This is a genomic window from Escherichia ruysiae, from assembly GCF_031323975.1.
GTDB lineage: Bacteria > Pseudomonadota > Gammaproteobacteria > Enterobacterales > Enterobacteriaceae > Escherichia > Escherichia ruysiae.
The window spans coordinates 4,030,423-4,088,093 of record NZ_JAVIWS010000001.1 but is presented as its reverse complement, the minus strand read 5'-3'; the positions used below and the strand labels follow the sequence as shown (position 1 = coordinate 4,088,093).

The 57,671-nt window shown below is 51.5% G+C and carries 49 protein-coding genes, 7 tRNA genes and 2 pseudogenes (2 of these 58 only partly in view); 37 read left to right on the top strand and 21 right to left on the bottom strand.

Annotation, left to right across the window (positions count from 1 at the left end; all coding sequences use genetic code 11):
* The 4 genes from RGV86_RS19590 to RGV86_RS19575 all read left to right on the top strand — a co-directional run.
* Positions 1-1,873, top strand: the 3' portion of a protein-coding gene (locus RGV86_RS19590) for a fimbria/pilus outer membrane usher protein (protein ID WP_000381917.1). The gene continues 587 nt to the left of window position 1, outside the view; only the last 1,873 of its 2,460 coding nucleotides appear in the window; its start codon lies off the left edge, out of view; it ends in the stop codon at positions 1,871-1,873.
* Between the two features lie 14 nt (positions 1,874-1,887).
* The gene (locus RGV86_RS19585; RefSeq protein WP_085460529.1) at positions 1,888-2,619 is read left to right on the top strand and encodes a fimbrial biogenesis chaperone; all 732 of its coding nucleotides are present in this window, start codon (positions 1,888-1,890) and stop codon (positions 2,617-2,619) included.
* Positions 2,616-3,677 carry a fimbrial protein gene (locus RGV86_RS19580; RefSeq protein ID WP_085460528.1) on the top strand — a complete coding sequence of 354 codons (1,062 nt, stop codon included), beginning with the start codon at positions 2,616-2,618 and terminating at the stop codon, positions 3,675-3,677. The genes RGV86_RS19585 and RGV86_RS19580 overlap by 4 nt, the downstream gene beginning before the upstream one ends.
* A gap of 151 nt (positions 3,678-3,828) precedes the next feature.
* Positions 3,829-4,875, top strand: a complete 1,047-nt coding sequence (locus tag RGV86_RS19575; RefSeq protein WP_024212581.1) for an AbrB family transcriptional regulator — start codon at positions 3,829-3,831, stop codon at positions 4,873-4,875.
* Here RGV86_RS19575 and nei read toward each other — a convergent pair.
* From nei to ybgI, 5 genes are read right to left on the bottom strand one after another with little or no spacing between them, the layout of a single operon-like run.
* Positions 4,872-5,663, bottom strand: a complete 792-nt coding sequence (nei, locus tag RGV86_RS19570; protein WP_001113956.1) for an endonuclease VIII — start codon at positions 5,661-5,663, stop codon at positions 4,872-4,874. The genes RGV86_RS19575 and nei overlap by 4 nt on opposite strands.
* A 35-nt stretch (positions 5,664-5,698) precedes the next feature.
* A complete protein-coding gene (gene pxpA, locus RGV86_RS19565) occupies positions 5,699-6,433 on the bottom strand; it encodes a 5-oxoprolinase subunit PxpA (protein ID WP_085460527.1) in 735 nt (244 codons plus the stop codon).
* Positions 6,423-7,355 carry a 5-oxoprolinase subunit PxpC gene (gene pxpC, locus RGV86_RS19560; RefSeq protein ID WP_085460526.1) on the bottom strand — a complete coding sequence of 311 codons (933 nt, stop codon included), beginning with the start codon at positions 7,353-7,355 and terminating at the stop codon, positions 6,423-6,425. The genes pxpA and pxpC overlap by 11 nt, the downstream gene beginning before the upstream one ends.
* Entirely contained in the window at positions 7,349-8,005 is a 657-nt protein-coding gene (gene pxpB / locus RGV86_RS19555) for a 5-oxoprolinase subunit PxpB (protein ID WP_001188352.1), read from the bottom strand. The genes pxpC and pxpB overlap by 7 nt, the downstream gene beginning before the upstream one ends.
* Positions 8,006-8,027: 22 nt before the next feature.
* On the bottom strand, positions 8,028-8,771 hold the full coding sequence (ybgI, locus tag RGV86_RS19550; protein WP_000798867.1) for a radiation resistance protein YbgI: 744 nt from the start codon (positions 8,769-8,771) through the stop codon (positions 8,028-8,030).
* 270 nt (positions 8,772-9,041) lie between these two features.
* On the opposite strand from ybgI, the gene dtpD reads away from it, so the two are divergent.
* Positions 9,042-10,523, top strand: coding sequence for a dipeptide permease DtpD (gene dtpD, locus RGV86_RS19545; protein ID WP_001032667.1), 1,482 nt, complete (start codon positions 9,042-9,044; stop codon positions 10,521-10,523).
* 125 nt (positions 10,524-10,648) lie between these two features.
* Here the strand turns inward: dtpD and phrB are convergent, their stop codons facing one another.
* The 3 genes and pseudogenes from phrB to RGV86_RS19530 all read right to left on the bottom strand — a co-directional run bounded on the left by phrB (position 10,649) and on the right by RGV86_RS19530 (position 14,076).
* On the bottom strand, positions 10,649-12,067 hold the full coding sequence (gene phrB / locus RGV86_RS19540) for a deoxyribodipyrimidine photo-lyase (RefSeq protein WP_085460523.1): 1,419 nt from the start codon (positions 12,065-12,067) through the stop codon (positions 10,649-10,651).
* Positions 12,064-12,573, bottom strand: coding sequence for a YbgA family protein (locus RGV86_RS19535; protein WP_001076011.1), 510 nt, complete (start codon positions 12,571-12,573; stop codon positions 12,064-12,066). Before RGV86_RS19535 ends, phrB begins: the two co-directional genes overlap by 4 nt.
* A gap of 572 nt (positions 12,574-13,145) precedes the next feature.
* Positions 13,146-14,076, bottom strand: a pseudogene (locus RGV86_RS19530) (ISAs1 family transposase).
* A gap of 213 nt (positions 14,077-14,289) precedes the next feature.
* Between RGV86_RS19530 and RGV86_RS19525 the strand changes: the two are divergent.
* Positions 14,290-14,615: pseudogene (locus tag RGV86_RS19525) on the top strand (SymE family type I addiction module toxin).
* A gap of 42 nt (positions 14,616-14,657) precedes the next feature.
* Here RGV86_RS19525 and RGV86_RS19520 read toward each other — a convergent pair.
* Together RGV86_RS19520 and RGV86_RS19515 are read right to left on the bottom strand one after the other, a co-directional pair.
* Positions 14,658-14,981 carry a hypothetical protein gene (locus RGV86_RS19520; protein ID WP_000548579.1) on the bottom strand — a complete coding sequence of 108 codons (324 nt, stop codon included), beginning with the start codon at positions 14,979-14,981 and terminating at the stop codon, positions 14,658-14,660.
* A 1-nt stretch (position 14,982) separates the two neighbouring features.
* Positions 14,983-15,276, bottom strand: a complete 294-nt coding sequence (locus RGV86_RS19515) for an HYD1 signature containing ADP-ribosyltransferase family protein (protein WP_001216788.1) — start codon at positions 15,274-15,276, stop codon at positions 14,983-14,985.
* A 277-nt stretch (positions 15,277-15,553) separates the two neighbouring features.
* Between RGV86_RS19515 and RGV86_RS19510 the strand changes: the two genes are divergently transcribed.
* Positions 15,554-15,814 carry a SymE family type I addiction module toxin gene (locus tag RGV86_RS19510; protein WP_029365860.1) on the top strand — a complete coding sequence of 87 codons (261 nt, stop codon included), beginning with the start codon at positions 15,554-15,556 and terminating at the stop codon, positions 15,812-15,814.
* 45 nt (positions 15,815-15,859) lie between these two features.
* On the opposite strand, the gene RGV86_RS19505 is transcribed toward RGV86_RS19510, so the two are convergent.
* The 4 genes from RGV86_RS19505 to RGV86_RS19490 form a co-directional block, all read right to left on the bottom strand.
* Positions 15,860-16,126, bottom strand: a complete 267-nt coding sequence (locus RGV86_RS19505) for a MafI family immunity protein (RefSeq protein ID WP_000989235.1) — start codon at positions 16,124-16,126, stop codon at positions 15,860-15,862.
* Positions 16,123-20,781, bottom strand: coding sequence for an RHS repeat-associated core domain-containing protein (locus RGV86_RS19500; protein WP_309508454.1), 4,659 nt, complete (start codon positions 20,779-20,781; stop codon positions 16,123-16,125). The genes RGV86_RS19505 and RGV86_RS19500 overlap by 4 nt, the downstream gene beginning before the upstream one ends.
* A gap of 18 nt (positions 20,782-20,799) precedes the next feature.
* A complete protein-coding gene (locus RGV86_RS19495; RefSeq protein WP_000141613.1) occupies positions 20,800-21,252 on the bottom strand; it encodes a DcrB-related protein in 453 nt (150 codons plus the stop codon).
* A 752-nt stretch (positions 21,253-22,004) separates the two neighbouring features.
* Complete coding sequence (locus tag RGV86_RS19490) at positions 22,005-22,211, bottom strand: YbfA family protein (protein ID WP_000424926.1); 207 nt, start codon at positions 22,209-22,211, stop codon at positions 22,005-22,007.
* Between the two features lie 313 nt (positions 22,212-22,524).
* Here RGV86_RS19490 and kdpF point away from each other — a divergent pair, with 313 nt between their 5' ends.
* From kdpF to potE, 10 genes are all read left to right on the top strand, one after another.
* Positions 22,525-22,614: a K(+)-transporting ATPase subunit F gene (gene kdpF / locus RGV86_RS19485; RefSeq protein WP_001365534.1), complete on the top strand. Its 90-nt coding sequence runs from the start codon at positions 22,525-22,527 to the stop codon at positions 22,612-22,614.
* Complete coding sequence (gene kdpA / locus RGV86_RS19480; RefSeq protein ID WP_137598231.1) at positions 22,614-24,287, top strand: potassium-transporting ATPase subunit KdpA; 1,674 nt, start codon at positions 22,614-22,616, stop codon at positions 24,285-24,287. The genes kdpF and kdpA overlap by 1 nt, the downstream gene beginning before the upstream one ends.
* Positions 24,288-24,309: 22 nt before the next feature.
* The gene (gene kdpB / locus RGV86_RS19475) at positions 24,310-26,358 is read left to right on the top strand and encodes a potassium-transporting ATPase subunit KdpB (protein WP_085460519.1); all 2,049 of its coding nucleotides are present in this window, start codon (positions 24,310-24,312) and stop codon (positions 26,356-26,358) included.
* 8 nt (positions 26,359-26,366) lie between these two features.
* Positions 26,367-26,939, top strand: a complete 573-nt coding sequence (gene kdpC, locus RGV86_RS19470) for a K(+)-transporting ATPase subunit C (RefSeq protein WP_085460518.1) — start codon at positions 26,367-26,369, stop codon at positions 26,937-26,939.
* The gene (gene kdpD, locus RGV86_RS19465; protein ID WP_085460517.1) at positions 26,932-29,616 is read left to right on the top strand and encodes a two-component system sensor histidine kinase KdpD; all 2,685 of its coding nucleotides are present in this window, start codon (positions 26,932-26,934) and stop codon (positions 29,614-29,616) included. Before kdpC ends, kdpD begins: the two co-directional genes overlap by 8 nt.
* Complete coding sequence (gene kdpE, locus RGV86_RS19460; RefSeq protein ID WP_000186069.1) at positions 29,613-30,290, top strand: two-component system response regulator KdpE; 678 nt, start codon at positions 29,613-29,615, stop codon at positions 30,288-30,290. The genes kdpD and kdpE overlap by 4 nt, the downstream gene beginning before the upstream one ends.
* Before the next feature lie 167 nt (positions 30,291-30,457).
* Positions 30,458-30,583, top strand: coding sequence for a TonB-dependent receptor (locus RGV86_RS19455; RefSeq protein ID WP_071987928.1), 126 nt, complete (start codon positions 30,458-30,460; stop codon positions 30,581-30,583).
* Positions 30,550-30,654 carry a leader peptide SpeFL gene (speFL, locus tag RGV86_RS19450; RefSeq protein WP_107164369.1) on the top strand — a complete coding sequence of 35 codons (105 nt, stop codon included), beginning with the start codon at positions 30,550-30,552 and terminating at the stop codon, positions 30,652-30,654. Before RGV86_RS19455 ends, speFL begins: the two co-directional genes overlap by 34 nt.
* A 304-nt stretch (positions 30,655-30,958) precedes the next feature.
* Positions 30,959-33,157, top strand: a complete 2,199-nt coding sequence (gene speF, locus RGV86_RS19445) for an ornithine decarboxylase SpeF (protein WP_085460759.1) — start codon at positions 30,959-30,961, stop codon at positions 33,155-33,157.
* Positions 33,154-34,473 carry a putrescine-ornithine antiporter gene (gene potE / locus RGV86_RS19440; protein WP_000075809.1) on the top strand — a complete coding sequence of 440 codons (1,320 nt, stop codon included), beginning with the start codon at positions 33,154-33,156 and terminating at the stop codon, positions 34,471-34,473. Before speF ends, potE begins: the two co-directional genes overlap by 4 nt.
* Positions 34,474-34,695: 222 nt before the next feature.
* Here potE and pgm read toward each other — a convergent pair whose 3' ends face one another.
* Complete coding sequence (gene pgm / locus RGV86_RS19430) at positions 34,696-36,336, bottom strand: phosphoglucomutase (alpha-D-glucose-1,6-bisphosphate-dependent) (RefSeq protein ID WP_001297249.1); 1,641 nt, start codon at positions 36,334-36,336, stop codon at positions 34,696-34,698.
* Between the two features lie 25 nt (positions 36,337-36,361).
* Complete coding sequence (gene seqA / locus RGV86_RS19425) at positions 36,362-36,907, bottom strand: replication initiation negative regulator SeqA (RefSeq protein WP_001515978.1); 546 nt, start codon at positions 36,905-36,907, stop codon at positions 36,362-36,364.
* A 184-nt stretch (positions 36,908-37,091) separates the two neighbouring features.
* Between seqA and ybfF the strand changes: the two genes are divergently transcribed.
* The 5 genes from ybfF (at position 37,092) to fur (ending at position 39,694) form a co-directional block, all read left to right on the top strand.
* Entirely contained in the window at positions 37,092-37,856 is a 765-nt protein-coding gene (ybfF, locus tag RGV86_RS19420; protein ID WP_000773260.1) for an esterase, read from the top strand.
* A gap of 139 nt (positions 37,857-37,995) precedes the next feature.
* Positions 37,996-38,289: a LexA regulated protein gene (gene ybfE / locus RGV86_RS19415; RefSeq protein ID WP_024165168.1), complete on the top strand. Its 294-nt coding sequence runs from the start codon at positions 37,996-37,998 to the stop codon at positions 38,287-38,289.
* 139 nt (positions 38,290-38,428) lie between these two features.
* Positions 38,429-38,959 (top strand): flavodoxin FldA, encoded by a 531-nt coding sequence (gene fldA / locus RGV86_RS19410; protein ID WP_010346538.1) that lies wholly within the window; start codon positions 38,429-38,431, stop codon positions 38,957-38,959.
* Positions 38,960-39,168: 209 nt separating this feature from the next.
* A complete protein-coding gene (uof, locus tag RGV86_RS19405; protein ID WP_001695552.1) occupies positions 39,169-39,255 on the top strand; it encodes a fur leader peptide in 87 nt (28 codons plus the stop codon).
* Positions 39,248-39,694: a ferric iron uptake transcriptional regulator gene (gene fur / locus RGV86_RS19400; protein WP_000131706.1), complete on the top strand. Its 447-nt coding sequence runs from the start codon at positions 39,248-39,250 to the stop codon at positions 39,692-39,694. The genes uof and fur overlap by 8 nt, the downstream gene beginning before the upstream one ends.
* A gap of 95 nt (positions 39,695-39,789) precedes the next feature.
* On the opposite strand, the gene RGV86_RS19395 is transcribed toward fur, so the two are convergent.
* The 4 genes from RGV86_RS19395 to nagE all read right to left on the bottom strand — a co-directional run bounded on the left by RGV86_RS19395 (position 39,790) and on the right by nagE (position 46,033).
* A complete protein-coding gene (locus tag RGV86_RS19395; RefSeq protein WP_000733591.1) occupies positions 39,790-40,122 on the bottom strand; it encodes a ChiQ/YbfN family lipoprotein in 333 nt (110 codons plus the stop codon).
* A gap of 49 nt (positions 40,123-40,171) precedes the next feature.
* A complete protein-coding gene (gene chiP, locus RGV86_RS19390) occupies positions 40,172-41,578 on the bottom strand; it encodes a chitoporin ChiP (RefSeq protein ID WP_001201188.1) in 1,407 nt (468 codons plus the stop codon).
* Between the two features lie 576 nt (positions 41,579-42,154).
* Entirely contained in the window at positions 42,155-43,819 is a 1,665-nt protein-coding gene (glnS, locus tag RGV86_RS19385) for a glutamine--tRNA ligase (RefSeq protein ID WP_001287167.1), read from the bottom strand.
* A gap of 267 nt (positions 43,820-44,086) precedes the next feature.
* Entirely contained in the window at positions 44,087-46,033 is a 1,947-nt protein-coding gene (gene nagE / locus RGV86_RS19380; RefSeq protein WP_085460516.1) for a PTS N-acetyl glucosamine transporter subunit IIABC, read from the bottom strand.
* Between the two features lie 331 nt (positions 46,034-46,364).
* On the opposite strand from nagE, the gene nagB reads away from it, so the two are divergent.
* The 12 genes from nagB to RGV86_RS19315 all read left to right on the top strand — a co-directional run bounded on the left by nagB (position 46,365) and on the right by RGV86_RS19315 (position 53,549).
* Positions 46,365-47,165 (top strand): glucosamine-6-phosphate deaminase, encoded by an 801-nt coding sequence (nagB, locus tag RGV86_RS19375; RefSeq protein ID WP_001237072.1) that lies wholly within the window; start codon positions 46,365-46,367, stop codon positions 47,163-47,165.
* A gap of 61 nt (positions 47,166-47,226) precedes the next feature.
* A complete protein-coding gene (gene nagA, locus RGV86_RS19370) occupies positions 47,227-48,375 on the top strand; it encodes an N-acetylglucosamine-6-phosphate deacetylase (protein ID WP_000271146.1) in 1,149 nt (382 codons plus the stop codon).
* Between the two features lie 8 nt (positions 48,376-48,383).
* Entirely contained in the window at positions 48,384-49,604 is a 1,221-nt protein-coding gene (gene nagC / locus RGV86_RS19365) for a DNA-binding transcriptional regulator NagC (protein WP_016159085.1), read from the top strand.
* Positions 49,605-49,651: 47 nt separating this feature from the next.
* Positions 49,652-50,404, top strand: coding sequence for a ribonucleotide monophosphatase NagD (gene nagD / locus RGV86_RS19360; RefSeq protein WP_000153129.1), 753 nt, complete (start codon positions 49,652-49,654; stop codon positions 50,402-50,404).
* Positions 50,405-50,800: 396 nt separating this feature from the next.
* Entirely contained in the window at positions 50,801-52,465 is a 1,665-nt protein-coding gene (asnB, locus tag RGV86_RS19350) for an asparagine synthase B (protein WP_085460515.1), read from the top strand.
* A gap of 379 nt (positions 52,466-52,844) precedes the next feature.
* A tRNA-Met gene (locus RGV86_RS19345) sits at positions 52,845-52,921 on the top strand.
* Between the two features lie 9 nt (positions 52,922-52,930).
* Positions 52,931-53,015: transfer RNA gene (locus RGV86_RS19340), tRNA-Leu, on the top strand.
* 23 nt (positions 53,016-53,038) lie between these two features.
* A tRNA-Gln gene (locus tag RGV86_RS19335) sits at positions 53,039-53,113 on the top strand.
* A gap of 34 nt (positions 53,114-53,147) precedes the next feature.
* A tRNA-Gln gene (locus RGV86_RS19330) sits at positions 53,148-53,222 on the top strand.
* A 15-nt stretch (positions 53,223-53,237) separates the two neighbouring features.
* Positions 53,238-53,314 (top strand) — tRNA-Met (locus RGV86_RS19325).
* 48 nt (positions 53,315-53,362) lie between these two features.
* A tRNA-Gln gene (locus tag RGV86_RS19320) sits at positions 53,363-53,437 on the top strand.
* 37 nt (positions 53,438-53,474) lie between these two features.
* Positions 53,475-53,549: transfer RNA gene (locus RGV86_RS19315), tRNA-Gln, on the top strand.
* Positions 53,550-53,702: 153 nt separating this feature from the next.
* Here the strand turns inward: RGV86_RS19315 and ubiF are convergent.
* Positions 53,703-54,878: a 3-demethoxyubiquinol 3-hydroxylase gene (gene ubiF, locus RGV86_RS19310; RefSeq protein WP_105289825.1), complete on the bottom strand. Its 1,176-nt coding sequence runs from the start codon at positions 54,876-54,878 to the stop codon at positions 53,703-53,705.
* Between the two features lie 145 nt (positions 54,879-55,023).
* On the opposite strand from ubiF, the gene miaB reads away from it, so the two are divergent.
* From miaB to ybeY, 3 genes are all read left to right on the top strand, one after another.
* Positions 55,024-56,448 (top strand): tRNA (N6-isopentenyl adenosine(37)-C2)-methylthiotransferase MiaB, encoded by a 1,425-nt coding sequence (miaB, locus tag RGV86_RS19305; protein ID WP_000162740.1) that lies wholly within the window; start codon positions 55,024-55,026, stop codon positions 56,446-56,448.
* 152 nt (positions 56,449-56,600) lie between these two features.
* A complete protein-coding gene (locus RGV86_RS19300) occupies positions 56,601-57,641 on the top strand; it encodes a PhoH family protein (RefSeq protein ID WP_001018040.1) in 1,041 nt (346 codons plus the stop codon).
* Positions 57,638-57,671 carry the beginning of an rRNA maturation RNase YbeY gene (gene ybeY / locus RGV86_RS19295; protein WP_000084457.1) on the top strand. Its footprint extends 434 nt past the window's final position, so the window shows 34 of its 468 coding nt (coding positions 1-34); the start codon lies at positions 57,638-57,640; its stop codon lies beyond the right edge, outside the window. Before RGV86_RS19300 ends, ybeY begins: the two co-directional genes overlap by 4 nt.

Below are 57,671 nucleotides of genomic sequence, written 5' to 3'. Positions count from 1 at the left end.
ACGCAGCGATTACCAGCTGAGCCGCTCCGAAAGCGACGATGCCCACGACCAGAGCGGCGGAATATCACGTACTTATCTTTTTCGCCCACTACCGCAATTAGGTTCGAAATTAACCCTGGGCGAAACTGATTTTAGTTCCAATATTTTCGACGGTTTTTCTTATACCGGTGCGGCACTGACCAGCGATGACCGGATGTTGCCCTGGGAATTGCGCGGTTACGCCCCACAAATCAGCGGTATCGCGCAAACCAACGCCACTGTCACCGTAAGTCATTCGGGGCGAGTTATTTATCAGAAAAAAGTCCCGCCAGGCCCGTTTATCATTGATGACATCAATCAGTCTGTCCAGGGTACGCTGGATGTCAAAGTGACGGAAGACGATGGCCGTGTGAACAACTTTCAGGTTTCGGCCGCCTCGACGCCCTTCCTGACGCGCCAGGGTCAGGTTCGCTATAAACTTGCTGTTGGTCAGCCGCGAACCTCAATGTCTCATCAAACTGAAAATGAAACCTTTTTTAGCAATGAAATATCCTGGGGGATGCTCTCGAATACCTCGTTATATGGCGGTTTGCTACTCTCCGGAGATGACTACCATTCTGGCGCAATAGGCATCGGGCAAAATATGCTCTGGCTGGGGGCGTTGTCATTTGATGTCACCTGGGCCAGTAGCCAATTTGATACCCAGCAGGACGAGCGGGGCTTAAGCTACCGTTTCAATTACAGCAAACAAGTGGACGCCACAAATAGTACGATTTCACTCGCTGCTTATCGCTTCTCCGATCGTCATTTTCACAGCTACGCCAACTATCTGGATCACAAATACAACGACAACGATGCACAAGACGAAAAACAGACGATCAGCTTATCAGTAGGCCAACCGATAACCCCTCTGAACCTCAACCTGTACGCCAACCTGTTACATCAGACCTGGTGGAACGCAAATACCTCCACGACCGCCAACATAACGGCAGGTTTTAATATTGATATCGGTGACTGGAAAGATATATCGATCTCGACGTCATTCAACACAACCCACTACGAAGACAAAGATCGCGACAACCAGATTTACCTGTCGATTTCATTACCTGTCGGTAACGGTGGTCGAGTCGGCTATGACATGCAAAACAGTAGTAACAGCACCACGCACCGCATGTCGTGGAACGATACGCTGGATGAACGTAATAGCTGGGGCATGTCTGCCGTGCTGCAATCCGACCGTCCTGACAATGGCGCCCAGGTGAGTGGTAACTATCAACACCTGAGTTCAGCCGGCGAATGGGATTTGTCTGGCACTTATGCCGCCAATGATTACAGCTCTGTCAGCAGTAGCTGGAGCGGTTCCTTTACCGCCACTCAATATGGCGCAGCCTTCCATCGCCGCAGTTCAACCAATGAGCCTCGGCTGATGGTCAGCACCGACGGCGTGGCAAATATTCCGGTTCAGGGTAATCTCGACTACACCAACCATTTTGGTATTGCGGTAGTGCCGCTAATTTCCAGTTACCAACCTTCCACCGTGGCAGTCAACATGAATGATTTACCTGATGGCGTAACGGTTGCTGAAAATATCATCAAAGAAACGTGGATTGAAGGCGCTATTGGTTACAAATCGCTGGCTTCCCGTTCTGGTAAAGACGTTAACATTATTATTCGCGACGCCAGCGGTCACTATCCCCCTCTCGGTGCCAATATTCAGCAGAATGGCAGTGGAATCAGTGTCGGTATGGTTAGCGAGGAAGGCCATGCCTGGCTTGGCGGAGTAGCTGAAAACCAGCAATTTACCGTGCTCTGGGGCGATAAACAAAGTTGCATTATTCATCTGCCAGAACGTCTGGAAGACACGACCAAACGCCTGATTTTACCTTGTCATTAATTAAGGAAAAGAGAATGACATTTATTAAAGGATTACCCCTGATTCTGTTAGCCGTCAGCCTGGGTAGCAACGCTGCAGTGCAACCCGATCGCACACGAGTTGTGTTTAACGCCAACGACAAAGCCACCAGCCTGCGCATAGAAAACCAGAGTGACAAACTGCCTTACCTTGCATATTCCTGGATAGAAAATGATAAAGGGGAGAAAAGCGACAATCTTCTGGTCGCCCTGCCACCAATACAGCGCCTGGAACCAAAAGCAACATCGCAGGTGCGGATTGTAAAGCAAGCGTCAACCACACAGTTGCCCGGCGATCGTGAAACGCTATTTTACTACAACATGCGCGAAATTCCGCCAGCGCCGGATAAAAGCAGCGACCATGCGATACTTCAGGTCGCGATCCAAAGCCGTATTAAGTTGTTCTGGCGACCTGCGGCATTGCGCAAGAAAACAGGTGAACACATAGAGTTACAGTTACAGGTTAGCCAGAAGGGCAACGAACTTACCCTGAAAAACCCTACCGCCTATTACCTGACGATTGCCTATCTTGGGCAAAATGATAAAGGTGTGATCCCCGGTTTTAAATCGGTGATGATTGCCCCTTTTAGCACCGTCACAACGAATACAGGAAGCTATAACGGTAATCAATTTTACCTGGGTTACATGGATGATTACGGCGCATTACGGATGAATACTCTGAACTGTAACGGACAATGTCGTTTACAGGCGGTGGAGGCGAAGAAATGAGTGCTGGCAAGGGATTGTTGTTCGTTATCTGTCTGTTATTTCTGCCGTTGAAGTCTGCGCTGGCGCTGAACTGCTATTTTGGCTCATCTGGCGGATCTGTAGAAAAATCAGAAGCTATTCAACCCTTTGCTGTGCCGGGCAATGCTAAACCTGGCGATAAAATCTGGGAATCTGACGATATTAAAATTCCCGTCTATTGTGACAACAATACTAACGGCAACTTTGAAAGCGAGCATGTTTATGCCTGGGTAAACCCCTACCCCGGAATGCAGGATCGCTATTATCAACTTGGCGTAACATATAACGGCGTTGATTACGATGCCAGTCTCGGGAAAAGTCGAATCGACACCAACCAGTGTATCGACAGCAAGAAAATTGATATCTACACACCAGAGCAGATCATTGCTATGGGGTGGCAAAATAAGATTTGTTCCGGCGATTCCAACAATATTCATATGTCGCGTACATTTCTCGCTCGTATGCGGCTCTATGTTAAAGTTCGTGAAATGCCGCCGCATGATTATCAAAGTACGCTGAGCGACTATATTGTGGTGCAATTCGATGGCGCTGGCAGTGTTAATGAAGATCCTTCTGCCCAAAACCTGAAATATCACATTACCGGTCTGGAAAACATTCGTGTACTGGATTGCAGCGTTAACTTTTCTATTTCGCCTGAAACACAGGTGATTGATTTTGGTAAATTTAACGTACTGGATATTCGCCGTCACACGATGTCGAAAAATTTTAGTATTAAGACGACGAAATCACAAAATGACCAGTGCACCGACGGATTTAAAGTCAGTTCCTCGTTTTATACCGAAGAAACGTTGGTTGAAGAAGATAAAGCATTGTTGATTGGTAATGGACTTAAACTACGTTTACTGGACGAAAACGCCTCGCCCTATACCTTCAATAAATACAGCGAATATGCCGATTTCACCAGCGACATGTTAGTTTATGAAAAAAACTTTACCGCCGAATTGTCATCCATACCAGGCACCCCCATCGAGGCTGGTCCCTTCGATACTGTGGTGCTTTTTAAGATTAACTACAACTGAATCGAGATGATGCCCTTTTCAGTCGAGAAGGGTATCGCATTCAGATAATTACTCATTTCCTCCTTTTCCTTGATTACCGTTATTTTTTCCAGACCCGGCTTTCTTTATGCTGTATCGATACACCAAAGAGATAATAATGAAGGAGCGAAGGATGCCAGTTTTGCAGTGGGGAATGTTATGTGTACTATCACTTCTCCTTTCTATTGGCTTCCTCGCGGTACATCTCCCGGCAGCACTATTACTTGGGCCGATGATCGCCGGGATCATCTTCAGTATGCGCGGAATAACTCTGCAACTCCCTCGCTCCGCTTTTCTTGCTGCGCAGGCCATTCTTGGCTGCATGATTGCGCAAAACCTCACTGGTTCGATTCTCACCACCCTGGCCGTTAACTGGCCGATCGTGTTATCTATTTTACTGGTGACGCTGCTTTCCAGCGCCATCGTGGGCTGGTTATTGGTGCGCTATAGCTCACTGCCTGGAAATACCGGTGCCTGGGGTTCTTCTCCTGGCGGCGCGGCGGCAATGGTCGCTATGGCGCAGGATTACGGCGCAGATATCCGTCTGGTGGCGTTTATGCAATATCTGCGGGTACTGTTTGTCGCAGGTGCGGCAGTTCTGGTTACGCGGATGATGCTGGGCGATAACGCTGAAGCGGTTAATCAACAGATTATCTGGTTCCCGCCAGTGAGCATTAATCTCATGCTTACGATTTTGCTCGCAGTGGTTGCCGGTACAGTGGGATGCCTGCTACGTCTTCCTTCCGGCACGATGCTCATCCCGATGCTGGCGGGCGCAGTGCTCCAGTCTGGTCAGCTCATCACCATCGAACTACCAGAATGGCTGCTGGCGATGGCGTATATGGCAATTGGCTGGCGGATTGGTCTTGGTTTCGATAAACAAATATTACTGCGGGCATTGCGCCCACTACCGCAAATCCTGCTGTCGATTTTTGCTCTGCTGGCTATTTGTGCGGGTATGGCGTGGGGGCTGACCCGGTTTATGCATATTGATTTTATGACCGCCTATCTCGCCACCAGCCCCGGCGGGCTTGATACGGTGGCGGTCATCGCCGCAGGGAGCAATGCCGATATGGCGTTCATCATGGCGATGCAAACCCTGCGCTTGTTCAGTATTTTGCTGACGGGGCCTGCCATTGCACGGTTTATTTCAACTTATGCGCCGAAGCGGTCGGCCTAGTGCTGGCAGCCTGGACACCAGTAAAACGGGCGCGATGACAACGTGGTTTTCTCAATGATGCCGCCACAGCGTTCGCACTTCTCGCCATCACGATGAAAAACTTTAAAGCGAAACAGCGCCCCATGATGTTTATTCTCATCCACCTGCCCCCGCGTAGCGTAAGAAAGACGCGGAATATCCAGTAGCGCGTGCGCGAGTGCATCCAGTTGCGCCACATTGAGATCTTTCGCTTTATGACTTCCGGTCAACCCGACCTGCCAGAGGATCTCCACCCGCAAATAATTGCCAAGCCCTGCCAGAAACGCCTGATCGAGCAGTAATCCAGCAAACTGCCGATTACGAAAGCGCGGCGATAATAACCGTTCTTTCACCACCTCCGGCGTCAGATTCGGATCCAGCACATCGGGGCCAACGCGTTGTAAAAACGGATGTGTGGTCAGTTGTTCCGGGGTCAACATCTCAATATCCGAGGCGCTATAAAGCAGAATGGTTTTGTCAGCCGTTTGCAGTTTTACCCGTAGCACCCGCGTGGTCTGCGGCTCTTCGCCGGTATCAACCACGCGCCACACGCCGTAAAGCTGATTATGGCTATAGAGCGTTAAACCATCAGAAAAATGAGTTAACAACGCCTTACCACGAGTTTCCACATGGGTGACGTGTTGACCAATAAGTTGTGATTGATACGGTTTTAACTGCGGGAAGGCAAACCAGACATCAGTTAGTAGTTTGCCTTTGATCGCCGCCTCCAGGTTATCCGCTGCACGGCGGATCTCCGGGCCTTCAGGCATGGTGATATCCTTTTTTCGTTCTTTGTTCAGCGGGATTATGCTGCGACAACAATCCCCTTTTTGGTAAATGTAGCGCGTAGTCGGCGGGCGAACGCCAGTGCGTGCTCGCCGTCGCCATGCAGGCAGACCGTTTGCGCCGTGACCTTCGCCCATTCATCGGTGATACTTTTGACTCTGCCGTGTTGCACCATCTCCAACGTTTGCGCAAGCGCCTGTTCTTCGTCTTCAATCAACGCGCCTGGCTGGCTTCGTGGCACCAGCGAGCCGTCAGCCTGGTAACCGCGATCGGCAAACACTTCCTCGCGCGTTGTCAGGCCATATTGCTTGCCTGCACGAATCAGCTCGCTTCCCGCCAGCCCGACGAGAATCAATGCCGGATCGCAAGCGTATACCGCTCTGGCGATGGCGTCTGCCAGTTGTGCCTCTTTCGCTGCCTGGTTGTATAACATGCCGTGAGGTTTGACATGACGCATAACACCGCCTTGCGCACGGGCAATCGTTGCCAGCGCGCCAATTTGATACAGCGTCTGGGCATAAACCATTTCCGGCGGCAGTTGCATGGCGCTACGACCAAAATTTTCCCTGTCGGGAAAACTCGGGTGCGCGCCAATCGCTACGCCATTTTTTATTGCTTCACGCACGCTTGCCAGCATGGTTTGCGCGTCGCCTGCATGAAATCCACAGGCAATATTGGCTGAGGAAACCAGCGTTAACAGTTCAGCGTCACTGGCACAGCCTTCGCCCAGATCGGCGTTCAGGTCAATTTTCATTGTGCAGCCGCCACGCTAATTGTTCGAAATAACGTTGCTGATCTTGCCGCGCTTTTAGTGCCTCTTCCAGTGAACACTGGACAAAATGAATAGGCTGTCCGAGTGGGATTTGCGCCAAATGATACATGTCGGCTTCAATAATGCAGGCAATGCGCGGGTAACCGCCGGTGGTTTGCGCGTCGTTCATTAGCACAATGGGCTGCCCGTTATGCGGCACCTGCACCACGCCCGGCAGCAAACCGTGAGATAACAGTTCACGATCGGTGGTGCGTTTTAAGATTTGCCCCTGCAAGCGATAGCCCATCCGGTTGCTTTGCGGGCTAAGTTGCCAGGGCGAACGCCAGAATGCATCCTGCGAGGCGCGATCGAACTCATGATATTCCGGCCCCGGCAAGGCGCGAATGCGGTTGCCCCACAGTAGCTGTTTAACGCCCTGTGCTTCCATAAAATCCCGCTTCACTTTGCCAATCGGGAGTCGGTCACCATCCTTTAGTAAACGCCCTTCCAGCCCGCCAATCCCCACTTTGAGATCGGTACTGCATGACCCCATCACTGGCGGGACATCAATACCGCCCGCCACCGCCAGATAGCTACGAACGCCATGTTGCGGACGTTTAAGGGTTAAACGCTGGCCTGCTTTCATCGGCAAGCGCCAGCCGGTCCAGACGGCGTTATCATCCAGCCGCGCTTCACAACCTGCGCCGGTCAGGGCAAACCAACCATCGCGTTCAAATTCAACCGTTAACTGACCGAGCGTAATTTCCAGTGCGGGAGCGTTGGCATCATTCCCCACCAGCAGATTAGCAATGCGCAGCGCGGGTATATCCAGTGCGCCGCAATGGCTGATACCCGACTGGCGAAAACCGTGACGACCACCATCCTGCACGGTGGTATACATCCCCGCACGAATAATTTTCAACATACTCCCTCCTTCTGCGGCACAAAGCGCACGCTATCTCCAGGACGTAATAAGATGGGTTCGTCACGCGCCGGATCAAACAGGCTGAGTGAGGTATGACCAATCAACTGCCAGCCACCCGGCGTTGCCAGCGGATAAACACCGGTCTGCGGCCCGCCGATCCCGACAGAACCTGCCGGAACGAGCAAGCGCGGTTCAGCGCGCCGTGGCGTGTGTAGTTGTTCCGGCAAGCTCCCGAGATACGGGAAGCCCGGTTGAAAACCTAAAAACCAGACCACGTATTCCACGGAGGAGTGCAATTCAACAACCTGTTTTTCGCTCAACCCACAATGCGCCGCGACCACCGCCAAATCCGGCCCGCCAGCGCCGCCGTAAACCACCGGGATTTCGATATGGCGTGACTCCGGTTCCAGCGCCTCACTCTCCTCCCACCAGCGTTGCAAACGCTCAATGGCATCCAGCGCCAGCGACTCAGGATTGCGCAAAATCACCGTGATATTGTTCATGCCGGGAATGGCTTCCACCACATTCGGCATATCCACCAGACGCTGCGCCAGTCGCCAGATCCGTTTCTGGCTAGCCAGCGTCACTGGCGGTTCCAGTTCCAGCACTACCGCCGTTTCACCTATCAGATAACAACGCGCTCGTTGCACTTTCGATCCCTCTGATTATTCGTTATGCAGGATTAGGAATATCAATAAAGGTCACATCAAGATCGGTATTTTCATTCAGCCACTCGCTCAACGCGCGAATACCGCCGCGTTCAGTGGCATGGTGACCTGCGGCATAAAAATGCAATCCCTGCTCGCGGGCTGAATGAATGGTCTGTTCAGAAACTTCGCCAGTAATAAATGCATCCACGCCAAAACGCGCGGCGCTATCGATAAAACTTTGTCCGCCGCCCGTGCACCAGGCGACGCGTTTCACTACATCAGGTCCGGTATCGCCACACCACAACGGCTTGCGTCCCAGACGCGCTTCAATCCAGGAAGCCAGTTCCAGCCCCGGCACAGGCATGGTCAATTCGCCCCACGGCACCAACGGCTCAATTTCGCCCATGACCGTGATCCCCAGTAACGCCGCCAGTTGTGCGTTATTACCCAGCTCCGGATGTGCGTCCAGTGGCAGATGCCAGCCATACAGGTTGATATCATTCGCCAGCAAGGTTTTTAAACGGTTACGCTTCATGCCGCGAATGACCGGCGATTCGCCTTTCCAGAAATAGCCATGATGCACAATGACCGCATCCGCGCCCAGACGCACCGCTTCATCGAGCAGCGCCTGGCTGGCGGTGACACCGGTAACAATTTTTTGCACCGTCTCTTTGCCTTCCACCTGCAAACCATTCGGCGCGTAATCACTTATCGCCGCGCTGTTCAGTTTCTCGTTAATCAGTTGTTCCAGTTCGGTGTTTTTCATCTTCGCGCCTTCCGTATTCTGATAGCTACACCGTTAACATAGCGTTACCTCGCCTGTTCGTCGATAGCCAATCTTTTGACATATTAAGAAACAAACAGGCGGCCAAAAGGCGCAAATTGTTTATTTCACCACACCTCAGTTCATGTATATTTATGCAAGCAGACAGCATATTGCATAAATAATCAGATCTGTATCAAGGTTTTAACTTTAAGGAAACACACGCACACCGCGCTTTTATTACGTGGCGTCGCATCCAACTGTGGAATTATTATGAATAAACACGCATCACAGCCGCGCGCTATCTACTACGTTGTCGCGCTACAAATCTGGGAATATTTTAGCTTCTACGGAATGCGCGCCCTGCTGATTCTCTATCTCACCAATCAACTGAAGTACAACGATACCCACGCTTACGCGTTATTCAGTGCCTACTGTTCACTGGTATATGTCACGCCAATTCTTGGCGGTTTCCTGGCCGATAAAGTGCTCGGCAACCGTATGGCGGTAATGCTGGGAGCGTTGTTGATGGCGATCGGGCATCTGGTGCTGGGCGCCAGCGAGATCCATCCGACATTCCTCTATTTGTCGCTGGCGATTATCGTCTGCGGCTATGGCCTGTTTAAATCCAACGTCAGTTGCCTGCTTGGCGAACTCTATGAGCCAACCGATCCGCGTCGTGATGGCGGTTTCTCGCTGATGTATGCGGCGGGTAACGTGGGTTCTATTATCGCCCCAATCGCCTGTGGTTACGCCCAAGAAGAATACAGCTGGGCAATGGGCTTTGGCCTGGCTGCGGTCGGGATGATCGCCGGGCTGGTCATTTTCTTATGCGGCAATCGTCATTTCGCTCATACCCGGGGCGTTAATAAAGAGGTGCTGTGTGCGAAAAACTTTCTCCTGCCAAACTGGGGATGGCTGCTGGTTCTGCTGGTCGCAACGCCCGCGCTGATTACTGTATTGTTCTGGAAAGAGTGGTCGGTATACGCCTTAATTGTTGCCACGGTGATTGGACTGGCGGTGCTGGCAAAAATTTATCGCCAGGCAGAAAATCAGAAACAGCGTAAAGAACTGGGGCTGATTGTTACCCTTACCTTCTTCAGTATGTTGTTCTGGGCCTTCGCACAACAGGGCGGCAGTTCGATTAGCCTTTATATCGACCGTTTCGTTAACCGCGATATTTTCGGTTATACCGTTCCTACGGCGATGTTCCAGTCGATTAATGCCTTCGCGGTCATGCTGTGTGGGGTGTTCCTTGCGTGGGTGGTAAAAGAGAGCGTCGCGGGAAATCGTACCGTGCGCATTTGGGGAAAATTTGCTCTTGGCCTCGGTCTGATGAGCGCCGGATTCTGCATTCTGACCTTAAGCGCCCGCTGGTCTGCGATGTATGGACACTCTTCCCTGCCGCTGATGGTTCTGGGGCTGGCAGTGATGGGCTTTGCCGAACTGTTTATCGATCCGGTAGCCATGTCGCAAATTACGCGTATTGAAATCCCCGGCGTGACCGGCGTATTAACCGGAATTTATATGCTGCTTTCCGGCGCGATTGCGAACTATCTGGCTGGCGTCATTGCCGATCAGACATCGCAAGCTTCGTTTGATGCTTCCGGGGCGATCAACTATTCCATCAATGCATATATTGAAGTGTTTGATCAAATCACCTGGGGCGCACTGGCGTGTGTAGGACTGGTACTGATGATTTGGCTGTACCAGACGCTGAAATTCAGAAACCGCGCGCTGGCGCTGGAGTCTTAATAAGCGCCTGATGCGACGCTGACGCGTCTTATCACGCCTGAATGGCTCATTAAATTTGCACTATCAGGCCGGATACGGCGTTCACGCCGCATCCGGCAACTGGGCACAATTGCCCGACGCGTCTGTTATTTCCCCTTCCTCGCCGCCTCATACGCTGCCAACGTTCGTACTCTCGCTTCTTTGTGATCGACTATCGGTTGCGGATAATCCAGCGTCACACCTGCTTTCTCTGCCCACTTCCACGGCTCATGCACCGATTTTCCCGGCACATCGCGCAGCTCCGGTAACCACTGGCGGATAAACTCGCCTTCGCGGTCAAATTTCTCGCCCTGGGTTGTCGGGTTGAAAATACGAAAATACGGCGCAGCATCGGTTCCGGTGGAAGCCGCCCACTGCCAGCCACCGTTATTGGCTGCCAAATCACCATCAATCAGCTGCGACATGAAATACCGCTCCCCTTCGCGCCAGTCGATCAACAAATCTTTCACCAGAAAGCTAGCTGTGATCATCCGCAGACGGTTATGCATCCAGCCAGTGCTGTTAAGCTGACGCATGGCGGCATCGACAATCGGGTATCCCGTTTTGCCTTCCTGCCAGGCCTTTAAATGCGCGGGATTGCTTTGCCACTGTACGCAGTCAGTCCAGGCAATAAACGGACGATGTTTACACAGCGAGGGGTAATACGTTATCAGGTGACGGTAAAACTCGCGCCAAATCAACTCATTAAGCCAGACGCTACCTGCCCCGCCCTCCATCGCCTGCGGTTGTTCCGCCAGCAGGCGATGTAAACACTGGCGAGGCGATAATCCTCCCGTTGCCAGACTAGCGGACAAACGGCTGGTGCCTTCCACTGCCGGGAAATCACGCTGTTGCTCGTACAGCCCTGCTCCGTTCTGGCAAAACTGGCGTAATTGCGCAATCGCCACTTTTTCTTCCACCGGGAAATATGCTGTGTCGAAAGGCTGACGAGGGTAATTCAGCGAAATGGATGGTGCGGGGTCTATCGATCCGCTACTACGTACTTTTGGTGCAGCGACGCACTCCGGCATCCCTTCCCGCAGCCGTTTCAGCCAGGCATTTTTAAATGGCGTAAAGACTTTGTACATCTCATGGTTACCGGTCATCACCGCGCCAGGTGGCAGGATCACGCTGTCATCAAATCCTTCACACACCACGTTACAAAGCGTTTTCTCAACCAGAGCATCCCGCTCTCGCTCATTCACTTCATACTGATAGTTATAAAACAAATGGGTAATGCCGTTTTCCACGCACACCTGTTTAACCATTTCGACGCTGGCAGCAAAGTCATCCACTTCATGAAATAACAAAGGAATACCTTTTTCCGCCAGCGCGATTTGTAGCCCGTTCAGTTGAGCATTGATAAGTTCAGCCTGACGCGGCGACATATTATGCGCTGCCCACTGCTGCGGTGTGGCAATAAACAGCGCCACCACGTGTGCAGATGAATTGCGGCAGGCAGCAGCCAGCGCGAGATTATCGTGCAGACGTAAATCCTGGCGAAACCAGACCAGATGGGTGGTCATAAAACTCCTGCATGGCGCAAGTTAATAACACGCGGCCAAAGTTCGAAATAACGTTGCCCTGAAAGCCAGGCATTAGGATAAAGCGCCATATAGTGTTTGATACGCATCAGCGGCGCAAGAAGCGGTTGCTCGCCACATCGATAACTGTCGATAAGCGCCGCCAGTTGCTGACGTTCTGTGGAATCAAGATGGGGACGAAAATACCCCTGAACGTGCATCAAAACGTTGGTGTGATCGCGCGGGTTGGCGGGGTGAGAAAGCAAAATAATTACGCGCTGGCGATACTGGTTGTAATACTCCTCCAGATTATGCCACTGGTGAATATCTGCCACGAACGGGCCGAGCTTGCGGTACTCGGGCTGAGAATGAGCCAGAAATACGAGTTTATAGCGGCTGTGATAATCGAAAAGCGCCGCGCGAGTTAAGCCTCGCTCTTTAAGACGGTGTAACTCGTGCAAAGCAAAAATGCGGATAAGGGTGCTGTCATCAAATCGTTGCTGATTCATTACTGCTCCTGAACGGTTTACAGGAGTAAGTGTAGACGATGGAGAATGATATTTGTGGGGCAGCGTTTTTGCGGGGAAGCATTTTGTTGGTAAAAATATTATCAACTTCATCTGAGCGTGAATTATTCCACTATTTTCCGAGCCGCATTAATTTTTGTACTTTTTTATTTTTAGGAAGTAACAGTTCTCAATGCTTGATTATCTCACTATTAATTGTATTGTAAACCAATAATCGTACACCATTTTTCTCTTTTTAAAAAACATAAATACTGTTAAAATAAATATTCACTTTGCTATCTTAAATACTATTTCTACATTACTCATCTTTATAATCAAATTATTCTTATCCATAGATATTTTTGCAGATTTAAAATAGCGACTTTCACCAACGTCAGCCATGCAAATTAAACCTAAACCACGAGCTCCCCCATCCTTTGTACATGAGAAAAATCATCCATCTACTCTATTTATCCCCGAACCTTTAATACCATAATAAATCAGAATTTCTGGGTATTTTTCATCCTTCACGCTTTCATATTTTTGGTATTTAATTGAAAACCAGAGCAAGATTACTAAAGCCCGCTTCCCGCAAGGACTGATGCGATGTAGTCTCTGTCCATGGCTGCTTTTCGCGTCTTACGTCTTAACCCTGCCTGAATACCTTATATTTCGTCAAAATATTAATGGCGATATACCTGAACCCTGAAAATAATTCTGCTGTATTTCCTCTTCTTATTTTGCAGTCGTCTTCATTCATTACCACATCCACGTGCCAGTGATTTCGAATCGCTGCCGCAAACTTTTCTGCGGTTAAATCAGCAGAACTGATATAATATCTGACCGTTATTTCTGGCTCCTTCTTTTGTTCTGCTATTATTGACCGAAAGGAGACTGCCACGCATAATTTTTTCAGTCCTTTCCATTCAAACGTAAAATCAATAAGTTCATCAGGGACATCGCAAACAATATGAAGACGGATTTCTTCTCTGCAATATCTTTCTGGCAACCCATCACATCAGTTGTGATAATTTTCCCTTTAATCTCCAACATGTTAAGATGTTCAGGAATAGCTGTAATCTCATTGGATTTCTCATCCGTCTTAATCTGCCAAAGGGGCTCAGACTGTGCGTAGTTGAGAACGCACTAATGACATGAATCGCTCCCTTGCGGCGACTCTTATCATAAGAGTGCTGGAGCGTTTTTCCATCAATTGCAATGACGTCTTTATCATTTGAGGAATGGCAGTCACGCATCCAGTTAAAATTTTGCAGGACTGATACAGGATCCAACTCTGGCAATGGAATCGTGAACGGGGATGCCATTTTTAAAATGACCATATTGCTTCAAAAAATCGAGATGTGTTTCTCCAAAATCCTCTATATCTTCCTATCCTTCAGCCCCGAAAATGACGGCACAAATAGTCAACAGTAGAATATCTGACAAATTATGTTCCACTTTCCAGGCTTGTCTGTAATCAGGGGTAATAGAAATATGCTCCATCATTTTTTAAGTACCATTTTGTTCTCCTTATTTATGTAAGGAGTATTTGATTATATATAAGCTGTGAAAAACAGTTTTGAGTAATAAGGAATTACTCAATTATTGAATATATAGTGCGAATTATTTAGTGCAAAAAACAACGTTATGTCATCTTTCCCTGGGGCTGCCCCCCCTTAATCACCGCTCACCACAAGCAACTAATCAAGGTAGTTAATCATGGCTGAACACGATATTACGCCAGAAGTCACCATTTCCAAAACACAGCGCCGCTATAAAGTCGGCTATGTCAGAACCCGCCACCAGGAGCGCACAACAGGTATAGCCCGGTATTATTCACAACATCCCAGCCTGCACCTTAAGGGCGACTGGCTGAAGCGGGATTTGATACCGGGACGGGCGTCACGGTGAAGATCTCGGAAGGGTGCCTGATCCTGATCGCTGACTGCAACGAGGTGCAGGAACTGAGGAAGGAACTTTACCAGGTTAAACAGGTGGTTAAAGGAATGAAGGTCGGGATATCCGGTGTATTGAAAGAAGCGTAAAAATAAAAGCCGGGGAGATTTAATTCCTCACCCGGCTTTATTTTAGTCGCCTGGTTTTTCCCAATACTTTATTTTTTCCATTTCTCTTTCGATATCATCCATATCATCATCGCCTAGTTCGTTATTAAATTTCTCCGTTATAATCATTCTTATATGTGCAAGACGATGAGTTATTTTATTTCTATCAATAAATCCAGTGGTTTCTTTGCAATAAGCAATTTCATTATTAATCATATTATCATCACTTTGAGAATGATAATAATACCGGGCTATGTCTCTAAGAGAAATCAGCAAGTAATTAATTTCACTTAGAACAGACAATGCCTCCTCTCCAGTTAACATGATGTTTTTATTATCTTTATGCATATTATTTCCGTTTAGTGATTTTTGCATTATCAGAAAGAGTGATATCACCTTTTGCAGTCAATTCATCGGTGTGATATCGTGGATTAGGTACCCATTCAAGTTGTTCATTTGGAACATCAGTTTCAACATAATCACGTCCACGGCCCGGTTTTATTTGATATTTACTTTCAACTTCGACTTGACTTAATGGTTTTTTACTAGCCGGTTCAAGATACACTCTATTATTATCTTTTGCCAATATTTTACCTGTTTTACCAATCTCGGTTGAACCCTTACGATTAGTATAATGCCGCACACGAGTAGTTCCATTACAGAGCTCTTTTTTTAATCCGAGTGGATCACTATATTTCAGCGGATTAGGCGCATATTGGTAGAGGTTTAATCCGCCTCTTAGCCCTATCGGGTCAAATCGCGCAATCTAATCGAAGTCCGGATCGTACTATCAGTTTCGTCTATAAATCACTAAAACCATCACGTCATAGTTCATACGCTACCGCCGCCCCCTGATAAAGTAAGCTATCTGCACGAAGTTAATTTTACTATCTAATCAGCAGATTAAATATAAAAATATCATTTCCAAAACACAGCGCCACTGTACCGTGGGCTATCTGCCCAACCGCAGTGACACGCGGGTGATCAAAATCAGCGCCAAATGGCTGAGAGAAGCGGGATTTGAGATCGGCACGGGCGTTACCGTGAAGATCTCGGAAGGCTGCCTGATCCTGCTAGCGGATAACAACGAAGTACAGGAACTGCGCAGGGAACTTTATCAGGTTAAACAGGCAGTTAAGGGGATGCGTGACGGGATGTTTAGTGTGCTGAACGAACATTAAATAATAAAAAGCCGGGAAGATTTAATTTCTTACCCGGCGTTATTACTATTTAACTAATTTTTTTAAATAAATAACAACATCATGTTCTAACAAATTATTGAAGATATTATTAAAAGTACATAGATGCTCATATTCACTCTTTGTTATAACAAGATCATTCTCGCAGAGATAATCACATAATATTTCAAAAGCTAATGGCTCTTCCCCAAAATCGATGTAACTCAACGCATAATTCAGTTCATCTTCAGAAAGTCTGCCATGAAAATTTTCACCAAATTCTTTTAACTCTATACCAGTAGTAGTAGTCATCATTTTGCGCCCGGTAAAGGTGGAATCGATCCACTATCAGGAAATGCAGTAACTATTCTTCCCTTGGCTGGTTGGAAAACTACTCGAATCCGTACTCCATCTCTGACTTCCCATGCCACCCAATTAGCAGCTTTTCCTGCTTTCGTTAATGCGCCTCCAGTTCCTTGCTGGGCATACCATTTAGTCGATGGTGAATTCACAATATCATCAACTTCGGAAATAATCTTTTTCGCATCCCATGATTGAGGAAAAGTCGTTTTACCTGGCTGACCTGGCCACATATGACCACCACTACCAGGACCATCACCATGAAGAATGTGTTGTTGCGCTTTTGGACCACAACCAAATAACCCCAGCGGATCGATCCATGACAACGGATTCGGCGCGTATTGGTAGAGATTTATTCCACCAAGCAACCCTATCGGATCCGGCTGCGTAAACCGCCCGACATCCGGATCATAGTACCTGTGCAGATTGTAGTGCAGCCCCGTTTCCCTGTCGAGGTACTGTCCCTGGTAGCGCAGGCTCTGCTCCACCCCGCCGTGATCCTTCTCCTGTATTGTGTTTCCCCAGACCTGGTATCCCGTCTCCCACACGATTTTCCCGTCGCTGTCCGTCAGCTCTTCCGGCGCGCCGTTCACATCCGTGTGAAAATACAGTACCCGGGCCGGTTCCCCTTTGCCCGCCTTATCCACCCGCGCCAGCGGTTCATAACTCCCCGGGGCACTGTAAATATACAGGCTGCTGCTCCCTTCCGGCCTGCTCTCCTGCGCCAGCCGCATCCCGTCCCATAAAAATTTTGTCCGGTTGTACGCTTTACCGTCATGGCTGATATGCTGTTTTTCCGTCCGCCTCCCCAGCGCATCGTACACATACCGGTATGTCCCCCGCGCTGTCCTCGCCTCCACCATCCGGTGCTCCGCATCATAGCGGTAACTCTGCGTTCCGCTCCGGCCCTGCTTTTCCACCATCCGGCCATATTCGTCATAACGGTAGTGCACACCACGGTAAGACATCAGCCGGCTGAACGGCACCACGCTGTTTTCTGCCGTGGCCCTTTCCCCCGCACGCCGGTCCAGCAGGTTTCCCGCTGCGTCGTACTGCCAGCTCGCCAGATACCCCTCATCCTCCAGGCGGCACGCCGTGATGCGCCCCGTGCTGTCGTAAAAGTAATCCGTTTCGCCCCGCCGGCTGTGCCGTGTCTTCAGCAGTTCGTCCTGACCGTTGTAGCTGTACTGCCGGTCCGTGAACGTCTCCGGCACCACCCCGCGCATTCCGCTGCAGGTCTCCTTACGTTTCAGCCGCCCGGCAGGGTCATAAAGCTGCCGCGTGCTCAGCCGCCCCTGGCTTCTGAGTACCTCCCGGTGCAGGCTGTCACGCGTGAACTCGCTGATGACTTCCCGGTCCAGATTTATCTGCTGGAGATGACCGCTGCCGTAGTACAGATGCCGCTGCGTTCTGCCGTCCGGAAACGTGGTGGCAGTCCGGTTGCCCAGTTCGTCGTACCGGTGGGTCAGGACGCCCTGCGCCGTCTCCTCGCTCAGCATCCGGCCTGGTCTGTCGTAACTGAAGCGGATTATCTCCGGCGCGCCGGTTTCGTCTGCGTCGTGCCGCCGGCAGCGGATTTCCAGCAGCTGGTCTGCCGCGTCATAAACGTATTCCGTGCGGGTTTCTGCCGTCTCCTTTGCGGTGAGCCGGCCCGCTGCATCACGCATCAGCCGGTGGCGGATTTCTCCGCCCTGGTCGCCCGTGAACACCACCTCCGTGACCGCGTTCAGCGCGTTGTAACGGTACGCCTGACGGCAGCAGTCCGGATTTATCTGCTCCGCCAGACGATCCAGCACATCGTGGCGGAACCGGTAGCTTTCTCCGTTCTCGTTTGTCAGCGTGACCAGACGCCCGTAGGCGTCGTACCCGAACCCCGTCCTGCGCCCCGCCGCGTCCGTGCGGATGCGCACCCGCCCCTGCCCGTCGCGCTGCCAGCGCGTTATCTGCCCTGCCGGGCTGGTGTATTTCACCAGCCTGCCCGCCGCATCCGGCTGGTAACGCGCCGTGCGACCGTCCGCCAGTATCACCTCCACCAGGTGACCGCTGTCGTCATACCCGTAGCGCGTGCTGTGGCTCTGCGCGTCTGTCATCCGTATCAGCCGCGTGCGTTCATCATAGAACCAGGCCGTCTGCGAGCCGGAGCAGTCCGTGTGCCGCATCAGCTGCCCGTCTTCGTTCCACTGAAGGTATTTATTTCCCCCGCGTGCGTCGGTTATCTGCACCACCTGGCCGTGGCGGTCATACTGATACCGGGTGCTCTGTTGCAGCGGGTCGGTCACGGCAAGAAGATTGCCGCGTTCATCGTACTCACAGCGCCAGCTGTTGCCCCCCGCATCCACCTCCGTCTCCGGTTCGTGCCACACCGGGTGCCACTGCGTCTGCGACACCCGCCCCATTGGGTCGTGCGTCTCCGTGATATGCCCCTGACGGTCATACACATAGCGCCATCTGCCGCCCTGAGCATCGGTCATCCCCAGCAGCAGCCGTTCTTCGTCGCTCCAGCGGAACGTCATCACCTGCCCGGCCTCGTCCCGGTACGCCGTCACCTGGTTCTGCGCATCCCACTGATGATAACGCGTGCGCCCCAGACCGTCCGTCACGCACAGCCTGCGCGCCGCCAGGTTCCACGCCAGCCGGTACTGTTCACCGCTGTCCGTGTGGTGCCCCGTCACCCGCCACGCTGCGTCATCCGGACCGTCATACCAGCCCCACTGATAATAATATCCCTCGCCGCCCGGCTGGCGGTGCAGGGTCATGCAGTGATTATCGTTGTAGGCAAACTCGCGCAGCAGGTGGCCGGTACTGTCGTACACGCCGGTCAGCTGCCCGGCGGCGTCATAACTGTAACGACGCAGCAGTAAAGGTGCAGTATCAGGGAAATGCTGATAAATCTGCGTCACCCGACGGGGATGCGCCGCCAGGTCGTAATGCAGACGGATGCACGGACGCCGCTGTTCACCACTGATTTGCGTGATGCGCCCCAGCTCGTCGTGGTACAGATTCAGACAGTTGCTGTTACGGTCGCCCAGCATTTTCAGCCGCTGGCGCTGCGGGTGATGCGGGTCGGCTTCAAACAGAAAAAACTGTCCATCATCGCTGCTGATAAGCCAGTGCCCCTGCTCACCACGCCGTACTGCCAGTCCTTCACCGGGACTGTAAAACCCGCTCCCCGGCAGCACGGCTTCCATATCCAGGCGTCGCCCCATACCCGACACAAAGGTCATGCAGTTTTCGTCCGCGTTACCCGGTGTGCGCTCGAGGCTCACTTCATACATCACACTCCAGCCCTGACCGAACATCCCATCCGTGCGCTCGTCACGACTGCTGTACACACGCTGCCAGTCCAGCGGAAAGTGACCCGGCAGGCTGAAGTCGAAATCGTCGTCATCCGCCAGATATTTGGCTCCGGTGGCGGCGTTGACCGGATGTGGAAGGGCGCTGATGGCCTTCTGTGTTATCATGCTCATCCCGACACCGGCAGCAAAACAGGCGATTTTAGAAAGCATTTTGCCCGGGCGGAGAAACATCAGCGCCACGGTTGCCACCAGGGTTATCTGCGACCTGCCGCTTCTGATATCCCTGACCACCAGTAACGGCCCCCCAATGCGGACATCCGGTGACACAAACGCCCCGTCCCCCGGCTCATTCACCACCCGGGCCTCACAGGTACAGCGTGCCCCGCTGCGTGCCGCCGGCTGGCTGTTGATACGCACATCCCGAGCGCCTTCCGCGATATACTCCGCCGCTGGCGGTTCGTCATCATCTCTGAACAGATTGCTGATACTGCCAATAACCGCATTCACGCCCTGAAAGGCGGTTTCCAGCATACCGTCCGGACTGAACAGGTTAAGGACCGTTCCCGCAGGGTCATCCAGAAAGGCGGCTTTTTTTTGTGCGAGTAACTGAGTCAGTGAGGAGGGATGTTTATGGCAGTCGATTTTATCGTCAGGGGTCGGGGTGGAGCCCGGAGCCGCACTGGCCACAGTGGGCTGCCACAGTTCCGACACAAAATGTGTCACGCCATCCACCAGCTCAGCACGCCCTTCTTCCGTACTGAGCTGGCCGGACAGCGCCCGGGACATCAGCACAGGTCCTGTCACCGGGTTAACCGCCAGGGCTATGACCCCCGCCATTTCCAGATATTCCCCGGCCACATCCCGGAATGTTCTGGCGTCCTCCTGACGCTGCGCTTCTTCCTGTTCCGCCTTCACCTGCGCTTCCTGCGCCTCAATCTCCTGCCGCGATACCGCAGTGGCTGCTGCCCGCGCGGCAGGTTTGCTGTTGATCAATGTGTCACCAGAGCCGGTGAGGATGTAACCTTCAGTCTGAGGCGGGAACAACATATCAGCGAGGGCAGAACAGGCTTCGCTGACCGTTTCTGTCACGCCGGTGTACACCATCGCCACCCCCGCCACAAAACCGATCAGCACGACGGCCGTGCACCCCAGCGTCACCCCCGCTGACGCTGCCAGCACCGTGGCAGCTCCGACAATGAGGGCATCAATAACGACATTTGCCGCCACTTCCAGCACAGCCCCCAGCACATCTGCCATAAACGACGTATGCAGCAGGGCATCCCCCTGCCTTGCCGCCCAGAATGCCTCTTCCATGTCCCGTTCCCTGTGTGATTAATTCGTCCTGGCTTCCTGCCGCATCCTGAAGCGCAGATTCTTTTTAATTTCAGCCCAGCGCGTCATGTCTGCCGGGGTCAGCGGTGTGGTTCTGGCGTAGGTGAAGGCCATCATGACCCGCTCACCCGGCAATACAAATGCCACCTGACACTGGTACACCTGCTCGTTACCCCGGAGAAACTGACTCTGTATCTCCAGCCCTTCTTCGCCGTCATTAATCCCCACCCGGGTCACCTGCACGGGCGTGTAGTGCAGCTCCTTAACCTGCTTTTCCAGTTTTTTCATCTGCTGTTCAACCTGAGAGGCTAATTCGTCTCCCTCCTGCATCTGGCCCCGGCTGATAATTAATGCGGCATCGGGATCACTGAGGCGCAGCATATTAATGGTACTGTCCTGAGATATATTGCCGTCGAAAGACAGAACGGCTTCATTTACATAATATTCCGTCATAATGGAAAGAGTCCCTTTGAATAAAATATTTAATAATGGTTGTGATTTATTTTTCAGTCATGAAGGTGATATCTATCGCCGCTTTGCTGCTAATTTTACCTTTCCAGCCATAACCACTAAGAATATTAAGTGATTATCCATGCTTACAACGACCGGAACAGACACATCGTTATGTATTTAACAACCCCAATATATTCACCTTGCAAATAAAATCACTAGTAACAGACACGCTACCGCCTCCATATAAAAATGGCCTCTAATAAAACTGTATCTTGCATAGAAAAAGATGAAATATCGGGTGTATTTTAATTATCAACTATAACTCTTGAAGCTTTTTATTAACAGCAACACATCTTATCGTATTAGATATGTTAACAATAAATTATTCTTAACATATCAATAAAGTATATATTACTCTCTTTACTACCTGCTTTTATTGCGGTAGCGATATTAATAGCAAAATTCGGAATTTATTTAGATGCTGGAATGAGCAAAAGTGATAGCGACTTTCTCACTTTACCCTGAAGTTTCAGGAAAGTGTGTAATGGAGGATACAACCTAACTGGAGATTTCTGACGATATAGTCGCTTTGAGCGACAATGAAGGCGAGCGCATCCCGAGCTGTCCTTTGAAAGGATATTATCGAAACTTGATGCTAAAACAGTGATGAAATGAACAACGCCAAGGAATCCGTTGATGCAAAACCCCTAAACCAGCCCCCTGATACGAGGCTGGCTTAAACGCGCAGGCAATCAATAAAAATCACCGGTTGCCTTTTCGGCCTGATCCATCCACACCGGTTTCTCGCTGGTTTTCGACCAGACGCGATGCAGGTAGCTGTAAAAGCGGGCGCGGTCTTTCCAGAAAAGCATGAAAGGCAGCGCCAGTACGCCCGCTGCAACCGCATAAGTACGGCGTAAAAAGATAAGCCATGCAGGATATTCTCTGTAGAGTTCCATACTTTTCTCCCCCTTTTTGTATCTACCCGGTGAATGGCACCGGAAAAATGAATTTGTTTATCTGATGAAAATAGTACCGCCTTTTGTGTAATTTTACTACTCATCCGACCACTTATTTTTGCTTATTGATGGTTTATTTACATTCACCGTGTAATTAAGTTACATGAAAGTTAAATTAATACTAATCATTAGTTAAATCATGGCTTTTGCCATTTTTATACTTTTTTTACACCCCGCCCGCAGATTTTTGCGAAATCTTTGCAGCCAGAATTCTACCCTTCCGGTATCACTTTTAGGCCACTGGAGGTGCACTGTGAGTGCAGGCGTGATAGCCGGCGTATTGCTGGTGTTTTTATTACTGGGTTATCTGGTTTATGCCCTGATCAATGCGGAGGCGTTCTGATGGCTGCGCAAGGGTTCTTACTGATCGCCACGTTTTTACTGGTGCTGATGGTGCTGGCGCGCCCTTTAGGCAGCGGGCTGGCGCGGCTGATTAATGATATTCCTCTTCCCGGTACTGCGGGCGTTGAGTGCGTACTCTTTCGCGCACTTGGCGTCTCTGGTCGCGAGATGAACTGGAAGCAATATCTCTCTGCCATTCTCTGCCTGAACATGCTGGGGCTGGCGGTGCTGTTTTTTATGTTGCTCGGTCAGCACTATCTGCCGCTTAATCCGCAGCAGTTGCCGGGGCTGTCGTGGGATCTGGCGCTCAATACCGCCGTCAGCTTTGTCACGAATACCAACTGGCAATCTTATAGCGGTGAAACCACGTTGAGCTATTTCAGCCAGATGGCGGGTTTAACAGTGCAAAACTTTCTTTCTGCCGCCAGCGGGATTGCGGTGATTTTTGCCCTCATCCGCGCGTTTACCCGCCAGAGCATGAGCACGCTCGGCAATGCCTGGTTCGATCTGCTACGCATCACGTTATGGGTGTTAGCCCCTGTGGCGTTGTTGATCGCACTGTTTTTTATTCAACAAGGTGCGCTGCAAAATTTTCTGCCCTATCAGCCGGTGACGACCGTTGAAGGTGTACAACAACTGTTACCGATGGGACCGGTAGCTTCTCAGGAAGCGATCAAGATGCTCGGCACTAACGGCGGCGGTTTCTTTAATGCCAACTCGTCGCATCCGTTTGAAAACCCAACAGCACTGACCAACTTCGTGCAAATGCTGGCAATCTTCTTGATCCCAACGGCGCTGTGTTTTGCCTTTGGCGAAGTGGCGGGCGAGCGCCGCCAGGGGCGCATGTTGCTGTGGGCGATGTCGGTGATTTTTGTCATCTGCGTAGGCGTGGTGATGTGGGCAGAAGTTCAGGGTAATCCGCATCTGCTGGCACTCGGCGCAGACAGCAACATCAATATGGAAGGTAAAGAGAGCCGTTTCGGCGTGCTGGTCAGTAGCCTGTTTGCAGTCGTGACTACAGCGGCTTCCTGCGGTGCGGTGATTGCGATGCATGATTCGTTTACCGCTCCTGGTGGCATGGTGCCGATGTGGTTGATGCAAATTGGTGAAGTGGTATTCGGCGGCGTTGGTTCTGGCCTTTACGGCATGATGCTGTTCGTCCTGCTGGCAGTGTTTATTGCCGGGCTGATGATTGGTCGCACACCGGAATATCTGGGTAAAAAGATCGACGTGCGCGAGATGAAACTGACCGCGTTGGCGATTCTGGTCACCCCGACGCTGGTGTTGATGGGCGCGGCGCTGGCAATGATGACCGACGCCGGACGTAGCGCCATGCTCAACCCTGGACCGCATGGTTTTAGCGAAGTGCTGTATGCCGTGTCGTCCGCCGCCAACAACAATGGCAGCGCCTTTGCCGGCTTAAGCGCCAACTCACCATTCTGGAACTGTTTACTGGCGTTCTGCATGTTTGTCGGTCGCTTCGGGGTGATTATTCCGGTGATGGCGATTGCCGGTTCGCTGGTGAGTAAAAAGAGCCAACCCGCCAGCTCCGGCACGCTGCCTACGCACGGCCCGCTGTTTGTTGGCCTGTTAATCGGCACCGTGTTGCTGGTTGGCGCACTAACCTTTATCCCTGCCCTGGCGCTTGGTCCGGTGGCGGAATATCTCTCCTGATGATCTTGAGTGAGCACTGAATATGAGTCGTAAACAACTGGCGCTATTCGAACCAACACTTGTCGTTCAGGCGCTGAAAGAAGCGGTGAAAAAATTAAACCCGCAGGCGCAATGGCGCAATCCGGTGATGTTTATCGTCTGGATAGGCAGTCTGCTGACCACCGTTATTAGCATCGCGATAGCAAGCGGCGCGATGCCTGGCAATGCGCTGTTTAGCGCGGCAATTAGTGGCTGGCTGTGGATCACCGTGCTGTTCGCTAATTTCGCCGAGGCGCTGGCAGAAGGCCGCAGTAAAGCGCAGGCCAACAGTCTGAAAGGGGTCAAAAAAACCGCCTTTGCCCGCAAGCTGCGTGAGCCGAAATATGGCGCTGCGGCGGACAAAGTTCCTGCCGATCAACTACGTAAAGGCGATATCGTACTGGTAGAAGCTGGCGATATTATCCCCTGCGATGGTGAAGTCATTGAAGGCGGCGCATCAGTTGATGAAAGCGCCATCACCGGGGAATCGGCTCCGGTGATCCGTGAATCCGGCGGTGATTTTGCCTCCGTCACTGGTGGTACGCGTATTCTTTCTGACTGGCTGGTGATCGCGTGCAGCGTTAATCCCGGCGAGACGTTTTTGGATCGGATGATCGCGATGGTGGAAGGCGCACAGCGACGCAAAACGCCGAACGAGATTGCCCTGACCATCCTGCTGATTGCCCTGACCATCGTCTTTTTACTGGCAACCGCAACGCTATGGCCATTTTCTGCCTGGGGCGGTAACGCGGTCAGCGTAACGGTACTGGTGGCGCTGCTGGTCTGTCTGATCCCAACGACTATTGGCGGCTTGCTTTCAGCGATCGGCGTCGCCGGGATGAGCCGGATGCTGGGCGCGAATGTTATCGCCACCAGCGGACGTGCCGTTGAAGCGGCAGGCGACGTTGACGTTCTGCTGCTGGATAAAACCGGCACCATCACGCTAGGTAACCGTCAGGCGTCGGAGTTTATCCCCGCGCAGGGCGTAGAGGAAAAAACGCTGGCCGATGCCGCACAACTGGCTTCGCTGGCCGACGAAACGCCGGAAGGCCGCAGTATTGTGATCCTCGCCAAGCAGCGTTTTAACCTGCGCGAGCGCGATGTGCAGTCGCTTCACGCTACTTTTGTGCCGTTTACTGCGCAAAGCCGGATGAGTGGGATCAACATCGACAACCGTATGATCCGTAAAGGTTCTGTCGATGCTATTCGCCGCCATGTTGAGGCTAACGGTGGTCACTTCCCTGCCGATGTCGATCAAAAAGTTGATAACGTTGCGCGTCAGGGGGCCACGCCGCTGGTGGTGGTGGAAGGTTCCCGTGTGCTGGGCGTTATTGCACTGAAAGATATCGTCAAAGGCGGCATAAAAGAGCGTTTCGCGCAACTGCGTAAAATGGGCATTAAAACGGTGATGATTACCGGCGATAACCGTCTGACTGCCGCCGCGATTGCTGCGGAAGCGGGCGTCGATGATTTCCTCGCCGAAGCGACACCGGAGGCCAAGCTGGCATTGATTCGTCAGTATCAGGCGGAAGGCCGTTTGGTGGCGATGACCGGCGACGGCACCAACGATGCTCCGGCGCTGGCGCAGGCAGATGTCGCGGTGGCGATGAACTCCGGCACTCAGGCGGCGAAAGAAGCGGGCAATATGGTGGATCTCGACTCCAACCCGACCAAGTTGATCGAGGTGGTGCACATTGGCAAACAGATGCTGATGACCCGTGGCTCGCTCACCACCTTCAGCATCGCTAACGATGTGGCGAAATACTTCGCCATTATTCCGGCGGCGTTCGCGGCAACATATCCCCAGTTAAATGCGCTGAACATTATGCGCCTGCATTCGCCCGACTCCGCCATTCTCAGTGCGGTGATTTTCAACGCCTTGATTATCGTCTTTTTGATTCCTCTGGCGTTAAAAGGCGTGAGTTATAAACCGCTTACGGCTTCTGCCATGTTGCGCCGTAACTTATGGATTTACGGTCTGGGTGGACTACTGGTGCCGTTTATCGGTATCAAAGTGATTGATTTACTGCTGACCGTTTGCGGTCTGGTGTGAGGGTTACCATGAGTGGATTACGTCCGGCATTATCGACATTTCTCTTTCTGTTATTGATTACCGGCGGTGTTTACCCGCTGCTGACCACCGCGATTGCGCAATGGTGGTTTCCCTGGCAGGCCAACGGTTCGTTGATTCGTGAAGGTGATACGGTACGCGGCTCGGCGTTAATCGGGCAGAATTTTACCGGCAACGGCTATTTTCATGGTCGCCCGTCGGCAACGGCAGAAATGCCCTATAATCCACAGGCTTCTGGCGGGAGCAATCTGGCGGTCAGTAACCCGGAGCTGGATAAACAGATAGCTGCACGCGTTGCCGCGTTACGGGCAGCAAATCCTGATGCCAGTGCAACCGTTCCGGTTGAACTGGTGACGGCGTCGGCAAGCGGACTGGATAATAACATTACCCCGCAAGCGGCGGCCTGGCAGATCCCACGCGTCGCGAAAGCGCGTAATCTCAGCGTTGAACAACTCACGCAACTGGTCGCAAAATACAGCCAACAACCGCTGGTGAAATTTATCGGCCAGCCGGTCGTCAATATTGTCGAACTCAATCTGGCGCTGGATAAGCTTGATGAATAACGAACCCTTACGTCCCGATCCCGACCGTCTGCTGGAACAAACTGCCGCGCCGCATCGGGGGAAGCTAAAAGTTTTCTTCGGTGCCTGTGCAGGCGTCGGGAAGACCTGGGCGATGCTGGCAGAAGCACAGCGACTGCGGGCGCAAGGGCTGGATATTGTGGTTGGCGTGGTAGAAACCCACGGTCGGAAAGATACTGCCGCAATGCTGGAAGGGCTGGCTGTTCTGCCGCTAAAACGCCAGGCGTACCGTGGGCGGCACATCAGCGAGTTTGATCTCGATGCTGCCCTCGCCCGCCGTCCGGCGCTTATATTAATGGACGAACTGGCGCACAGTAATGCGCCAGGTTCCCGTCATCCCAAACGCTGGCAGGACATCGAAGAGCTGCTGGAAGCTGGCATTGATGTTTTCACTACCGTCAACGTTCAGCATCTGGAAAGTCTGAACGATGTGGTCAGCGGCGTCACCGGAATTCAGGTACGGGAAACCGTGCCTGATCCTTTTTTTGATGCTGCCGACGACGTGGTGCTGGTGGACCTGCCCCCGGACGATCTGCGTCAACGGCTGAAAGAAGGCAAAGTCTACATTGCCGGGCAGGCGGAGCGCGCCATTGAACATTTTTTCCGCAAAGGCAATCTGATCGCCCTGCGCGAACTGGCTCTGCGCCGTACTGCCGATCGCGTAGATGAACAAATGCGCGCCTGGCGGGGGCATCCTGGCGAAGAGAAAGTCTGGCACACGCGTGACGCGATCCTTTTATGCATCGGCCATAACACTGGCAGCGAAAAACTGGTTCGCGCGGCGGCGCGGCTGGCGTCAAGGCTGGGGAGCGTCTGGCACGCGGTGTATGTTGAAACCCCTGCCCTGCACCGCTTACCGGAGAAAAAACGTCGGGCAATTCTCCGCGCCTTACGTCTGGCGCAGGAGCTGGGCGCGGAGACGGCAACACTTTCTGATCCAGCGGAAGAAAAAGCCGTAGTGCGTTATGCCCGTGAACATAATCTCGGCAAGATTATTCTCGGTCGTCCGGCCTCGCGCCGCTGGTGGCGTCGGGAAACGTTTGCTGACCGACTGGCGCGCATCGCCCCCGATCTCGATCAGGTGCTGGTCGCGCTTGATGAACCACCCGCCCGCACGATTAACAACGCGCCGGATAGCCGCTCTTTTAAAGACAAGTGGCGGGTACAGATTCAGGGATGCGTGGTTGCCGCCGCGTTATGCGCCGTTATCACCTTAATTGCCATGCAGTGGCTGATGGCGTTTGATGCCGCCAACCTGGTGATGCTGTATCTGTTAGGCGTGGTAGTGGTGGCGCTATTTTATGGGCGCTGGCCTTCAGTGGTCGCCACCGTCATTAATGTAGTGAGTTTCGATCTCTTTTTTATCGCTCCACGCGGCACGCTCGCCGTCTCTGATGTGCAATATCTGCTGACCTTCACGGTGATGTTAACCGTCGGACTGGTGATCGGGAACCTTACTGCTGGCGTGCGTTATCAGGCGCGGGTAGCCCGCTACCGCGAGCAACGCACACGGCACTTATATGAAATGTCGAAAGCCCTGGCAGTAGGCCGCAGTCCGCAGGATATCGCCGCCACCAGCGAACAGTTTATTGCCTCCACGTTTCATGCCCGCAGCCAGGTATTGTTACCCGATGACAATGGAAAATTGCAGCCATTGACACATCCGCAAGGAATGACGCCGTGGGACGATGCCATCGCGCAGTGGAGTTTTGATAAAGGCCTGCCTGCGGGCGCGGGCACCGACACGTTACCCGGCGTGCCGTACCAGATTTTGCCGTTAAAAAGCGGCGAGAAAACCTACGGTCTGGTGGTGGTGGAACCGGGGAATCTGCGCCAGTTGATGATCCCGGAACAGCAGCGCCTGCTGGAGACGTTTACGCTGTTAGTTGCCAATGCCCTGGAACGCCTGACGTTGACCGCCAGCGAAGAACAGGCGCGGATGGCAAGCGAACGTGAACAGATCCGCAACGCCCTGCTGGCGGCACTTTCGCATGATTTACGCACTCCGCTTACGGTGCTGTTCGGTCAGGCTGAAATCTTAACGCTCGATCTGGCAAGCGAAGGATCGCCCCACGCCCGCCAGGCCAGCGAGATTCGCCAGCATGTGCTGAACACTACCCGACTGGTGAATAATCTACTGGATATGGCGCGAATTCAGTCCGGCGGCTTTAATTTGAAGAAAGAGTGGTTAACGCTGGAAGAAGTGGTCGGCAGCGCGCTGCAAATGCTGGAACCGGGATTATCGTCGCCCATCAACCTTTCTCTGCCAGAACCGCTGACTTTAATCCACGTTGACGGACCACTCTTTGAACGGGTGCTGATTAATCTGCTGGAGAACGCGGTGAAATACGCGGGTGCGCAGGCCGAAATTGGTATTGATGCCCACATTGAGGGCGAGAAGCTACAACTGGATGTCTGGGATAATGGCTCCGGTCTTCCGCCAGGCCAGGAGCAGACGATATTCGATAAGTTTGCGCGTGGGAATAAAGAATCGGCAGTGCCGGGTGTAGGGCTTGGGCTGGCAATTTGTCGGGCGATTGTGGATGTACACGGCGGCACCATTACCGCGTTCAACCGACCGGAAGGTGGTGCCTGTTTTCGTGTTACACTTCCCCAGCAAACTGCCCCTGAACTTGAAGAATTTCATGAGGATATGTGACAAACGTTCTGATTGTTGAAGATGAACAGGCTATTCGTCGGTTTCTGCGCACGGCGCTGGAGGGCGATGGTATGCGCGTCTTTGAGGCCGAAACGCTGCAACGCGGCTTACTGGAAGCGGCAACCCGCAAGCCGGATTTAATTATTCTCGATCTCGGTCTGCCCGACGGTGATGGGATTGAGTTTATCCGCGACCTGCGCCAGTGGAGCGCGGTGCCGGTGATTGTGCTTTCCGCACGTAGTGAAGAGAGCGACAAAATCGCCGCGCTGGATGCCGGAGCTGATGATTACCTGAGTAAACCGTTTGGCATTGGCGAGCTTCAGGCTCGTCTGCGCGTCGCTTTACGCCGCCATTCAGCCACCGCCGCGCCCGATCCGGTGGTGAAATTTTCCGATGTGACCGTCGATTTAGCGGCTCGTGTGATCCATCGCGGTGAGGAAGAGGTGCATCTCACCCCGATTGAGTTCCGCCTGCTGGCGGTGCTGCTTAATAACGCCGGGAAAGTGCTCACCCAGCGCCAGTTACTCAACCAAGTGTGGGGGCCAAATGCGGTTGAACACAGCCACTATTTGCGGATTTATATGGGGCATCTGCGGCAAAAACTGGAACAAGACCCGGCTCGGCCTCGCCATTTTATTACTGAAACCGGTATTGGGTATCGGTTTATGCTTTGAATGTTTATTCATTTTTCATGCTTTAAATTTTAACCTTAGTTCTGCTGAAATATTATTCGGCCGAACTAAGGCACCTGCAAATAAAAAACAATGAACTCACAATCTCAAAACAACAAGATAACAATCTATTCTGGGTCATTGATGCTTAATGATTAAGCGATTTAGATTTGATTATTTTTTTGATCTTCTTCACAGATCGGAGACTTTTCATGGATAGAATAATTTCACCTTCAACTGATACAGAAAAAGGTAAAGGAAAATGGAAAATAATAACCGTGCAATGCCTCATATAAGGCGAACAACTCATATTATGAAGTTTTCCCATCGCAATAGCTTTGACTTTCATTTCTTTAATGCCCGCTAGTCTTCTGACTAAAGGGCACCTCAAAATACAGGTCTCCCTGTCTTTAAGCATAACAGGTTAATACCTGTATCCCCTGGTGCTCATACATTGCTAACCCTTTTATACCCTTATTAATTCAGATCGCTACGCCGCAATCTGGATAGGTAGAGTATTGCCAGTTACCGGGCTGGTCGGGTTATTGCATCTACAAAAAGCAAACTACTGATTTATTTATCAGGGGTGATTTTTTGCTTTTTTCCGGCGTTATCAATTTCTCTTTTGAGAAATTGAGGACCTGCTATTACCTGAAATAAAGAGATGAAAAATGTCAGAATTAAAAATTGCCGTTAGTCGTTCTTGCCAGAATTACTTTTCCACTCATCGTGTATGCGTGAATATTGAAGAAAGTAATTATATTGACGTTGCTGCCATTGTTTTATCGGTCGATGATGTTGAACGTGGAAAACTCGATGAAATAGACGCTACTGGCTATGGCATTCCTGTATTTATTGCCACGGAAAATGAAGAACATGTGCCTGCAAAATACCTGTCACGTATTTCGGGTGTCTTCGAACATTGCGAAGCGCGGAAAACGTTTTATGGTCGCCAGTTAGAAACCGCAGCCAGCCATTATGAAACGCAGCTGCGCCCGCCTTTCTTCCGCGCACTGGTTGATTATGTCAATCAGGGTAACAGCGCCTTTGATTGCCCCGGTCATCAGGGCGGCGAGTTTTTCCGTCGCCATCCGGCGGGTAACCAGTTTGTAGAGTATTTTGGTGAAACTCTTTTCCGTTCCGACTTGTGCAACGCTGACGTGGCGATGGGCGATCTGTTGATTCATGAAGGTGCGCCGTGTATCGCACAACAACATGCGGCAAAAGTGTTTAATGCCGATAAAACCTACTTCGTTTTAAACGGCACCTCCTCTTCAAACAAAGTGGTATTAAACGCACTGCTGACACCGGGCGATCTGGTGCTGTTTGACCGCAATAACCATAAATCTAATCACCACGGGGCGTTGCTACAGGCTGGTGCAACACCGGTTTATCTGGAAACAGCACGCAACCCGTATGGCTTTATCGGTGGCATTGATGCGCACTGCTTCGAAGAAAATTACCTGCGCGAACTGATTGCAGAAGTCGCACCGCAGCGGGCAAAAGAGGCTCGTCCGTTCCGCCTCGCGGTTATTCAGTTAGGCACCTACGACGGCACTATTTATAACGCCCGCCAGGTGGTGGATAAAATTGGTCATCTGTGTGACTACATTCTGTTTGACTCCGCATGGGTCGGCTACGAGCAGTTTATCCCGATGATGGCTGACTGTTCGCCGCTGCTGCTGGAGCTTAATGAAAACGATCCGGGCATTCTGGTTACGCAATCAGTCCATAAACAGCAGGCAGGTTTTTCCCAGACTTCACAAATTCATAAAAAAGACCGCCATATCAAAGGGCAACCGCGTTATGTACCGCATAAACGCATGAACAATGCCTTTATGATGCATGCCTCTACCAGCCCGTTCTATCCGTTGTTCGCGGCACTGGACGTCAACGCTAAAATGCATGAAGGCGTAAGCGGTCGCAATATGTGGATGGACTGCGTGGCGAATGGCATTGATGCACGCAAACTGATCCTTGAAAACTGTCATCATATTCGTCCGTTCGTTCCTGAACTGGTGGATGGCAAGCCATGGCAGTCATACCCCACCGCTGAAATTGCCAATGACCTGCGCTTCTTCCAGTTTGTACCAGGAGAACACTGGCACTCTTTTGAAGGCTACGCAGAAAACCAATATTTTGTCGATCCGTGCAAGCTGCTACTGACTACCCCTGGCATTGATGCACGTAACGGCGAATATGAGGCATTCGGTGTTCCTGCAACCATTCTCGCTAACTTCCTGCGTGAAAATAGTGTCGTTCCAGAAAAATGCGACCTTAACTCCATTTTATTCCTGCTGACTCCGGCAGAAGATATGGCCAAACTACAACAGCTTGTCGCCCTGCTGGCACGTTTCGAAAAACTGCTGGAAGATGATGCGCCTCTGGCAGACGTACTGCCTTCCATTTACAAACAACATGAAGCCCGTTACGCCGGTTATACCCTGCGTCAGTTGTGCCAGGAAATGCACGACCTGTATGCCCGTCATAACGTGAAACAACTGCAAAAAGAGATGTTCCGTAAGGAACACTTCCCTCGCGTCAGCATGAATCCACAAGAAGCTAACTACGCCTACTTACGCGGTGAGGTGGAGCTGGTTCGTCTGCCGGATGCAGAAGGGCGTATCGCAGCCGAAGGTGCCCTGCCTTATCCTCCAGGCGTGCTGTGTGTTGTTCCGGGTGAAGTCTGGGGCGGTGCAGTTCTGCGTTACTTCATTGCCCTGGAAGAAGGCATTAACCTGCTGCCAGGTTTTGCGCCGGAATTACAGGGGGTCTACATCGAAGAACATGACGGTCGCAAACAGGTCTGGTGCTATGTCATCAAATCAAGCGAAGCACAAAGCGCCCTGCTGAAGGGAGAAAAATTATGAGTCAGGCTAAAGCGAATAAAATGGGCGTCGTGCAGTTAACCATACTGACGATGGTCAACATGATGGGTTCCGGCATCATTATGCTGCCGACCAAACTAGCCGAAGTCGGGACGATCTCGATTATCTCCTGGCTAGTGACGGCTGTAGGATCAATGGCGCTGGCCTGGGCCTTTGCAAAATGCGGTATGTATAGCCGTAAACCAGGTGGTATGGGGGGTTATGCCGAATATGCCTTCGGTAAATCCGGTAACTTCATGGCGAACTATACCTACGGTGTGTCGCTACTGATTGCCAATGTCGCCATCGCTATTTCCGCCGTTGGCTACGGTACTGAGTTGTTTGACACAACCCTTTCGCCTGTTCAGATTGGTCTTGCCACTATTGCTGTGCTGTGGGTATGTACCGTGGCTAACTTTGGTGGTGCACGCATTACCGGGCAAATCAGTAGCATTACCGTGTGGGGTGTCATTATTCCGGTAATTGGCCTGTGCATTATCGGCTGGTTCTGGTTCAGCCCGACGCTTTACGCTGACTCCTGGAATCCGCATCATGCGCCCTTCTTTAGCGCGGTTGGTTCTTCCATCGCCATGACATTGTGGGCTTTTCTCGGTCTGGAGTCTGCCTGTGCGAATGCTGAAGTGGTAGAAAACCCGGAACGTAACGTGCCAATTGCTGTTCTTGGCGGTACGTTGGGTGCGGCAGTAATTTATATCGTCTCTACTAACGTGATTGCCGGGATTGTGCCCAATATGGAGCTGGCAAATTCAACGGCACCGTTTGGTCTGGCCTTCGCGCAGATGTTCACACCGGAAGTCGGTAAAGTGATTATGGCGTTGATGGTGATGTCCTGCTGCGGTTCATTGCTCGGCTGGCAGTTCACCATTGCCCAGGTGTTTAAATCTTCTGCCGATGAAGGGTACTTCCCGAAAATTTTCTCCCGTGTAACCAAAGTAGATGCACCGGTTCAGGGAATGTTGACCATTGTGATTATCCAGAGCGGATTATCGCTGATGACCATTAGCCCGTCGCTGAACAGCCAGTTCAACGTGCTGGTTAACCTGGCCGTGGTGACCAATATCATCCCGTATATTCTGTCGATGGCAGCACTGGTAATCATCCAGAAAGCAGCGAATGTTCCGGCTGCTAAAGCGAAAGTGGCTAACTTTGTTGCCTTTATTGGTGCGATGTACAGCTTCTATGCGCTGTACTCGTCTGGGGAAGAGGCCATGCTGTATGGCTCCATCGTGACCTTCCTCGGCTGGACACTGTATGGTCTGGTATCACCCCGCTTTGAACTGAAAAATAAACACGGTTAATAAAGCGAAGTAAAAAAGGGCGATCGAATGATCGCCCTTTGGGATTATTAACAAAGTGCTCGTTGTTCATGCCGGATGCGGCGTGAACGCCTTATCCGGCCTACAAAATAGCGTAAATTCAATAGATTGCACTATCCTCGTAGGCCTGATAAGCGTAGCGCATCAGGCAGTCATAAGTAAAAAGGGCGATCTTCCGACCGCCCTTTTTCTTATTTAATATGTTTACGCGTTTTTCAGAACTTCGCTAACAATCTCGACTGCTTCTTTCTCGATCTGCTTGCGATGTTCTTCACCGAGGAAGCTTTCGCAGTAGATCTTGTATGCGTCTTCCGTGCCTGACGGACGCGCGGCGAACCAGCCGTTGTCAGTCATCACTTTCAGACCGCCAATAGAAGCACCGTTGCCCGGAGCAGCAGTCAGGCGCGCGGTAATTGGGTCACCTGCCAGGGTGCTGGCGCTCACCATTTCCGGAGACAGCTTAGACAGCGCCGCTTTTTGTGCGGAAGTCGCAGCTGCCTGCAAGCGGTTGTAGCTCGGCGCACCAAAGCGTTTCGCCAGTTCGTTGTAGTGTTCCTGCGGGTTCTTACCGGTGACTGCGGTAATTTCCGCAGCCAGCAGACACATGATGATGCCGTCTTTATCGGTTGACCACGGCGTACCGTCGAAACGCAGGAAGGAAGCCCCCGCGCTCTCTTCGCCGCCAAAGCCGAAGCTACCGTCGAACAGACCATCAACAAACCATTTGAAGCCTACCGGTACTTCTACCAGCTTGCGCCCCAAATCGTTGACCACACGGTCGATCATCGCAGAAGAAACCAGCGTTTTACCCACTGCAACATCTTTGCCCCACTGCGGACGATGCTGGAACAGGTAGTTGATTGCCACCGCCAGGTAATGGTTTGGATTCATCAAACCTGCAGGAGTGACGATGCCGTGACGGTCATAATCCGGGTCGTTAGCAAACGCCAGATCGAACTTATCACGCAGCGCCAGCAGACCCGCCATCGCACACTCAGAAGAGCAGTCCATACGGATCGCGCCGTCTTTATCGAGGTGCATAAAGCGGAAGGTTTGATCGACCTGATCGTTAACGATGGTCAGGTTGAGGTTGTAATATTCGCCAATGCGCTTCCAGTATTCGATACCGGAACCGCCCAGCGGATCAACGCCCAGCGTCAGGCCAGCTTTCTGAATCGCCGCCATATCAACGATATCCGCCAGACCTTCCACAAACGGCTGCACCAGATCCTGCTCTTTCACATGACCGGATGCCATCGCTTCGTCGAGGGAGATACGCTTCACGCCTTTCAGGCCATCGGCCAGCAGTGCGTTAGCTCTGTCTTCCACCACTTTAGTGACGTTGGTATCAGCCGGGCCACCATTTGGCGGGTTGTATTTGATACCACCATCTTCCGGCGGGTTATGGGACGGCGTAATCACGATACCATCTGCCAGCGGGCCACCTTTTTTGTTGTGAACCAGAATGGCATTGGAAACGGCAGGCGTCGGAGTGAAGCCATTGTTTTCCTGCACAATAACGTCTACACCGTTCGCTGCCAGCACTTCCAGTACGGAAATGAACGCAGGTTCGGACAGGGCGTGAGTATCTTTACCCACATAGCAAGGGCCAGTGATGCCGTTTTTCGCACGTTCTTCAGCAATTGCCTGAGCGATCGCCAGAATGTGCGGCTCGTTAAAGCTGTGGCGCGCTGCACTGCCACGGTGACCGGAAGTACCGAATTTCACCGCATGCTCCGCATTCCCTGCTTCTGGTTTCAGTACATAATATTGCGCCGTCAGTTGGGCGACGTTAATCAAATCACTCTGTTGTGCAGGTTGACCTGCACGATTGTGGATTGCCATTGCTTTGTCCTTTATCTGCAACGTTTTAGATAGTTCCGCAAACCTTCTCAATCAATTCCGCCGGGAATTGCATCGACTGCATGATGTGTTCGATCATGCTGCATTTACGGCCGGTGTTAGTGTTGGTGATCACCCAATACGGCGTGCCTGGCACATGTTTCGGCTTGGTCTGATTACCATTTTTCAGCAGCGTTTGTTCATCTGCCGCAAAGTAAACGCGCGTGCGACCATGCAACGATTCCGTTGCCTCGGCAAACGCCTGAGCGTCAAGAGAATATAGTGTAGACAACAGCAGCATAAAGCGGTTGACCGCGCGCTTCTGCTCTGCGTATTCATCGGAAAGCAGAAGTTCACGCATTGCGCGTACTTTGTCTTTAATCGTTTTGATCGGCTTCGCTTCGACGATAGCAGGCGACGCAATGCGAACCTCTTTCGTCACCGGAGCAGCAGGCTGTGATGCGGCGGAAAATTTCAACATGCGCCGTAAAATGTCGGATGCGCTCTCGCCGATATGCTTAGTGTGGCTGGCAATATAGCTGTAGAGTTCATCATCAACTTCAATCGTTTTCATCTTAATCCAGTGCGGTGTCTTAGCTGAATACAAGTCGCCAGGAGTATATGAATAAATCCCGGCAGCGGATAGCGTCAAGCCTGGCTTGCAGAAAAACTCGGATTAAACCTTATTTGTTGCAGCCCTGTGGCACAATGGTCAACATAATACCCTAACCCGACTTCGCGAAAAAAAGAACTTTGCCATGAAATTGAATATCCGCGCGCAATCTGCACAAAACCAGCATAATAATTCTCCCATCGTCCTCGTCCACGGTTTGTTTGGTAGTCTCGACAACCTCGGCGTTCTGGCGCGCGACCTGGTGAGCGACCACAATATTATCCAGGTCGATATGCGTAACCACGGACTTTCACCGCGCGATCCTGTGATGAATTATCCAGCAATGGCGCAAGATCTGCTGGATACGCTGGATGCACAACAGATCGAAAAAGCGACGTTTATCGGTCACTCTATGGGCGGTAAAGCCGTTATGGCGCTAACTGCACTAGCCCCCGATCGCATCGATAAGCTGGTGGCGATCGATATTGCGCCGGTTGATTATCACGTGCGTCGTCATGATGAGATTTTCGCCGCCATCAACGCCGTCAGCGAATCCAGCGCGCAAACACGACAGCAGGCAGCAACGGTGATGCGCCAACATCTGAATGAAGAAGGGGTGATTCAGTTTCTGCTGAAATCTTACGTTGATGGTGAATGGCGTTTTAACGTGCCAGTGTTGTGGGATCAGTATCCGCATATTGTTGGCTGGGAGAAAATCCCGGCATGGGATCACCCTGCCCTGTTTATCCCCGGCGGTAATTCACCGTATGTCACTGAACAATATCGTGATGATTTACTGGCGCAATTCCCGCAGGCACGGGCGCATGTGATTGCGGGTGCGGGTCACTGGGTACACGCCGAAAAACCTGATGCGGTACTGCGCGCCATCCGTCGCTATCTCAATGATTAACGCAACTGATTAAAAACCCAGCGTCCGCGTCGCTTTCCGCGCGTGGGCGTTGGCGTGACTCATCGCGCTGATGTATTATGGCGCGCTATCCATCCGGGCAGACGCCCGGCTGATTGTTTCCCCCGAAGTCACCAAGATCATGGCCAAAGAACAAACGGACCGTACGACATTAGATCTGTTCGCGCACGAGCGTCGACCGGGACGACCGAAAACCAATCCGCTTTCGCGCGATGAACAGCTGCGTATTAATAAACGCAACCAGCTAAAACGCGACAAAGTACGTGGTCTTAAGCGTGTCGAACTGAAGCTGAACGCGGAAGCTGTCGAGGCGCTGAATGAGCTGGCAGAGTCGCGCAATATGAGCCGTAGCGAACTGATCGAAGAGATTTTGATGCAGCAGTTGGCGGCACTGCGTAGTCAAGGCATCGTTTAAATTTCCACTTTCATGTAGCACAGTGTGCAGTCCTGCCCGTTTGCTGATTCCGCAAGACTGCCTGTTCTGCTATGATTGCCTTTATCCGTGGGCAATTTGCCACCCCCATTTCAATAAGTTTCAAGAGGTTATTTCACTCATGGCTATCACTGGCATCTTTTTCGGCAGCGACACCGGTAATACCGAAAATATCGCAAAAATGATTCAAAAACAGCTTGGTAAAGACGTTGCCGATGTCCATGACATTGCAAAAAGCAGCAAAGAAGATCTGGAAGCTTATGACATTCTGCTGCTGGGTATCCCAACCTGGTATTACGGCGAAGCGCAGTGTGACTGGGACGACTTCTTCCCGACTCTCGAAGAGATTGATTTCAATGGTAAACTGGTTGCCCTGTTTGGCTGTGGCGACCAGGAAGATTACGCCGAATATTTCTGTGATGCATTAGGCACTATCCGTGACATCATCGAACCGCGCGGCGCGACTATCGTGGGTCACTGGCCAACTGCGGGCTACCATTTCGAAGCATCAAAAGGTCTGGCAGATGACGATCACTTTGTCGGCCTGGCTATTGACGAAGACCGTCAGCCGGAACTGACCGCTGAACGCGTGGAAAAATGGGTTAAGCAAATTTCTGAAGAGCTGCATCTCGACGAAATTATCAACGCCTGATGTGATGCGGTGTAGGCTAATGTCTACGCCGTATTAATAGATAATGCCAATCAAAATAATTGCTACAAATTTGTAACTTTTGCCGTAGTACCTGTACAATGTTCCAGTATTGAAGTGGCCTTGCCGATGTAAATGTAAGCTAAGCCACGTTTTTATTAACAATATTTGCCAGGGACTTGTAGTTTTCATTTAGGCGTGGCAATTCTATAATGATACGCATTATCTCAAGAGCAAATTCTGTCACTTCTCCTAATGAAGTGAACCGCTTAGTAACAGGACAGATTCCGCATGACTGATAACAATACCGCCCTAAAGAAAGCTGGCCTGAAAGTAACGCTTCCTCGTTTAAAAATCCTGGAAGTTCTTCAGGAGCCGGACAACCATCACGTCAGTGCGGAAGATTTATACAAACGTCTGATCGATATGGGTGAAGAAATTGGTCTGGCTACGGTATATCGCGTACTGAACCAGTTTGACGATGCCGGTATCGTCACCCGCCACAATTTTGAAGGCGGTAAATCCGTATTTGAACTGACCCAGCAACATCATCACGATCACCTGATCTGCCTCGACTGCGGCAAGGTTATTGAATTTAGTGATGAATCTATCGAAGCGCGTCAGCGTGAAATCGCCGCGAAACATGGTATTCGCCTGACTAACCATAGTCTCTATCTTTACGGTCACTGCGCCGAAGGCGATTGCCGCGAAGATGAGCACGCGCACGAAGGCAAATAAGTCAGCCTGAACGAGAAAAGCCAACCTGCGGGTTGGCTTTTTTATACCAGGGAAATAAGAACAAGCGAGAGTTACAGCCCTCGCTTTTTTTGTTTTTACTGCGTAGCGTTATTACTGCGAATTTCCTGCCAGACTTTATCGCAATCGGCTTTCACTGCCTGGTCGTTACCGGTTTGCGTTGCGCGCAGACACTGCTGATAATCCAGTACCCGCACACTTTCCTGGTCGGCAAACTGCTGATGTTGTTTCTCTTTCTTCAGCACGTTTAACACGCTCTGGCAGGCCTCAATTTTTTCCGGCGAGCCTTGTGCTGTGTTGATGCAGGCGCTGTAAGCTTCTTTCAGACGACTGTCTTCCTGTGGCGCGGTTGATTGCGCACAAGCCACCAGCCCCGATGCCATCATGGCGATGAGAATCAGTTTTTTCATAGCAAATTCCTCAAACGCGCGGCAGGCGAAATACCTGCCGCGTCGGGCATCAGAAGATAGTGAACGGCGCGATAACCATGAATTTCACGTCACGCTCATCCTGGAAGATGTTGCCGTAACCGCCACCCCAGCTTGGGATGTCGGAGTGGTTGTCGTATTCGGTGAAATGCAGTTTGAACATCGTGCCCTTGGCGCGACCGTCCTGAATGGTGTAGACCGCATCCAGACTGTAAGCAGACTCTTCGATAGTCCGGTTTTTGTCGTAGTACGCATCCGGATTGCTCTGCCATGTCGCTGGTTTGGCATCCCATGCATAAACGTAGGAAGCGCCGATGGCGAAGCCGGGAAGATTCCAGTTTTTCAGGTCATACATCGCACCGAAGAAGACCGCTTTTTCGCCGTTGGCGTTAAAGTCAGAGCGGTTATCCCACCAGATATCCAGGCGACCGTTCGAGGAAGCGTAGGTTGGGGTCATACGTTGCAGGAAGTATCCCTGCTGACCATCGGCTTTAACCCAGGTGCCTTCGAGGCGCAAATCCACTACGTCAGCCGCCCGGTAGCCAAAGGTCAACGCCTGCAGCCAGGCGGTGCCGTCATAAAGATCGTTGACGCTGCGATCGTCAACTTTGTCGCGCGTACCGTAGAACTGGTAGCTGGTGGTTAACGGGCTACCGGCGATATCAAATTTATAGCTGGCTTTGGCAAAATATTGATCGATATACCCTTCCGCCTGACCAAACGCCGCTTCCAGTACGAAGTTATTTTTGAAGTCGTACTTCGCCCCGAGGGAGTGCAGATAATCAACTTTGGTGGTTTTATCGTTCTGATAAAACTCATCCATTTCCAGATGCCACGGCGCTTTGTATTCGTTGGTCCACATGTAGGAGAAACTCAACGCACCGGCATCGCCGTAATCAAAATTCGCCCCGGCTTCCGCACCCTGATAAGTACCCGGCATAAAGCTCCAGTGCGGCGCTAACAGCGTCTGACCGGTTGGCTGAATATAACCAGCCCTCGCCCACGCCGGACCGTATTTAAATTTAGCCGCTGCTTTATACAGGCTTATACCGCTTTTATCGCCGGACCAGTCTTCGTCATAGGCTTTATTACTTTTTGAAAACGCGATTTCGTTCGGGTGAGAGCTGTCGCCGTTTTCTGCCATTTCAATCGCCGTAAATGCGGCAATATCAAGGCCGAACATATCAGCAGCATAACCAGACTGAAAATCGAGGTTGGCGTTCCAGGTGGAGTGAGAAAGGTTGGTTTTGTATTTGTCACCGTCGGTAACATCTTTACGGTCGCGTTCACGCTGCCAGTAATAGATACCGCCGGTTAAGGTTGAATCGTCGATGAATCCTTCGGCGCGAGCCTCCGGCATTGCCATAAAGCCCGACATTGCTGTAACACCGGCGATAGCCAGCGCCAGCGTACTACGTTTGCCACTAAACGCACGCATGGGTTAATCCTCTTTGACGTATAAATTGCTGCACCACAGGTGAACAGCGAAAAAAATAAAAATTAAAAAAGTAGCGTTGAGAAAAGTCTCGCTGACTACAGGAACAGACTATTTTTCGCGACGCGAATTATCAATCTCTTTCTGTAACGAGAATGTAAGAACATGAGCAACCGCACATATTTTGATGATTTTTGTTACAGGATTTAAGTTTGCAGCAGAAGAGTTTGTAGAAGAAAAAATATGTGGCTTTCCAGTAGGATGAAAGCGGTTACATTTTATTTAATTATGATTTGTGTTTTTAAATTTATTTTACGGATAAATTGCGAAGCGGAATTAATTCGCGATGATAAGCAGAAAAAACGCCGCAGAGCGCGGCTTTGGGATTTTTGTATGTTTCATGCCGGATGTGGCGTAAACGCCTTATCCGACCTACAAAAGCACGCAAATTCAATATATTGTAGAGATCTCGTAGGCCTGATAAGCGTAGCGCATCAGGCAATTTAGCGTTTGATACTGTTTGTGTGTTTCTTGCCGGATGCGGCATTTACGCCGCATCCGGCATGGTGAAACTTAGAATTACTCGCCAACCTTTGCCCAGGTATCACGCAGCCCAACGGTGCGGTTAAATACCGGTTTTTCCGCCGTAGAATGGCGGCTGTCGAGGCAGAAGTAACCTTCACGCTCAAACTGGAACGCTTTACCCGCTACCGCGTCTTTCAGAGACGGTTCAGCAAAGCCCTGTTTGATGACCAGTGATTCAGGGTTAATCACCGACAGGAAATCATCCGCAGCGCCTGGATTCGGCACGCTGAACAGGCGATCGTACAGGCGGATTTCAACCGGCAGCGCATGTGCCGCGCTTACCCAGTGAATAACGCCTTTCACTTTACGACCATCAGCCGGATCTTTGCTTAAAGTGTCGGCATCGTAAGTACAGAAGATGGTGGTGATATTGCCTTCGGCATCTTTCTCCACGCGTTCTGCTTTAATCACGTAAGCATTACGCAGACGCACTTCTTTACCCAGCACCAGACGCTTGTACTGCTTGTTAGCTTCTTCGCGGAAATCGGCGCGATCGATCCAAATCTCACCGCTAAACGGCACCTGACGGCTACCCATTTCCGGTTTGTTCGGATGGTTCGGCATAGTGACCATTTCGCCTTCGCCCTGATAGTTTTCGATAACCAGTTTCACCGGATCGATAACCGCCATTGCGCGCGGCGCGTTTTCGTTGAGATCTTCACGAATACAGGATTCCAGAGATGCCATCTCAATGGTGTTGTCCTGCTTGGTCACGCCGATGCGTTTGCAGAACTCACGAATAGAAGCCGCAGTGTAACCACGACGACGCAGACCTGAAATAGTCGGCATACGCGGATCGTCCCAGCCTTCTACGTGCTTGTCGGTCACCAACTGGTTCAGCTTACGCTTGGACATCACGGTGTATTCCAGATTCAGGCGCGAGAATTCGTACTGGCGCGGATGAACAGGAATGGTGATGTTGTCCAGAACCCAGTCATACAGACGACGGTTGTCCTGGAACTCCAGCGTACACAGAGAGTGCGTAATGCCTTCCAGCGCATCGCTGATGCAGTGGGTGAAGTCGTACATCGGGTAGATGCACCACTTGTTGCCGGTCTGGTGGTGTTCAGCAAATTTAATGCGGTACAGCACCGGATCGCGCATCACGATAAACGGCGAAGCCATGTCGATTTTCGCACGCAGGCAGGCTTTACCTTCTTCAAAACCGCCGGTACGCATTTTTTCGAACAGCGCCAGGTTCTCTTCAACGCTGCGGTCGCGGTACGGACTGTTTTTACCCGGCTGCGTCAGGGTGCCACGGTATTCGCGGATCTGTTCCGGCGTCAGTTCATCGACATACGCCAGGCCTTTATTGATCAATTCGATCGCATAGGCATGGAGCTGATCAAAATAGTCGGAGGAGTAACGAACGTTACCAGACCAGTGAAAACCTAACCATTCAACGTCGTTTTTGATCGACTCTACGTACTCGATATCTTCTTTTACCGGGTTAGTGTCGTCGAAACGCAGGTTGCACTGGCCTTTATAGTCCTGAGCGATCCCGAAGTTCAGGCAGATAGATTTCGCATGACCAATATGCAGATAGCCATTTGGTTCTGGCGGGAAACGGGTGTGTACTGTGGTGTGCTTGCCACTGGCCAGATCTTCATCAATGATCTGACGAATAAAGTTAGTCGGGCGGGCTTCTGCCTCACTCATCGTGGATTCCTCAAAGCGTAAACAACGTATAACGGCGTATGATCTTATAAGCGGGACAGGCTGACAACTGTTAGTTAGAGAAAATAGAAAATCTCACTGAGATTATGGGGATGATTGATGAAAAAAAAAGCGGCGAAGATGATATCCGCCGCTTTTGCCACTCCTGTGTCATTGTTGGATGCGACGCTGGTGCGTCTTATCCAACCTACACTGAGCTTTTGTAGGCCTGATAAGACGCGTCAAGCGTCGCATCAGGCATGAAACAGATTACTTTTTGATTTCATACAGCGGCGTTTGACCCGCCACAACATGACCCTGGGCTTTAATGATCAGACCGCTGAAATCGTCGATATTGCTGCAAACCACCGGGCTAATCATCGAACGAGCGTTAGCATTCAGGTAATCCAGATCCATTTCCAGAATCGGTTGCCCTGCACTTACCTGCGCCCCCTCTTCCACCAAACGCTTAAAGCCTTTACCTTCCAGCGCCACGGTGTCGATACCCATGTGGACGACGATCTCCGCGCCTTTTTCGGTTTCAAGGCAGAATGCGTGGTTGGTGTTGAAGATTTTTACGATAGTCCCTGCGGCTGGTGATACAACGATTTTATCCGTCGGTTTCACCGCCACACCGTCGCCCACCGCTTTGCTGGCGAACGCTTCGTCTGGCACCTGATCCAGTGCGACAACATCACCAGTAATCGGCGATACCAGCTCAGCGATAGACACTGCATTTGGTACAGCCTGTGGTTTTGCTGCCGGCGCGGCAGTTGCCGGAGCCGCTTCAGCAGAAGCAGCAGCTACCGGGCCACGAGCAACGACTTTCTTCATCGCATCACCGATAGATTCCGCTTTCGCACCAACAATCACCTGGATGGTCTGTTTGTTCAGTTTCACCACCCCAGAAGCACCCAGACGTTTACACATCGCATCGTTGACGCGGGCTGAGTCACCCACCGTCAGGCGCAGACGGGTAATACAGGCGTCAATCGCTTTCAGGTTGTCGCTACCGCCAACCGCAGCAATATAGTTGGTCGCCAGTTGAGTCAGACCTTCTTCAGTGTTGCTGTTGGCTTCTTCAGTAACAATTTCGTCTTCTTTATCTTCACGGCCTGGCGTTTTCAGGTTGAACATGCGGATAACTGCACTGAATACCACAAAGTAGATAACGAAGAAGATAACGCCCATCACCAGCAGCATCCAGACGTTCTGGCTGGCTGCCGGCAGGTTATACATCAACGCATAGTCGATGGCGCCCGCAGAGAAAGAGAAGCCCGCGTGAATACCCAGCAGCGTCGCCACAAACAGGCTGATACCGGTCAGCAGTGCGTGCAGGAGGTACAGCAACGGCGCAAGGAACATGAACAGGAATTCCAGCGGCTCGGTAACACCAGTCAGGAACGCGGTGATAGCAACGGAAAGCAGCATCCCGCCAACCATCGGACGACGCTCTTTCGGTGCTGCGAAGTACATCGCCAGTGCCGCACCCGGCAGACCAAACATCATGATCGGGAAGAAGCCGGACATGAACATCCCCGCAGTGCCGTCACCGGCATAGAAGCGGTTGATGTCGCCGTGGAAAACCGTCCCTGCCGCGTTGGTAAATTCACCAATCTGGAACCAGGCAATGGTGTTCAGCACCTGATGCAGACCAGTTGGGATCAGCAGACGGTTGATGAAACCAAAGATACCGGAACCCAGCGCGCCCGCAGAAACGATCCATTCACCACCAGCATGAATAGCGTGCTGCACCGGTGGCCAGACATAACCAAAAATAGCCGCCAATACCAGGCAGAAGAAGCCAGTGGCAATCGGCACAAAACGTTTACCACCGAAGAAGCTCAGGAAGTCCGGCAGTTTAATATCGGACCAACGGTTATAGGCTGCACCACCGACCAGGCCGGTAATGATACCCGCCAGTACACCCATATTGATTTCCGGGTTGATGGTCACCATCGCTTTGGTTAACACAAAGTAACCTACCGCACCCGCCAGCGCCGCCGCACCTGCGCTGTCTTTGGACCAGCTGGATGCCACGCCGATGGCGAAGATTAATGCGAGGTTATCAAAAATCGCGCCGCCCGCCTGGGCAATAAACGCAACGTTAAGTAAATCTGGCTGACCGAATCGCAGCAACAGCGCCGCCACCGGCAGTACTGCGATAGGGAGCTGTAACGCCCTACCGAGTCGCTGGAAAAACCCTAAAATATTCATCTTATTCCCCCTACGAGAACCCTATTTGGCTCGTTTAAAGCCGTTTTTTATTTTGCTGCAAACTGTACTGCCGATGTTCTGTAATCATATTGTTAGATCATCTGCTATAGAGTGTGTAAAAAATTAATTCGTACCGCAAATTAAACGCGTGTCTTTTGTGAGTTTTGTCACCAAATATCGTTATCATCACTCCCTTTTACTGGCTAAACCAGAAAACTTATTTTATCATTCAAAAAATCAGGTCGGATTAACGCCTGTCTGCGCAAATCCAGGTTACGCTTAAAGATGCCTAATCCGCCAACGGCTTACATTTTACTTATTGAGGTGAATAATGAGACTGATCCCCCTGACTACCGCTGAACAAGTCGGCAAATGGGCTGCTCGCCATATCGTTAATCGTATCAACGCGTTCAAACCGACTGCCGATCGTCCGTTCGTGCTCGGTCTGCCGACCGGCGGCACACCAATGACCACCTATAAAGCGTTAGTCGAAATGCATAAAGCAGGCCAGGTCAGCTTTAAGCACGTTGTCACCTTCAACATGGATGAATATGTCGGTCTGCCAAAAGAGCATCCGGAAAGCTACTACAGCTTTATGCACCGTAACTTCTTCGATCACGTTGATATTCCAGCAGAAAATATCAACCTTCTCAACGGTAACGCCCCGGATATCGACGCCGAGTGCCGCCAGTATGAAGAAAAAATCCGCTCTTACGGTAAAATTCATCTGTTTATGGGCGGCGTAGGTAACGACGGTCACATCGCATTTAACGAACCAGCCTCCTCCCTGGCTTCTCGCACCCGTATCAAAACCCTGACTCATGACACTCGCGTTGCTAACTCTCGTTTCTTTGATAACGATGTCAATCAGGTGCCAAAATATGCTCTGACTGTCGGTGTTGGTACATTGCTGGATGCCGAAGAAGTGATGATTCTGGTTCTGGGTAGCCAGAAAGCACTGGCGCTGCAAGCCGCAGTTGAAGGTTGCGTTAACCATATGTGGACCATCAGCTGTCTGCAACTGCATCCGAAAGCGATCATGGTGTGCGATGAACCTTCCACCATGGAGCTGAAAGTTAAGACTTTAAGATATTTCAATGAATTAGAAGCAGAAAATATCAAAGGTCTGTAATTGTTATCCCTGCCCTGACACCTTGCTCAGGGCAATATTATTTTTAAAATCGGGGGTCGGAATGTATGCATTAACCCAGGGCCGGATCTTTACCGGTCACGAATTTCTTGATGACCACGCGGTTGTTATCGCTGATGGCCTGATTAAAAGTGTCTGTCCGGTAGCGGAACTGCCGCCAGAGATTGAACAGCGTTCACTGAACGGAGCCATTCTCTCCCCCGGTTTTATTGATGTGCAGTTAAACGGCTGCGGCGGCGTACAGTTTAACGACACCGCTGAAGCGGTAAGCGTTGAAACGCTGGAAATCATGCAAAAAGCCAATGAGAAATCTGGCTGTACTAACTATCTGCCAACGCTTATCACCACCAGCGATGACCTGATGAAACAGGGTGTGCGCGTAATGCGCGAGTACCTGGCAAACCATCCGAACCAGGCGCTAGGTTTGCATCTGGAAGGTCCGTGGCTGAACCTGGTGAAAAAAGGCACTCATAACCCGAACTTCGTGCGTAAACCCGATGCTGCGCTGGTTGATTTCCTGTGCGAAAACGCTGATGTGATTACTAAAGTTACCCTGGCACCGGAAATGGTTCCTGCGGAAGTGATCAGCAAACTGGCAAATGCCGGGATTGTAGTTTCTGCCGGTCACTCCAACGCAACACTGAAAGAAGCGAAAGCCGGTTTCCGCGCTGGGATTACCTTTGCCACCCATCTGTACAACGCGATGCCGTATATTACCGGTCGCGAGCCAGGTCTGGCGGGCGCGATCCTCGATGACGCCGACATTTATTGCGGTATTATTGCCGATGGCTTGCACGTTGATTACGCTAACATCCGCAACGCCAAGCGTCTGAAAGGCGACAAACTGTGTCTGGTCACCGACGCTACTGCACCAGCAGGCGCCAATATTGAACAGTTCATTTTTGCGGGTAAAACAATATACTACCGCAACGGACTTTGTGTGGATGAAAATGGTACGTTAAGCGGTTCATCCTTAACCATGATTGAAGGCGTGCGTAATCTGGTCGAACATTGCGGTATCGCACTGGATGAAGTTTTGCGTATGGCGACGCTCTACCCGGCACGTGCAATTGGCGTTGAAAAACGTCTCGGCACGCTCGCCGCAGGCAAAGTGGCCAACCTGACCGCATTCACACCTGATTTTAAAATCACTAAGACCATCGTTAATGGTAACGAGGTCGTAACTCAATAAGAGAAAGTATGACACCAGGCGGACAAGCTCAGATAGGTAATGTTGATCTCGTAAAACAGCTTAACAGCGCGGCGGTTTATCGCCTGATTGACCAGTTCGGGCCAATCTCGCGAATTCAGATTGCTGAGCAAAGCCAGCTTGCCCCCGCCAGCGTAACCAAAATTACACGTCAGCTTATCGAGCGCGGGCTGATCAAAGAAGTCGATCAGCAGGCCTCCACCGGAGGCCGCCGCGCTATCTCCATCGTCACTGAAACTCGTAATTTCCACGCTATCGGCGTACGACTTGGTCGTCACGATGCCACCATCACCCTGTTTGATCTCAGTAGCAAAGTGCTGGCAGAAGAACATTACCCGCTGCCTGAACGAACCCAGCAGACGCTGGAACATGCCCTGCTGAATGCCATTGCTCAGTTTATTGATAGCTACCAGCGCAAACTGCGCGAGCTGATCGCGATTTCCGTGATCCTGCCTGGGCTTGTTGACCCGGACAGCGGCAAAATTCATTACATGCCGCATATTCAGGTGGAAAACTGGGGGCTGGTAGAAGCACTGGAAGAGCGTTTTAAAGTGACCTGTTTTGTCGGCCACGATATCCGTAGTCTGGCGCTGGCAGAGCACTACTTCGGTGCAAGTCAGGATTGCGAAGACTCCATTCTGGTGCGCGTGCATCGCGGAACGGGGGCTGGAATCATCTCTAACGGGCGCATTTTTATCGGTCGCAACGGCAACGTCGGTGAAATTGGTCATATTCAGGTCGAACCGCTGGGTGAACGCTGCCACTGCGGCAACTTTGGTTGTCTGGAAACTATCGCTGCCAACGCTGCCATTGAACAACGGGTGTTGAATTTATTAAAGCAGGGCTACCAGAGCCGTGTGCCACTGGACGACTGCACCATCAAAACTATCTGCAAAGCTGCGAACAAAGGCGATAGCCTGGCGTCGGAAGTGATTGAGTATGTCGGTCGTCATCTGGGCAAAACCATCGCCATTGCCATCAACCTGTTTAACCCGCAAAAAATTGTTATTGCCGGAGAAATCACCGAAGCCGATAAAGTGCTGCTCCCTGCTATTGAAAGCTGCATTAATACCCAGGCGCTGAAGGCATTTCGCACTAATCTGCCGGTGGTACGTTCTGAGCTGGACCACCGCTCAGCAATCGGCGCTTTTGCGCTGGTAAAACGCGCCATGCTCAACGGTATTTTGCTCCAGCATTTGCTGGAAAATTAATGTGCTTTTATAGTGGCGCTTATTGTTGTCAATATTCTGGGTAGTCCATGACCATTAAAAATGTAATTTGCGATATCGACGGCGTGCTGATGCACGATAATGTCGCCGTACCAGGTGCAGCGGAATTTTTGCACGGGATTATGGATAAAGGCCTGCCGCTGGTGTTGCTGACCAACTATCCTTCGCAGACCGGGCAAGATCTGGCGAACCGCTTTGCCACTGCCGGTGTCGATGTACCGGACAGCGTGTTTTATACCTCCGCGATGGCGACCGCCGATTTCCTGCGTCGCCAGGAAGGTAAAAAAGCGTATGTAGTGGGCGAAGGCGCGCTGATCCATGAGCTGTACAAAGCCGGTTTCACTATTACCGATGTGAACCCTGATTTTGTGATTGTTGGCGAAACGCGCTCCTACAACTGGGACATGATGCATAAAGCAGCCTATTTCGTCGCTAACGGTGCACGCTTTATCGCCACCAACCCGGACACCCACGGGCGCGGTTTTTATCCCGCCTGTGGCGCGTTGTGTGCAGGGATTGAGAAAATCTCCGGGCGCAAACCGTTCTATGTTGGTAAGCCCAGCCCGTGGATCATCCGCGCGGCATTAAACAAAATGCAGGCGCATTCAGAAGAAACGGTGATTGTCGGCGATAACCTGCGTACCGACATTCTGGCGGGCTTCCAGGCAGGTCTGGAGACGATTCTTGTGCTTTCTGGTGTTTCGTCGCTCGACGATATCGACAGTATGCCGTTCCGCCCCAGCTGGATTTACCCGTCGGTCGCTGAAATCGACGTTATCTGAATACCACCCACGTCTGCGGACGTGGTTGGCTCTGACGACAAACGCCAAACTGCCTGATGCGCTACGCTTATCAGGCCTACGCAGCTCCTGCAATACATTGAATTTTCATGCTTTTGTAGGCCGGATAAGGCGTTCACGCCGCATCCGGCATGAACAAATCGCACTTTGTCAGCAATTTGGCCCCCGTAAAATATAACCATTCAATAAAACCCGCTAAAAATTATCGATTCATCAATAAACACGCCACCATACCCTACCCTTTTTCATCAATCAGCAATCACCATTACGTTTTTTATTTTTCCACCGCCAAATCGCTTGCGCACAGTGCTGCTTTGCGGCATTTTTTTAAACAAGCAAACACAACAAGCAACAAATACCAGGTTAACGGAGAAGGTTATGTGTTCAATTTTTGGCGTATTCGATATCAAAACAGACGCAGTTGAACTGCGTAAAAAAGCACTCGAGCTGTCACGCCTGATGCGTCATCGTGGCCCGGACTGGTCCGGTATTTATGCCAGCGATAACACCATTCTCGCTCACGAACGTCTGTCAATTGTTGACGTTAACGCGGGGGCGCAGCCTCTCTACAACCAACAAAAAACTCATGTGCTGGCAGTAAACGGTGAAATCTACAACCACCAGGCACTGCGCGCCGAATATGGCGATCGTTACCAGTTCCAGACCGGGTCTGACTGCGAAGTGATCCTCGCGCTATATCAGGAAAAAGGGGCGGAATTTCTTGACGATTTGCAGGGCATGTTTGCCTTTGCCCTGTACGACAGCGAAAAAGATGCATACCTGATTGGTCGCGACCATCTGGGGATCATCCCGCTGTATATGGGCTATGACGAACACGGTCAGCTGTATGTGGCCTCAGAAATGAAAGCCCTCGTGCCGGTTTGCCGCACGATTAAAGAGTTCCCGGCGGGGAGCTATTTGTGGAGTCAGGACGGCGAAATCCGTTCTTATTATCACCGTGACTGGTTCGACTACGATGCGGTGAAAGATAACGTGACCGACAAAAACGAGCTACGTCAGGCACTGGAAGATTCCGTGAAAAGCCATCTGATGTCTGATGTGCCTTACGGTGTGCTGCTCTCTGGTGGTCTGGATTCCTCAATTATTTCCGCTATCACCAAGAAATACGCCGCCCGTCGCGTGGAAGATCAGGAACGTTCCGAAGCCTGGTGGCCGCAGTTGCACTCCTTTGCTGTAGGTCTGCCGGGTTCACCGGATCTGAAAGCAGCCCAGGAAGTGGCAAACCATCTGGGCACGGTGCATCACGAAATTCACTTCACTGTACAGGAAGGTCTGGATGCCATCCGCGACGTGATTTACCACATCGAAACTTATGATGTAACCACTATTCGCGCTTCAACACCGATGTATTTAATGTCGCGTAAGATCAAGGCGATGGGCATTAAAATGGTGCTGTCCGGCGAAGGTTCTGACGAAGTGTTTGGCGGTTATCTATACTTCCACAAAGCGCCGAACGCTAAAGAACTGCATGAAGAGACGGTGCGTAAACTGCTGGCCCTGCATATGTATGACTGCGCCCGTGCCAACAAAGCGATGTCAGCCTGGGGCGTGGAAGCACGCGTTCCGTTCCTCGACAAAAAATTCCTTGATGTGGCGATGCGTATTAACCCACAGGATAAAATGTGCGGTAACGGCAAAATGGAAAAACACATCCTGCGTGAATGTTTTGAAGCGTATCTGCCTGCAAGCGTGGCCTGGCGGCAGAAAGAGCAGTTCTCCGATGGCGTCGGTTACAGTTGGATCGACACCCTGAAAGAAGTGGCGGCGCAGCAGGTTTCTGATCAGCAACTGGAAACTGCCCGCTTCCGCTTCCCGTACAACACTCCGACCTCAAAAGAAGCGTATCTGTACCGGGAAATCTTTGAAGAATTGTTCCCGCTTCCGAGCGCCGCTGAGTGCGTACCGGGCGGCCCATCCGTCGCCTGTTCTTCTGCCAAAGCGATCGAGTGGGATGAAGCGTTCAAGAAAATGGACGATCCGTCTGGCCGCGCGGTCGGCGTTCACCAGTCGGCATATAAATAAGAAGTGTATTAACGCCCCGGAGAATTCCGGGGCAATTTCAGTTACTGGGGAGCTTGTTGATTCTGATACGCAGTGAGGAAATGTTCCGGGTTTGCCACATCACTGTTTGACAATTCATCACTGTAGGCCAGTACTTCATAGATTAATTTCCCACCACTATTGTTGAATTCCGAATTTCATCCTGTACGACAAAAGAATGGCTGTAGGGTGGGGAAAAAACACAAAGTAAACAATAATTGACGAATATAGCGCCACGCTGTTCGCAACCTAACCAAACAGTCACTTTCGAGCAATTTTCCTTGAAAAAGAGGTTGACGCTGCAAGGCTCTATACGCATAATGCGCCCCGCAACGCCGATAAGGTATCGCGAAAAAAAGATGGCTACGTAGCTCAGTTGGTTAGAGCACATCACTCATAATGATGGGGTCACAGGTTCGAATCCCGTCGTAGCCACCATCTTTTTTTGCGGGAGTGGCGAAATTGGTAGACGCACCAGATTTAGGTTCTGGCGCCGCAAGGTGTGCGAGTTCAAGTCTCGCCTCCCGCACCATTCACCAGAAAGCGTTGTACGGATGGGGTATCGCCAAGCGGTAAGGCACCGGTTTTTGATACCGGCATTCCCTGGTTCGAATCCAGGTACCCCAGCCATCTTCTTCGAGTAAGCGGTTCACCGCCCGGTTATTGGGGTATCGCCAAGCGGTAAGGCACCGGTTTTTGATACCGGCATTCCCTGGTTCGAATCCAGGTACCCCAGCCATCGAAGAAACAATCTGGCTACGTAGCTCAGTTGGTTAGAGCACATCACTCATAATGATGGGGTCACAGGTTCGAATCCCGTCGTAGCCACCAAATTCTGAATGTGTCGAATACGTTCGGCAAATTCAAAAACCAATTTGTTGGGGTATCGCCAAGCGGTAAGGCACCGGATTCTGATTCCGGCATTCCGAGGTTCGAATCCTCGTACCCCAGCCAATTTATTCAAGTCGCTTACTTTGTAAGTGCGCCCTGTTGGGGTATCGCCAAGCGGTAAGGCACCGGATTCTGATTCCGGCATTCCGAGGTTCGAATCCTCGTACCCCAGCCACATTAAAAAAGCTCGCTTCGGCGAGCTTTTTGCTTTTCTGCGTATATTCAATGTCGGATGCGATGTTGACACGTCTTATCCTTCAATGTCGGATGCGACGCTGCCGCGTCTTATCCGACCTACGGTTGGCATGCATCCGGCAATGTTGTAAGGCTATAATCCTAACGCATATTTCAGCGCCTGACGTTTCAACACGCCAGCACGCTCTGCCGCCATTAACCCGAGATTACGCACAAAACGCAGCGGCGGCAGATTATTGCTGAATCCGGCATAAAACAGATCCATACCGCTTTGCATAATGAAGTTATCCGCCATGCGCCGCATCTGGTAACGTTTGAGGATCGGATAACTGGCCCACGCTTCGCCGTAGCTGCGGGCGTTCACCAGAACGTCAATCAGGGCATCGACATCACGATAACCAAGATTCACCCCCTGCCCCGCCAGCGGATGGATGGTGTGCGCAGCATCGCCCACCAGCGCAAGCCCCGGCTGCACATACTGCAACGCATGTCGGCGCGTCAGCGGAAACGCACCAGCGGCAAGCGGTGTCACATAACCCAGACGCGACGGGAAATGCTTCGCGATTTCCGTCTGGAGCTGCGCCATATTCATATTCTGCAACTGGCGAATACGCGCCGGAGAGTCATACCACACCAGCGATGCCCAGTTATCAAACAACGGCAGAAACGCACGCGGTCCGTCCGGGGTAAATTGCTGCCAGGTGCTGTCGCCGGGATCGTTCTCACACTGTACGCTAATCAACATACACGACTGCGCATACTGCCAGGCATGAACGCCAATTCCCGCCATCTGCCGCACCTGCGAATTTGCGCCGTCGGCACCAATCACCAGTTTCGCGCGGATCGTTTCACCGCCCTTCAGTTCCAGCTCCTGAAGATCATTATGGCGATGCAGCGCAATCAGCGAGGTTGGCACACGTAACGTTACTTTCGGATGCGCTTCCAGCGCCTGCCACAGCGCCTGTTGCAGAACGGTGTTTTCCACCATATAGCCCAGCAGAGGCAGCTTTAATTCGGCTGCGTCAAACACCACATGCGCCGTTTCCCACTCCCACGTTTCCAGTCTGCGATAAGGATGGCAACGCATGGCCTGTACCGCATCCCAGACGCCTAAACCTTTAAGCAATGATACCGAAGCCGCGCTGATCGCTGAGATCCGCACGTCCGGCTCACTACCTGCGACAAACGGTGCAGGTTCGGCATGTTCGATAACCGTTACCGTAAATCCGTGCTGTGCCAGTCCCAGCGCCAGTGCGCCACCGACCATTCCTCCGCCGACAATGGCAATTTCCGTTGGTTGATTTGTCATGGTCAATCATCCTGTTAGCAATATGCTTTAAGTTTACAGGATTTTTACCCCCAAGGGCTGATAACGCTCATACTGGTCACAACGGCAGCAAAGCATTACACTATGCGCCCTGCATTCCTGGCTACTATTTCGCAAGAGCAAGTCGATGACCAAAAAACTCCATATTAAAACCTGGGGCTGTCAGATGAACGAGTACGATTCATCGAAGATGGCCGATCTGCTGGATGCCACCCACGGCTATCAACTGACCGACGTGGCGGAAGAAGCGGATGTGCTGCTGCTGAACACCTGCTCAATCCGCGAGAAGGCTCAGGAAAAAGTCTTCCATCAGTTGGGTCGCTGGAAACTGTTAAAAGAGAAGAATCCAGACCTGATTATCGGCGTCGGTGGCTGCGTGGCATCGCAAGAAGGCGAGCACATTCGCCAGCGCGCCCACTATGTCGATATTATTTTTGGGCCGCAAACGCTGCACCGCCTGCCGGAGATGATCAACTCCGTGCGCGGCGACCGCAGCCCGGTTGTAGATATCAGCTTCCCGGAAATCGAGAAGTTCGACCGTCTGCCGGAACCGCGCGCCGAAGGGCCGACCGCGTTTGTCTCCATCATGGAAGGCTGCAATAAATATTGCACCTACTGCGTGGTGCCTTACACCCGTGGTGAAGAGGTAAGCCGTCCGTCTGACGATATTCTGTTTGAGATCGCTCAGCTTGCTGCGCAGGGCGTGCGTGAAGTCAACCTGCTCGGTCAGAACGTGAACGCCTGGCGTGGTGAGAACTACGACGGCACCACCGGATCGTTTGCCGATCTGCTGCGTTTGGTTGCCGCCATCGACGGGATCGATCGTATTCGCTTTACCACCAGCCATCCGATCGAATTTACCGACGATATTATCGAAGTGTATCGCGATACACCGGAGCTAGTGAGTTTCCTGCACCTGCCGGTACAGAGCGGTTCCGATCGCATTCTGAACCTGATGGGGCGTACCCACACGGCGCTGGAGTACAAAGCGATCATCCGTAAACTGCGTGCGGCGCGTCCGGATATTCAGATCAGTTCTGACTTCATCGTTGGCTTCCCTGGCGAAACCACCGAAGACTTCGAGAAAACGATGAAGCTGATTGCCGACGTCAATTTCGACATGAGCTACAGCTTTATCTTCTCTGCACGTCCGGGTACACCAGCCGCCGATATGGTTGATGATGTTCCGGAAGAAGAGAAGAAACAGCGTCTGTATATTCTGCAAGAACGTATCAATCAGCAAGCGATGGCATGGAGCCGCCGGATGCTCGGCACCACCCAGCGTATTCTGGTAGAAGGTACATCGCGTAAGAGCATCATGGAGCTTTCTGGTCGTACTGAAAATAACCGCGTGGTTAACTTCGAGGGCACACCGGATATGATCGGTAAATTCGTCGATGTAGAAATTACCGACGTCTACCCGAACTCTCTACGCGGTAAAGTGGTGCGAACTGAAGATGAAATGGGTCTGCGTGTGGCAGAAACGCCGGAATCGGTGATTGCCCGTACTCGCAAAGAAAACGACCTTGGCGTGGGTTATTATCAGCCGTAATTCTCAGGCCCGCCGTTCCGGTGGGCCTTGTTTTTTCTCTCTTTATCCCCATCTTTACCGCAATGCTTGCGCCTTTTTCCTGTGGCGTGAATAATTTCCTTATAGGCCGGTGAATGTTCAGCTTCCGGCGGCATACAGATAAGAGGAACGGTTTGAACATAGACACTCGCGAAATCACCCTGGAGCCAGCAGACAACGCGCGTCTGTTGAGCCTGTGCGGCCCGTTTGATGACAACATCAAGCAGCTCGAACGCCGTCTCGGCATCGAGATCAATCGCCGCGATAACCACTTTAAACTGACCGGCCGTCCGATTTGCGTCACCGCTGCGGCAGACATTCTGCGTAGCCTGTATGTCGATACTGCCCCGATGCGCGGTCAGATTCAGGATATCGAACCGGAACAGATCCACCTTGCGATTAAAGAAGCGCGGGTACTGGAGCAAAGCGCGGAGAGCGTGCCGGAGTACGGCAAAGCGGTCAATATCAAAACCAAACGCGGCGTAATTAAGCCGCGCACGCCAAACCAGGCGCAGTACATCGCCAATATTCTCGACCATGACATTACCTTCGGCGTTGGCCCGGCGGGTACGGGTAAAACCTACCTGGCAGTGGCTGCGGCAGTTGATGCCCTGGAGCGTCAGGAAATTCGCCGTATTCTGCTGACTCGTCCGGCGGTCGAAGCCGGTGAGAAACTGGGCTTCCTGCCTGGCGATTTAAGCCAGAAAGTAGACCCGTATCTGCGCCCGCTGTACGACGCGCTGTTTGAAATGCTGGGCTTTGAGAAAGTCGAGAAGCTGATTGAGCGCAACGTTATCGAAGTCGCGCCGCTGGCCTATATGCGTGGTCGTACGCTGAACGACGCGTTTATCATTCTTGATGAGAGCCAGAACACCACCATCGAACAGATGAAGATGTTCCTGACCCGTATCGGTTTTAACTCAAAAGCGGTTATCACCGGCGACGTCACACAGATCGACCTGCCGCGTAATACTAAATCAGGCTTACGTCATGCCATCGAAGTGCTGGCCGATGTCGAAGAGATCAGCTTTAACTTCTTCCACAGCGAAGACGTGGTTCGTCACCCGGTGGTGGCGCGTATCGTTAACGCTTATGAAGCCTGGGAAGAAGCCGAACAAAAACGTAAAGCGGCGCTGGCAGCAGAACGCAAGCGCGAAGAACAGGAACAAAAATGAGTCAGGTGATCCTCGATTTACAACTGGCAT

What these genes read in the sequence shown, in the direction of transcription:
- RGV86_RS19585 (WP_085460529.1), top strand. Translation starts at nt 1,888, where the DNA reads ATGACATTTATTAAAGGATTACCCCTGATTCTGTTAGCCGTCAGCCTG.
- RGV86_RS19580 (WP_085460528.1), top strand. Translation starts at nt 2,616, where the DNA reads ATGAGTGCTGGCAAGGGATTGTTGTTCGTTATCTGTCTGTTATTTCTG.
- RGV86_RS19575 (WP_024212581.1), top strand. Translation starts at nt 3,829, where the DNA reads ATGCCAGTTTTGCAGTGGGGAATGTTATGTGTACTATCACTTCTCCTT.
- nei (WP_001113956.1), bottom strand. Translation starts at nt 5,663, where the DNA reads ATGCCTGAAGGCCCGGAGATCCGCCGTGCAGCGGATAACCTGGAGGCG.
- pxpA (WP_085460527.1), bottom strand. Translation starts at nt 6,433, where the DNA reads ATGAAAATTGACCTGAACGCCGATCTGGGCGAAGGCTGTGCCAGTGAC.
- pxpC (WP_085460526.1), bottom strand. Translation starts at nt 7,355, where the DNA reads ATGTTGAAAATTATTCGTGCGGGGATGTATACCACCGTGCAGGATGGT.
- ybgI (WP_000798867.1), bottom strand. Translation starts at nt 8,771, where the DNA reads ATGAAAAACACCGAACTGGAACAACTGATTAACGAGAAACTGAACAGC.
- dtpD (WP_001032667.1), top strand. Translation starts at nt 9,042, where the DNA reads ATGAATAAACACGCATCACAGCCGCGCGCTATCTACTACGTTGTCGCG.
- phrB (WP_085460523.1), bottom strand. Translation starts at nt 12,067, where the DNA reads ATGACCACCCATCTGGTCTGGTTTCGCCAGGATTTACGTCTGCACGAT.
- RGV86_RS19535 (WP_001076011.1), bottom strand. Translation starts at nt 12,573, where the DNA reads ATGAATCAGCAACGATTTGATGACAGCACCCTTATCCGCATTTTTGCT.
- RGV86_RS19520 (WP_000548579.1), bottom strand. Translation starts at nt 14,981, where the DNA reads ATGCATAAAGATAATAAAAACATCATGTTAACTGGAGAGGAGGCATTG.
- RGV86_RS19505 (WP_000989235.1), bottom strand. Translation starts at nt 16,126, where the DNA reads ATGATGACTACTACTACTGGTATAGAGTTAAAAGAATTTGGTGAAAAT.
- RGV86_RS19500 (WP_309508454.1), bottom strand. Translation starts at nt 20,781, where the DNA reads ATGGAAGAGGCATTCTGGGCGGCAAGGCAGGGGGATGCCCTGCTGCAT.
- RGV86_RS19495 (WP_000141613.1), bottom strand. Translation starts at nt 21,252, where the DNA reads ATGACGGAATATTATGTAAATGAAGCCGTTCTGTCTTTCGACGGCAAT.
- RGV86_RS19490 (WP_000424926.1), bottom strand. Translation starts at nt 22,211, where the DNA reads ATGGAACTCTACAGAGAATATCCTGCATGGCTTATCTTTTTACGCCGT.
- kdpA (WP_137598231.1), top strand. Translation starts at nt 22,614, where the DNA reads ATGGCTGCGCAAGGGTTCTTACTGATCGCCACGTTTTTACTGGTGCTG.
- kdpB (WP_085460519.1), top strand. Translation starts at nt 24,310, where the DNA reads ATGAGTCGTAAACAACTGGCGCTATTCGAACCAACACTTGTCGTTCAG.
- kdpC (WP_085460518.1), top strand. Translation starts at nt 26,367, where the DNA reads ATGAGTGGATTACGTCCGGCATTATCGACATTTCTCTTTCTGTTATTG.
- kdpD (WP_085460517.1), top strand. Translation starts at nt 26,932, where the DNA reads ATGAATAACGAACCCTTACGTCCCGATCCCGACCGTCTGCTGGAACAA.
- speFL (WP_107164369.1), top strand. Translation starts at nt 30,550, where the DNA reads ATGGAAAATAATAACCGTGCAATGCCTCATATAAGGCGAACAACTCAT.
- speF (WP_085460759.1), top strand. Translation starts at nt 30,959, where the DNA reads ATGTCAGAATTAAAAATTGCCGTTAGTCGTTCTTGCCAGAATTACTTT.
- potE (WP_000075809.1), top strand. Translation starts at nt 33,154, where the DNA reads ATGAGTCAGGCTAAAGCGAATAAAATGGGCGTCGTGCAGTTAACCATA.
- pgm (WP_001297249.1), bottom strand. Translation starts at nt 36,336, where the DNA reads ATGGCAATCCACAATCGTGCAGGTCAACCTGCACAACAGAGTGATTTG.
- seqA (WP_001515978.1), bottom strand. Translation starts at nt 36,907, where the DNA reads ATGAAAACGATTGAAGTTGATGATGAACTCTACAGCTATATTGCCAGC.
- ybfF (WP_000773260.1), top strand. Translation starts at nt 37,092, where the DNA reads ATGAAATTGAATATCCGCGCGCAATCTGCACAAAACCAGCATAATAAT.
- ybfE (WP_024165168.1), top strand. Translation starts at nt 37,996, where the DNA reads ATGGCCAAAGAACAAACGGACCGTACGACATTAGATCTGTTCGCGCAC.
- fldA (WP_010346538.1), top strand. Translation starts at nt 38,429, where the DNA reads ATGGCTATCACTGGCATCTTTTTCGGCAGCGACACCGGTAATACCGAA.
- uof (WP_001695552.1), top strand. Translation starts at nt 39,169, where the DNA reads ATGATACGCATTATCTCAAGAGCAAATTCTGTCACTTCTCCTAATGAA.
- fur (WP_000131706.1), top strand. Translation starts at nt 39,248, where the DNA reads ATGACTGATAACAATACCGCCCTAAAGAAAGCTGGCCTGAAAGTAACG.
- RGV86_RS19395 (WP_000733591.1), bottom strand. Translation starts at nt 40,122, where the DNA reads ATGAAAAAACTGATTCTCATCGCCATGATGGCATCGGGGCTGGTGGCT.
- chiP (WP_001201188.1), bottom strand. Translation starts at nt 41,578, where the DNA reads ATGCGTGCGTTTAGTGGCAAACGTAGTACGCTGGCGCTGGCTATCGCC.
- glnS (WP_001287167.1), bottom strand. Translation starts at nt 43,819, where the DNA reads ATGAGTGAGGCAGAAGCCCGCCCGACTAACTTTATTCGTCAGATCATT.
- nagE (WP_085460516.1), bottom strand. Translation starts at nt 46,033, where the DNA reads ATGAATATTTTAGGGTTTTTCCAGCGACTCGGTAGGGCGTTACAGCTC.
- nagB (WP_001237072.1), top strand. Translation starts at nt 46,365, where the DNA reads ATGAGACTGATCCCCCTGACTACCGCTGAACAAGTCGGCAAATGGGCT.
- nagA (WP_000271146.1), top strand. Translation starts at nt 47,227, where the DNA reads ATGTATGCATTAACCCAGGGCCGGATCTTTACCGGTCACGAATTTCTT.
- nagC (WP_016159085.1), top strand. Translation starts at nt 48,384, where the DNA reads ATGACACCAGGCGGACAAGCTCAGATAGGTAATGTTGATCTCGTAAAA.
- nagD (WP_000153129.1), top strand. Translation starts at nt 49,652, where the DNA reads ATGACCATTAAAAATGTAATTTGCGATATCGACGGCGTGCTGATGCAC.
- asnB (WP_085460515.1), top strand. Translation starts at nt 50,801, where the DNA reads ATGTGTTCAATTTTTGGCGTATTCGATATCAAAACAGACGCAGTTGAA.
- ubiF (WP_105289825.1), bottom strand. Translation starts at nt 54,878, where the DNA reads ATGACAAATCAACCAACGGAAATTGCCATTGTCGGCGGAGGAATGGTC.
- miaB (WP_000162740.1), top strand. Translation starts at nt 55,024, where the DNA reads ATGACCAAAAAACTCCATATTAAAACCTGGGGCTGTCAGATGAACGAG.